The following is a 54,489-nucleotide window of genomic DNA, read 5'->3' as shown; positions in this document are numbered from 1 at the left end:
CCCTGGCGGAACGGCTCGGCGGCGCCTGGCCACTGCCGACCGCGCTCGCCTTCCTCGCGTGGTTCGTGTTCGCGCCGCAGTGCATCTCGACCATCGCGGTTACCCGCCGCGAGACAAACGGGTGGAAGTGGCCTCTGTTCATGGTCAGCTACATGTTCGCGCTGGCATATGCGGCGGCAGGCCTGACCTACTGGACGGCGGTCGCGCTCGGCCTATAGCTGCTCCTCAAGAGAAGGAGTCGAAGGCACATGGCGGGCGTCAACAAGGTCATCATCGTCGGAAATCTGGGCGCTGACCCGGAAAGCCGCAGCTTTTCCAACGGCGGCGAGGTAGTAAACCTGCGGGTTGCGACCTCGGACACCTGGAAGGACCGGGACGGCAACCGCCAGGAAAAGACCGAGTGGCACTCGGTCGCCATCTTCAACGAGAACCTCGGCCGCGTCGCCAAGAGCTACCTGAAGAAGGGCAGCAAGGTGTACCTCGAAGGCCAGCTTCAGACCCGCAAGTGGCAGGATCAGAACGGAGCCGACCGCTATTCGACCGAGATCGTGCTCGGCAAGTTCCGTGGTGAGCTGGTGCTGCTCGACGCCCGTGAAGGCGGCGGCGGTGCTGTCGGCGGTCGCGGCAGCGGCGGCTATGACGACGGCGGCTTCGGCTCCGGAGGCTACAGCGGCGGCGGCGCACGAAGCAGCGGCGCCAGCTCCGGCTCCCGCCCGCAACCCGCGGCGTTCGACACCGACCTCGACGACGACGTTCCGTTCTAAGGGAGGAGGCTAACCCTTCTTGAGCGCAGCCAGCGCAGCGAAGGGGCCAGCCTGCTCTTCCGTCAGTACGCCAGCTTCGCGCAGTGCGTCGTCGGCGCCGGGCGCGCGCGGATAAGGATCAAGGCTCAGCGCCAGCGTGTCGGCCAGGGCGGCGCCCAGGTCGATCGCCGCGCCGTCGTGGAACACCACGTCGCAATCCACGTCGCTCAGTTCGATGTCGCTGTCGGGGGCCACGGTCGGCTCCGGCTTGAACAGGATGTCGAACGGCTCGTCGACATGCACCGGTAGCGGAACGTCCGTCGCCACGCAGCGCTGCTCCAAGACACCGCGCAACCGCCCGTGCGCCCGCACCTGTTCATCTTTCCGCTCCAGCGCGACATGCGCCTCCAGCCGCTCAAGCGAGGCGAGGTCGAGTCGCTGGACGATGGCGGCGCGCTCCGCCGGATCGGCGGTCAGGTCGAGCCGAAGTCCGTCGCGCACCCGGTTCAGCGGCATGGTTTCGCTGAACGCGCTCATGGCAGCTGCCCCGCGATCAGCCTCTCGTCGCTGCTGCCCTCCAGGGCGGCCCAGAACTCACGCAGCCGCCGCTCCACGAATTCCAGCGCATCCGCGTTGGGCGCGGCACCGCGGAAGACGCTGCGCTCGGCCACGGCCGACCAGCTCTCCGCCCCGTCAATCGCCCGCCGCCACGCACCCACGCGACCGCCAAGCGCTCCGACGAGCCCGCCGACCTTCTTGCCCATGACCGGGTCGCCGGTGCCAAGCTGGCGATGCTGGGCGTCCATGTCGGCCACGAACGCCTCGGCCAGCGAGACGCTGACCAGGCGCGCCTGCTCGCCCCCGCGCTCCAGGCGGATGTCGATCAGCGCGAGCAGGGTCGCAAGCATCGAGAACCGCCCCTCCAGCGTGTCCGGCACTTCGCCCGCGATGAACCAGTCGCGGCCCCGCGCCTTGGCAACGGCCGCCGAATAGAGCGTCTGCGCGATCGGCTCTTCCCGCCGGAACAGCCGCATCAGGGAGGCCATGTTCGTCATCCTTCGTTCAGCCGGCAGGCGGCAGGGACCCCAAGGCTTGCGCCGTGGGCGAGGGGAGGGATATTGAGCCCGACGCCCATCCGTGCAAGGCCGCTCGCCTCAACGCCGGTAACAACTCAAGGTTTTCATGATCCGCACCACCAGCCTCGCCGTTGCCGCCGCCGTCCTGCTTGCAGGCTGTTCGTCGGTTGGTACCCGCGAGAACAAGGGCTTCATCCTCGACAAGGAGCTCGTTTCGGCGATCCAGGTCGGCGTGGACAACAAGGACTCGGTGGCGAAGACGCTCGGCCGGCCGAGCTTCACCAGCGAGTTCAACGATAACGAATGGTATTACGTGCAGCGGCAGACGAGCACCGTTGCTTTCCGGCTGCCCCGGGTGCGCGAACAGACCGTGTTGCGAATCCGCTTCGATCAGGCCGGCAATGTCGCCTCGATCGACAAGACCGGCCGTGAGCAGATCGCCAGCATCAAACCGTACGGAAAGCAAACGCCGACCCTCGGCCGTCGCAAGAGCTTCTTCGAGGATGTGTTCGGCGGCATCGGCGTGGTCGGCGCCGGCGGTCCCGGCGCTGGCGACGACCAGGGCCAGTAAGCCCGGCCGGGGGTGATCGCGGCCCCCTTTTCGCCTAAGCGGGTGGCATGACCGCAACGCCCGCCGGCATGACCTATGCCGATTACCTGCACCTGCCCCAACTTCTCTCGGCGCAGCAGCCGCTGTCGTCGCTCCACGACGAGTTGCTGTTCATCGTCATTCACCAGACGAAAGAACTGTGGCTCAAGCAGATGCTGCATGAGGTCTCGCTGGCAATCTCGCTGATCGCCGAGAACCGCTTCGCCGAAGCCTACAAGGCGCTGGCGCGGGTCAGTCGGATCCAGTCGGTGATGACGCTGTCGTGGGACGTGCTCGCGACGCTCACCCCCGTCGACTACAGTCGCTTCCGCGATGTGCTTGGGACCTCGTCGGGTTTCCAGTCGGCCCAGTTCCGTGAACTCGAGTATCGGTTCGGGATCAAGGATCCCCGCTTCCTCGACTACCATCGGGGCGAGGACCGGACGCGGCTAGAATCGGCGCTTGCCGCGCCAAGCCTATGGGACGTGTGCGACCAAGCACGCCGGCGGGCGGGGGCCGACAGCTGGCTTGCGGTGTACCAGGACGCCGACCGCTGGTTCGACCTCTACGAGATGGCGGAGAAGCTGGTCGATATCGACGATGCGCTGGCCGGCTGGCGGCACAAGCATGTCCTCACGGTCGAGCGGATCATTGGCGGCAAGACCGGGACCGGCGGCTCTGCCGGCGTCGCCTACCTCCAATCGACCCTCTCGAAGCGCGCCTTTCCGGAGCTATGGAAGCTGCGGACGGAGTTGTGAGCTTCAAGCATCTCTTTTCGCGCGCGCTCGGCGCTGCGCCCGGGCGGCTGCATATGGCGGCGCACAGTCATCATCTGTGGCCGGACGCCAGTCGCGACGGGCAGATCGAGTGCTGGGACGATGCTGCCCGGCTTGCGGACCGCAAATGGGACAAGGTCATGGGCGAGGTCTGGCCCGCGGCGCAGGCAGAGGTGGCCGCCGAAATCGGCAGTGCTCGTCCTGACGCGATCGTGTTCGCCGCCAATACCCATGACTTCCTGATCCGGATCGCCGCCGCCTGTCCGCGGCAGGCGTGGCGTCCACTGCGCATTCTCACGACGGACGGCGAATTCCACAGCGCCAGGCGCCAGTTTCGGCGGTGGATGGAAACAGGCGAGGTGGCGCTGAAGATCATCCCGGCCGAACCGTTCGACACGTTGGGCGAGCGATTCCTGACGGCAGCGGGTTGCCAGCCGTTCGACCTCATCCTCGTCAGCCAGCTTCTGTTCGGCAGCGGACGCCTGTTCGACGACCTCGCGCCGTTGGCCAAGCTGGCATCGCCGGATGGTCCTTGGGTGGTGGTCGACGGCTATCATAGCTTCATGGCGGTGGAAGCGCCGCTGCCCGCCACTATCGCCGACCGATTGTTCTATCTCGGCGGCGGCTACAAATATGCGATGTCCGGTGAGGGCATGGGGCTGCTTCATGCCCCGCCCGGGTTCGGCCCGCGACCACCGATCACCGGCTGGTATGCCGAGTTCGAGGATCTGACGCTGGCGCCGGGCATGATCGGCTACGCCCCTGACGCCATGCGGTTCATGGGTGCGACGTTCGATCCCAGCGCGCTCTATCGCTTCCTTGCGGTGCGGCGCATGCTTGCCGCCGAGGGGCTGAGCACAGCGACGATCAGCGCGCACGTCGCCGGCCTGCAGGCCAGACTGCTCGATGCGATTTCAGTTACCCCGCTCGCGAGCGCCGAACTGCTCAACCCGCTGGACGGCGGACCGCACGCGCGTTTCCTCGCCTTCCGCTCACCCCAGGCTGCAGCCTGGCAGGAGGCGCTGATGGAGCGGCAATGCGTTACCGACGTGCGCGGCGACGTTCTTCGAATCGGCCTTGGCCTCTATCACGACGCGGCTGACGTGGACCGCTTCGCCCACCTCGCCAAGTCGCTCTAGCGGACACCCAGCCCTTCACGGATCAGCCGATTGGCCGCGGCGGCGACCCGCTGCGGATCCTCGTCGCCCCACACGCCGAAGCGAAGACCCAGGAAGACGTTGGCGCCCATCAGCGCCCATGCGCGCACTTCCCGGTCGAGCTGGTCCACTTCCGGCGTCGTCTCGCCGCGCTCGGCGGCGGCGTGGAGCCGGCGGGCAATGCGGTCGGCGGTGGTCACATAATGCTGGCGAAAGCCGACCGGGTCGACGAACTCCGCCTCGTCGATGATTCGGTAGACCGCCTTGTTCTCGCGCACGAAGCCGAGGAACGCGCCAAGCGCACGCCGTTCGGCGTCGAGCGCGTCCGTTGAACCCGCAACGCTCGGCGCCACGGTGTCCCGGACCTGCTCCGACATGTCGCGGACCAGCGCGCGGAACACCGCCTCCTTGCTGTCGAAGTAAGTGTAGAAGGTGCCCAGCGCGACCTTGGCGCGGGCGGTGATCGCCACGATCGAGGTCTCGCCGAACCCGCGCTCACCGAACTCGTGGCGTGCCGCGTTGAGGATCTTGCGCAAGGTCCGTTCCCCGCGCGCCGTGCGGGGCGCCTTGCCATCGCTGGCGTAGCGGCTGTCCGCGCCTTCGTCCGCGACCGTGGTGCTGTCGGGCGTGTCAGCCTCGCTCAAAGTTGCTCCCCCTTTCGCCACCCCTTGCCAAGCAAGTTGAAAGGTGGTTCAACTTTCAGTAACAAGCAAGGCATTGCGGCGCAACCGGGAGGACACTGGGGCGGGCCGCTTGCAAGGGGGAGTTCACCATGTCGCTTACTCGTTCGACCGGTCACCTGTTCGGAACCGTGGCCTTGACCGCCCTGCTGCCCGCTGCCGCTCTGGCACAGGCCGCTCCGGCGGATCCTGCTGTCGCCCCGGCCGCACCCCCGCCGGCAATGGCTGAAGCACCCGCCGGTCAGAACGATGCCGCGACGCAGGGCAAGCCGGCAACCGGCAGCGACAACGACATCGTCGTGACCGCCCGGCGCCGGACCGAACTGCTGCAGAACGTGCCGATCGCCGTCAGCGCTTACTCGGGTGAGCAGCTTAGCCGCCGCGGCGCGATCGACATTTCCGATATTGCTCAAACCACCCCCAACGTCACCTTTCAGACATCGCGCGGCACCAACAGCACCCTGACCGCCTTTATCCGCGGCGTCGGTCAGCAGGACCCCGTTGCCGGCTTCGAAGGCGGTGTCGGCCTCTATCTGGACGACGTCTACCTGAACCGCCCGCAAGGCGCATTGCTCGACATCTACGACGTGGAGCGGATCGAGGTGCTTCGTGGGCCTCAGGGCACGCTGTATGGCCGCAACACCATCGGTGGCGCGATCAAGTACGTCACGCGCCGTCTGTCGAGCCAGCCGTCGATGGAGATCCGCGGCAACCTCGGCACCTACAGCCAGGCCGACCTCATCGTCTCGGGCTCTGTCCCGCTGACGAACTCGTTGCGGATCGGCGCCGCTGCTGCGCGCCTGTCGCGCGGCGGGTTCGGCAAGAATCTCACCACCGGTCAGGAAAACTACAACAAGGACATCATCGCCACCCGCGGCACCGTTGAGCTCGATCCCGGGGCCGGCGCCTTCTTCCGCCTGACCGGCGACTACACCTGGGACAACAGCAACACTCGCGGCGGCCACCGCCTGATCACCAGCAGGCTTACCAACACGCCCGTGCTCTCGAACGTGTTCGACAGCCAAGGCGCCCTCGTCCTGCCCAAGCAGAAGGTAACCGGCGGCGGGCTAAGCCTGACCGGAGAGCTGCCGCTTGGCGAGGGTCTGAAGCTTCGCTCCATCACCGCATGGCGCAAGGACAAGAGCAGCACGCCGATCGACTTCGACGCGCTGCCCGCGATCGACGTCGACGTGCCCGCCATCTACCGCAACCGCCAGTTCAGCCAGGAAGGCCAGCTGCTGATCGACCGCGGGCGACTGAGCGGCCTACTCGGTGCCTATTATCTCAACGCTCGCGCTCGCAACATTTTCGACGTCGTGCTCGGCACGACGGGTCCGCTGATCGGCGTGCCGGGCTTTGACGCCTCGACCTTTGGCGACGTGCACACCAAGACCTGGGCCGTGTTCGGTGACTTCAGCTACAAGTTCACCGACCAGTTCTCTCTCTCGCTGGGTGGCCGTTTCACCAATGACAAGCGCCAGGCGGTTGTCATTCGCCGTAACGTGCTGAACGGACCGCTGCCAGAACTCGGCGGAAACGGCGTGGCATTCGCCACGACCTCCAACTTCGCGGGCGAGAAGACCTTCAAGCAGTTCACCCCGCGCGCCTCGCTCAGCTTCATGCCCAACCCCGACAACACGCTTTATGTAAGCTGGTCGAAGGGCTTCAAGGGTGGTGGCTTCGACCCGCGCGGCCTGTCCACGGCAGCGCCCGACCTCAACGGCAATGGCGTGCGTGAGCCGAACGAGATCTTCGACTACTTCCTGTTCGATCCGGAAAAGGTCACCAGCTACGAAGCCGGGTACAAGGCGTCGCTGTTCGACCGCCGCCTGCGGATCGCCGCCGACGTTTTCCACGCCCGCTACAAGGATGTCCAGGTGCCCGGGTCGGCCGGCGCCGTCATCAACGGCGTCCCGACGTTCGTCGGTGTCACCACCAACGCTGGCCGCGCTCGCTTCAACGGCGTGGAGGTCGAGGCGACCGCCACCGTCGCCCGCGACTTCGCCGGTGTGGGCTCGCGCATCAACCTCGGCGGAACGCTTGGCTACATCGATGCCAAGTATCAGGAGTTCGTGGCCAACATCGCCGCTTACACCGCGACTGGCGCTCCCTCGCCGACCACGCTTGGCGGTCCGGTCGACGTGGCTGCCTTCCGCAAGCTGCAGAACACGCCCAAGTGGACCAACTCGGCCTCGCTCGACTTCGCGCTGCCGACCGGCGGCGGAACGGTCAGCGGAAATGCCACCGTATCGTACCGCAGCAAGACCTATCGGTTCGAGATCCCGAGCCCCTATCTCGACCAGAAGGGCTATGCCCTGTTCGATGCGAACCTGCAGTATCAGTTCGGCAAGGTGACGCTGGGCATCCACGGCCGCAACCTTCTGAACAAGAAGTATCAGACCGGCGGATACCAGTTCCTCACCATCAATCCGGTGACGGGGGAGCCGGTGCTGTCGGTGGCGCCGAGACTGGCGAACGGCTCACCGAACCCGAACTTCAATGTCCCAGGCATTGCACCCTCGCTTGGCCGTGAGGGGGTGGTCACGGCATTCTACGGATCGCCGCGGCAGATCTTCGCCTCGTTCGACGTCAAGTTCTAAGCCTCCTCGGCCGGGGCGCTTGGCATTGCCGGCGCCCCGTGCCACCCCTCGCCCGATGCAGCAGGTCTCCACCGCCCCGTCGCCGGCCCGCAATCCCAATCTGGTGCTGGCCTTCCTGCTGTTCGCCTACATATTGAACTTCCTCGACCGGCAGATTCTCGGCATCCTCGCCGCACCGATCAAGGCGGACCTTCACCTCAGCGACACGCAATTCGGCGCCGTCGGCGGTCTCGCTTTCGCCTTGCTCTACTCGGTTCTCGGCGTGCCGCTCTCCAATCTTGCCGACCGCACCAGCCGCAGCTGGGTCGTGACTGGCTCGCTGGCCGTGTGGAGCGGCTTCACGGCACTGTGCGGCACTGCATCCGGCTTTCTCCAGCTGTTCCTGTTCCGCCTTGGCGTTGGCGTTGGAGAGGCGGGCGGCGTTGCTCCGTCCTATGCGCTGATCGCCGACTATTTCCCGCCGGAGAAGCGCGGCCGGGCGATGGGCATCTACTCGCTTGGCGTACCGATCGGGCTCGGCCTCGGCACCCTGGTCGGCGCCTATATTGCGCAGCTGATCAACTGGCGCGCGGCCTTCCTGATCATGGGCGTCGCGGGCCTGATCCTTGCGCCGCTGCTCAAGTGGATGGTCAAAGACCGTCCGCGCGCCGCAACCGAAGCGCACGTGCCTGTCGGCCTGGGAGCGGTGGCGCGGGTGGTCGCGCGCAAGCCGAGCTTCTGGCTGATGGCCTTCGCCTCTTCCTGCTCATCGCTGTGCGGCTATGGCCTTGCCCTTTGGACGCCCTCCGTCCTGATGCGCAGCTATGACCTCAGCCTCATCCAAGCCGGTCAGTTCATGGGCTCCCTGTTGCTGATCGGAGGCGTGGTCGGCGTCATTGCCGGCGGCCTGCTGGCCGACCGTCTCGGCCGTTTCGACAGGCGCTGGTATGCGCGACTGCCCGCGCTCGCCTGGCTGATCACAGCACCGACCTTCTTCTTCGGACTGCTCAGTCCGAGCCTGTGGATCGCGTGGCCGCTGCTGCTCATTCCGAACGCGCTCAACATCCTGTGGCTCGGGCCGGTCACCACCGCCGTGCAGCACCTGGTCGAGCGGCCGATGCGGGCCACCGCTTCCGCCTACTTCCTGCTCATCAACAATCTGGTCGGGCTGGGCGTCGGTCCGGTCCTGATCGGTGGCATCTCCGAAGCGCTCAAGGCGAAATACGGTCTTGAGTCGCTCCGTTACGCGGCGGTGGGAGTGCTCGGCTTCTACCTCGTCGCAGCGGCCCTGATGGCGCTTGCCATTCGCGGGCTTCAGCGCGACTGGGTCGACGACCAGCCCGCCTGACAGCCGCACCTGTGTCGTCCACCCGACACAGCCACGGAACAGCTCGCTGCCCAGGTCGTTGGAAACTCCCGAAAAGGAGAGTTTTCATGCGCGCGTTCTTGCTTGGGGTCGGGGCGGCGGCCCTGGCCCTAGGGGCCCCATTGGCGGCTGTTGGTCCAGGCGGAGGTCATGGCGGCGGCGGTGACAAGGGCGGCGGTCAGGGCGGCGGCGGTCCCCCAGGCGGCGGCCAAGGCCATGGCAGGGGCGGTGGCGGCGGCCCTCCGGCGGAACATGGCGGTGGCGGTGGTCCGAAGTCCGAGCGCGGCGGTGGCCCGGGGATGCACCAGTGGGCGCCCCGGCAGCGCGCCGAGGCTCGCCCGCATCGCGGACCGGAACAGCGTCAAGCAAGGGCTGAGCGCCATCACGGGCCCGAACGCCGGGCGAGAGCCGAACACCAGGCGAGACCCGAACGTCAGGCCAGGCGCGCGCCAGAGCAGCGCGGCGGACCGCCGCAGCGGGTCGAGCGCCGGGCGGAACGCGGCGGGAGCGTCCATCGTGATGCGCCGTCGCCGGTATTCGACGCTCGCGTCCCCGATCGCCGCGACCAGGCCGCTTACTATGGCAACCCGGTGCGGATTGACGGCTGTCCCCCCGGGCTGGCGGCCAAGAACAACGGCTGCTTGCCGCCTGGGCAGGCGCGTAAATGGATCGGCCAGCGCGCTCCGGCGGCGCTTGCAACCAGCCTGCTGCCGGTCGCCTACCGAAGCTGGTATCCGGACAACGGCGATTACCTTTATCGCGAGCAGGATGGACTGATCTACCGCGTCGCTCGCTCGACCAACCTCGTGGACGGCTATGCTCCGCTGTTCGGCTACGGTCCGGATTATTATCCCGACTACTATCCCGCGGGCGAAGCCTATCCGTCGGATTACGTGAGCTTCTATAACGTGCCGCTGCCGTATCAGCGTTACTACACGGACGCCGGCAATGACCTCTACCGCTATGGCGACGGAGGCATTTACCAAGTGGACCGCTCCACCGGGCTGGTCGACTCGATCGTCGCGCTGCTTGCTGGCGATCTGTCGATGGGCCAGCCTCTGCCCCCGGGCTACGACGTCTACAACGTGCCGTACCAATATCGCGATCGCTATGCCGATTCCGCCGACGAATGGTACCGCTACAACGACGGCTATATCTACCAGGTCGATCCCAAGACCCGCCTGATCACGGCGGTGATCGAAGCGCTGGTCTGACGCATGACAGGCGCGTGCCGTGGTCGCGTGTCCGCCGTACAGGGAGAAGCAGGAATGACGATCCGATCCGCGCTGCTGATCGTGGCGACCGCCGGTCTGGCCGCCTGCGGCGCCAGCAAGGACGATAACGCGACCCGAAACGTCGCCGCCACCCCGGCGCGGCCGGCCGCTGCCAAGGGTACGCTGGCCGACGGGCTCGGTAAGTCCGAAAACGCCCGCTTCGACGCTGCCGTGAAGGCGGCTGGCATGGCACCCGTGTTCAAGGGACCTGGTCCGTACACCGTGTTCGTCCCGACGGACGCCGCGCTCGCCGGCCAAGGCAATGTCAGCGACAAGTCGGCCCTCACCAAGCTCATCAGCGCGCATGTCCTCCCCGGCACGATCCTGGCCGAGGACATCGGCCACGCGATCGACGCCAATCACGGCAAGGCCCTGCTCAAGACCATGGCCGGCGATACGCTGACGGCAACTCGCGAAGGAGATCGGATCAAGCTCGCCAGCCCTGGCGGCGGCACTGCAACCATCACCGCGGGGAACGAGGTCTATGGCAACGGTGTGATCCATCATGTCGACGCCGTCCTGGCGCCAGGCGGCAAATAAACAGTCCGAAACGGGTTGGACCTGGCCCTTATCAGCGCTGGGGAGCTCCAGGATGGATGCGATCTGCGAACTGTCGCGGAACAAAGACAGCTAGAACGATTCTGCTCGGGTCAGGAGAAACATGTCGCCTTTCCCTTTTGGTCGGCGCTGGCTGATCGCCGCGTCCGCTGCTCCGATATTGCTGGCCGGACTGCTGCTCAGTCCGTGGCGCGCTGTTGACGCGCGGTTCACCTCGCCTGCCGTGCCTGTCATGGTTGCCGGGCTCGTCACGCTTCTCTTCGTGAAACATGGCGACCAGGCCCGTCTGATCGCCGGCCTGAGGCAGAGCGAGCAGCGCTTGCGCAGTGTCGCCGATGCTTCGGAGAGCGGCATTCTCCTTTTCACGGCGGACGGTTGGCTGACCTTCACCAACGGCCGGTGGGCGGAGTTGACCGGAACCATTCTCAGCCCCCCCAACGGCAGGCGGTGGTTGGAGGGGTTCGGCTCGGCCGACCGCGGCCGCCTGCTGGAGGCCTGGCGCCACAGCCTCGCAACCGGGCAGCGGGTCGAGCTGCGGCTGCCGTATCGCCGAGCTGACGCGACCGAAGGGCTGGCCGACGTCTCGATGCATTTCGAAGGCGGCCATGAAGACGATCCTGCGCACCTTGTCGTCCGGCTTACCGACCGCAGCATCGTAAGCCCTGCGGAGGCGCAGCCGATCGACCGGCAGCAGCTGCACCCACCGTTGGCCGCTCAGAGCAGGACCGTCGTCGTTCCCCTCGGCGGTGACGGGACGCAGCACCAGCAGCCCCGCGCCAAGGCGGTCGGCGATTTCGATCGAGAACGCCTGGCCGAGTTGCGCGCGGTGCTGGGTCCGGACCGCATCAACCAACTCCTGAGCCTGTTCGGCCGCGAACTCGCGGCACGGCCGGCCACCATCCGCGACGCGATCGGACGCAGTGACCTCGCCGCCGCGGCGAGCGAGGCGCACAGCCTCAGGGGCGCCGCTCTTTCGATCGGTGGCCGTTCGGTCGGCCATGCCGCGGCCGTGATCGAGGACGTGCTGGTGGTTCCCGCTCCGCGCCAGGCCGAGCGGCTGCACGACTCCCTGCGTGAGCTGGACCGGGCGGTGGCCTCGACCATCGCCGTCCTCCCGCAGGAATTGGTGGCCACGCCGGCGCGGGCCGCCTGACCTCGACGCCTGGGTCGCACCCGCGGATCAAAGGCGCGCCTAGGCACTGGAACGGTCGCATCCGCTCGCTATAGTCGCTCGAACACGAGCGGTAGCGGGCGGCGTTCCAGCCGCCGCGACAAGGGGCAAGATAGCGATGAAGGCGACGATCGAACGGGCAACCCTCCTCAAGAGCCTGGGCCATGTCCAGTCGGTGGTGGAGCGGCGCAACACCATCCCGATCCTGTCCAATGTCTTGCTCGACGCGCGGGAGGACGGTTCGCTGAGGTTGATGGCGACCGATCTCGACCTGCAGGTCGACGAGATCGTGTCCGCCAACGTCGCGCAGCCCGGCGCCACCACCGTCTCGGCGCACACCTTTTTCGACATCGTCCGCAAGCTGCCCGAAGGCAGCCAGGTCGAGCTCAGCGCCGCTGACGGCAAGATGCAGGTCGTTGCCGGCCGTTCGCGCTTCAACCTGTCGACGCTGCCGCGCGATGATTTCCCGGTGATCGCCGAAGGCGAGTTGCCGACCCGCTTCGAACTGCCAGCCGCGACGCTGCGCCAGATCATCGACAAGACCCGCTTCGCCATCTCGTCGGAGGAAACCCGCTATTATCTGATGGGCATCTTCCTCCACATCGCCGACGACCAGCTGAAGGCAGCGGCGACCGACGGGCACCGGCTGGCGCGCGTCACGGTCGCTAAGCCCGACGGCGCCGATGGCATGCCCGACGTGATCGTCCCGCGTAAGTGCGTGGGTGAACTGCGCAAGCTGCTCGACGAGGTCGAGGGCACGGTCGAAGTCTCACTGAGCGCGACCAAGGTGCGCTTCGTGCTCGGCCATGCCGTGCTCACCAGCAAGCTGATCGATGGCACTTTCCCCGACTACACCCGGGTCATTCCGACCGCCAATGACAAGCTGCTGAAGCTCGACCCGAAGAGCTTCGCGGCCGGTGTGGACCGCGTCGCCACCATCGCCAGCGAGAAGACCCGCGCGGTGAAGATGGCGGTTGATCGCGACCGGGTGACCCTTTCCGTGACGTCGCCGGAGAACGGCCTCGCGACGGAAGAAGTGCCGGCCGAATACAGCGCCGAAGGGCTCGAGATCGGCTTCAATGCCCGCTACCTGCTCGACATCCTGGGCGAGATCGACGGCGACACGGTCGAGGTCCATCTCGCCGACGCGGCCGCCCCGACCCTGCTGCGTGAAAATGACAAGGCCAACGCGCTCTACGTCTTGATGCCGATGCGCGTCTGAGCCGAGGCTCGACTGGGGGTAAGGATGATCGCGCTCATGGCCTTGGCCGCGGTGGCGGGCGAACCGGCCGCCACTGCCGATGCCTGCCAATTGCGCAGCAGCTACGGCTTCCTGCGCGATCTCGCATTCTCCCGCGCGGCAGCAGCATCGCCGACCCACAGCGCCGATCTCGGCCGCCTGCGACGGGCCACCCGAGCGAACGGCGAGGATGTCCGCTCCGTATCCTATGATCCCGCCAGCGGACGCTTGGAATGCCGGGTAACCCTGCGGCTGCAATTGCCGGACAGTGCGCGACCCTATTTTGGCGGCCAGACGGTGCTGAGCGCGCCCGTGCGCTACTGGGCCGAACCGCAGCAGGAATCCGGCGGATACAGCATCATCACGGAAGGGTTGGGGCCGGTCTCCGCGGCCATCCTCGCAGCCGCGAGCCGCTTCCCGGTGGCGCCCGACTTCGGCCCGGGCGTGAGTCCACCGCCTGCTGACACCGTGCCCTCGCGGGAGCTCGAGCGTCACGACCGTAAGACCGGCTTCGACTGCCGCAACGCCGCAACGCCGGTGGAGGACCTGATCTGCGGCAACGACGCACTTGCCGAGGCCGACCGCAATCTGTCCGCACGCTATTTTGCCGCTCGGCTGGCGATGGGCTCGGCCGCCAAAGCCCGGCTGCTCGACGAGCAGCGCCGCTTCCTTGCCCGCCGGAACAAGTGCCGCGACGAGGCCTGCCTGGCGGGCCTCTACATGGCGCGTGCGGCCGAGCTGTCTAAGCGGTGACGGGCGGCTCCACCGGCACCCGCCTGTGGCTTTACCAGCGGCCGTTCACGGTCGGATTGCAGGAATGCATGGTGCTGCTGGAGGCGCGCACGACGGGGCTGGCGTCATCTCTGTGGATCGACGGTGAGCAGCAGGCTGCAGACTTCACCCCGGCCGTCGGTCCTGCCGCCGCGCGCAATCACCGCCTGGCGGCCAGTCTTGCCGACGGACGCACGATGGAGGTCGAGGCCGGTTACATCAGCTGGTGGAATGTCGCTGTCGCCGCTCGCATCGACGGCGAGCTCATCCACGAGAGCCATCCCGGCCGCCGCATCGCGTTACCCGAATCCCTCCAGAGAATGGTTTCGCAAACCACGCCCGACGGTCGCTCCGCGGTCGACCTCGGCAAGCTGCGCCGCAATCGCGTGCCGATGATCGTCGACCTTGTCACCGCACTGCTGTTCTTCGTCCTGGCCAAGCTCACGGATCTGGAGACCGCCGCGGTGGTTGGTGCCGGCGTTGGCCTCGCGCTGCTCGCCACCCAGAAGATCACCAAGGTCGACTTGCTCGGCGGGCTGGCCTTGTTCGGCGTCCTGATGCTGCTCGTCTCCGCCGGCTTTGCGATCGTCTTCCAGGACGACGAGATCATCAAGCAGCGCTCGACCATCGTCGGCCTGATCGGCGCCGCCTGCTTCCTGGGGGACGGCCTCCTCATGGGTGGCCGCCGCCTCGGTGGGGGGCTTGGCCGCTATATCGCCTATCGCGACCTCGACGAGCGCCGGCTGGCGATCGGGATGGGGCTGACTGGCATAATCATGGCGCTCGCCAACTTCGCGGTGGTCCGGCTAGCTTCCACCGACGTCTGGCTGTTCTACACGACGTTCGGCGACGTGCCGTTCAGCATGGTCCTGGTCATTGTCGCCATCCGCTGGGCGCGGAGCGGGAGCGGCGCTGAGCGCGTTGCCGCCTGACGTGCCGCTCACCCGCCTCGCCCTCACCAACGTCCGCAATTATGCCGAGCTGACTCTCACTCCCGGCCAGGGCTTCGTCTGCCTGTTCGGGGAGAATGGCGCGGGCAAGACCAACATTCTCGAAGCGGTCAGCCTGCTCGCGCCCGGACGCGGCCTTCGCGGTGCGCCGTTGAGCGAGGTGGCTCGCGGCGACGGACCGGGCGGCTTCGCGATCAGCGCACGGCTGGGCGACGTCGACCTCGGCACCGGGGCCAGCGCCGTCGCGCCCGAGCGGCGGCAGGTCCGCGTCAACGGCGCCACCGCTTCCGTCAACAGCCTGGCGGAATGGCTGTCCGTGCTATGGCTCACACCGGCCATGGACCGGTTGTTTGTTGGCAGTGCCGGCGACCGCCGCCGCTTTCTCGACCGCCTCGTCCTGGCGCTGGAGCCCGGCCACGCCCACCACGCCGCTCGCTACGAAGGCGCCATGCGCGCCCGCAACAAACTGCTCGCCGAACCCGACGGCGCCGACCCCCAGTGGCTGGCGGCGCTGGAGGCCGGAATGGCCGAGCATGGCACCGCGCTGGCCGAAGCCCGCGCCCGCACCGTCGCCGCGCTGGACGAGCGGTTGGGAACCACTCCCGACGACCTGTTCGCCCGGCCGGAGATTGCGCTCGAAGGCTGGTCCGCCGCAGATCTCTCCGCCGTCCTCCGCTCCACCCGCGCCCGTGACGCCGCCGCCGGCCGCGCCACCCAGGGACCGCACCGGCATGACCTCACCGTTACCCACCGGGCCAAGCAGCAGCCGGCCGCGCGCAGCTCCACCGGCGAGCAGAAGGCACTGCTGCTTGGCCTCGTGCTCGCCCATGCCGAGCTGGTTGCGGATCGCCGGGGCCAGCCACCCATCCTGCTCCTCGATGAAGTGGCCGCGCACCTTGATCCCGGGCGCCGGGAGGCACTCTACGCTCGTCTCGAAGGGCGCGGTCAGGTGTGGATGACCGCCACCGAGGAAGCCCTCTTTTCAGGCGTCCACGGCACCCGCTTCCGTATCAGCCAGGGCAGCGCCTTGAGTGCGTGAGTGGACAAATGCCGTCCAATCACCTACATAGCCGTTAGCGAGACGCCACATAAGCGGCGTGATCGGTCTCATCGACCGGCCCGCGTCTCGGTTTTCCCAATAAGTTCTCCACATCACGCGGGGTTCTTTGTTCACCCGGCTTCCGGGCGCGCAAAGCCGTGCCCGGTTGTGTCATGTTGAGAGATTTATGTCGTTTCAGAACCTCGGGCTGTCCCAGCCCCTGCTCGCCGCCCTCGCGGCCAAGAATTACACCCAGGCCACGCCGATCCAGACCCAGGCCATTCCCACGGTCCTGACCGGCCGCGACCTTTTGGGCATCGCCCAGACCGGCACTGGCAAGACCGCCGCCTTCATGCTGCCGTCGCTGCAGCGCCTCGCCGCCGACCGTCCGCAGTCGCTGCGCCCGGGCCAGATCCGGATGCTGGTGCTCGCCCCGACCCGTGAGCTCGCTTCGCAGATCGCCGCGAGCGCCGAGGCCTATGGCGCCAACCTTCGCACGACCGTCGGCGTGATCTTCGGCGGCGTGGCGAACGCCAAGAGCGTCCGCACCGTCCAGCGCGGCCTCGACGTGCTTGTCGCCACCCCCGGCCGCCTGCTCGACCTCGTCGACCAGCGGGCTCTTGACCTCAAGAACCTCGAGATCCTCGTCCTCGACGAAGCTGACCAGATGCTCGACCTGGGCTTCATCCATGCGCTGAAGCGGATCGTGAAGATCATCCCGGCCAAGCGCCAGACGCTGTTCTTCTCGGCCACGATGCCCAAGGCGATCCAGACGTTGGCCGACCAATATCTGACCAACCCGGCGCAGGTTGCCGTGACTCCGGTCGCGACCACCGCAGAGCGCGTCGAGCAGCGGGTCACCTTCGTCAATCAGGGCGAAAAGACGGCCCTTCTGACGATGTTCCTGCAGACGCAGGAAATCGATCGTGCGCTGGTGTTCAGCCGTACCAAGCATGGTGCCGACAAGGTCATCCGGATGCTCGAGGCTGCCGGCATCAAGGCGAACGCCATCCACGGCAACAAGAGCCAGCCGCAGCGCGAAAAGGCGCTTGCCGCTTTCCGCGACGGCAGCGTTCCGATCCTTGTCGCAACCGACATTGCGGCGCGCGGGATCGACATTCCAGGCGTCAGCCACGTCATCAACTATGACCTGCCGAACGTCCCCGAGCAGTATGTCCACCGCATTGGCCGCACTGCCCGCGCGGGTGCGACCGGCATCGCCATCGCTTATTGCGACGGTGAAGAGCGCGCCTTCCTCAGGGACATCGAGAAGCTCACCCGCCAGAAACTGACCGTTGAGGATCTGCCCGGCGGTTTCAACCAGGCTGTCGAGGCCATGAAGCGCCTCAAGCCGGCGCCCAAGGGTGACGGCGGCGAGCGTGGCCGCGAGCGTCCGCCGCAGCAGAACCAGCGCAACCGTCGCAACGTCAGCGGTGCCCGTGGCCATGCAGGCGATCCGCAGCGCTTCGGCCTGCCGCGCAACGATCCGCGCTCGGATATGCCGCAGGAGCGCAATGGTCCGCGCGAGGGCGGGCGCAGCATGCGCGGCGTCCCCGGCGCGGTGCGTGGCCCGGTCACCAATCCGGCTCGCTCGGGTCAGTCTGGGCACGCTCAGCAGTCGCCGCAGCGTCACGGCGGGCAGCGTCCCGCCGGCACTGGCGGCTTTGGTGGTGGCCGTCCCTCGGGTGGTCAGCGTCGCGGTGGTGGTGGCGGCGGCGGTCAGCGCCGTTCGGCCTGATCCAGTCACAATAATTCTGTCCTACAGCGGCCCGCCCGTGCCACCTTCCGGGGCACTGGCGGGCCGGTTGTCGTCAGTGACAGGAACGGGGGCTCAGGCCGCCATGCGTGTAGGTCACAGATACAGGCTTTTCCCTGCCTTCGACCGGATCGAAGATTCCTTCGCGGTTGTGGAAACTTCACCCTCGCACCAGGGAAACTTCAGAGAGGAGCGAGGGAAACTTCGCTCTCCGTGGAAACTTCCGGTTCGCGTGCGCGCCCACGCACGCGCGCGTGACTTTTCGCTCCCAGCCTATATGGATTCCCCATGAGCAACGACCCCAATCAGAACAGCTATGGCGCCGACAGCATCAAGGTCCTGAAAGGCCTCGACGCGGTGCGCAAGCGGCCCGGCATGTACATCGGCGATACCGACGACGGTTCGGGCCTGCACCACATGGTGTTCGAGGTGAGCGACAACGCCATCGACGAGGCGCTGGCCGGCCACTGCGACCGCATCCTGATCCAGCTCAACCCCGATGGGTCGGTGACGGTCGAAGACAATGGCCGCGGCATCCCGACCGGAATTCATGCCGAGGAAGGCGTATCGGCGGCCGAGGTCATCATGACCCAGCTCCACGCCGGCGGTAAGTTCGAAAACACCAGCGACGACAACGCCTACAAGGTGTCCGGCGGTCTCCACGGCGTCGGCGTCTCGGTGGTGAACGCCCTTTCCGAATTCCTCGACCTGACCATCTGGCGCGACGGGGAGGAGCATTTCATGCGCTTCGCCCATGGCGATGCCGTTGCCCCGCTCAAGGTCGTTGGCCCCGCACCAGAGGGAAAGAAGGGCACCCGCGTCACCTTCCTGCCGAGCCCGGCAACCTTCAAGATCACCGAGTTCGACTTCGACAAGCTCGAGCACCGCTTCCGTGAGCTGGCCTTCCTCAACTCTGGCGTTCGCCTGGTGCTGGCCGACGCGCGCCACGAGGAGCGCAAGGAAGTGGAGCTCTTCTACGAGGGCGGCATCGCGGCCTTCGTGAAGTATCTCGACCGCGCCAAGACCCCGCTCTTCCCCGACCCCATCGCCATTTCGGCGGTTCGTGACGGCATCGGCATCGACGTCGCGCTGGAGTGGAACGACAGCTACTACGAGAACGTCCTGCCGTTCACCAACAACATCCCGCAGCGCGACGGCGGCACCCACCTCGCCGCCTTCCGCGCGGCGCTGACCCGCACCATCAACGGCTATGCCGACAAGTCCGGCATGCTGAAGAAGGAGAAGGTGACGCTCACCGGCGACGACATGCGCGAGGGCCTTACCGCCATCGTGTCGGTCAAGCTGCCGGACCCCAAGTTCAGCAGCCAGACCAAGGACAAGCTGGTTTCATCAGAGGTGCGTCAGCCGCTCGAAGCGCTGATGACCGACAAGATGACGGAGTGGCTGGAGGAGAATCCGGTCAACGCCCGCGCCATCATCCAGAAGGTGATCGACGCCGCGGCCGCCCGTGAAGCCGCCAAGCGCGCTCGCGAGTTGACGCGCCGCAAGGGAGTGATGGACATTGCCTCGCTGCCCGGCAAGCTGGCCGATTGCCAGGAGCGGGATCCTGCACTGTCCGAACTGTTTCTGGTCGAGGGTGACTCGGCCGGCGGCTCGGCCAAGCAGGGCCGCAACCGTCACAATCAGGCCATCCTCCCGCTTCGCGGCAAGCTGCTGAACGTGGAGCGCGCGCGCTTCGACCGGATGCTGTCGAGCCGGGAGATCGGGACGATCATCCAGGCGCTCGGCACGGGCATCGGGCGCGAGGAGTTCAACCTGGAGAAGCTGCGTTATCACAAGATCGTGATCATGACGGACGCCGACGTCGACGGCGCCCACATCCGCACGCTTCTGCTGACCTTCTTCTACCGTCAGATGCCCGAGCTGATCGAGGCCGGGCATTTGATGATCGCCCAGCCGCCGCTCTACAAGGTCGCGCGTGGGCGCTCGGAGGTCTATCTCAAGGATGACGCGCAGCTCGACGAATATCTGGTCGATGCAGGTCTCGAAGGCCTCCAGCTGGAGACCGCCGGTGAGGTTCGCCAGGGTGCCGATCTGCGGGCCCTCGTCGACCACGCGCGTCGCGTTCGCACCCTGATGCGCTATGCGCCCAAGAAATACGATCCCGCCCTGCTCGAAGCGCTGGCGCTGGCGGGTGCGCTCAACCCCGAACTGCGCGAGGACGGCCGCTGGGCCGCGATCGAGCGGGTCGCGTCCTGGTTGCAGCAGGGCGATGCCGAAGGCCGCTGGACTGGTGAACTCGCCGCGGAGGGTGGGTATCTGCTCAAGCGGCTGTGGCGCGGCGTCACCGACGTCACCATCGTCGAGCCGAGCTTCATTGTCTCGGCCGAGGCGCGCAAGCTCCACGCACTCGCCGCGGAGCAGGGGGAAGCCTATGCTCAGCCGAGCGTGCTTCGGACCATGAAGAAGGGTCCGTCCGTTGAGGTCGAACCGACCGTCGGTCCTGGCGAAGGCGAGGAAGCGCTGGATCAGGCCTCCGCCGACACCAAGGGCAAGCCGGTCAGCATCACCCGCCCAAGCGAGCTGCTTGACGCGGTACTCGCCGCCGGGCGCAAGGGCCTGTCGATCCAGCGCTACAAGGGGCTAGGCGAGATGAATGCCGAGCAGCTTTGGGAGACCACGCTCGACCCAGCCAATCGCTCGCTGCTGCGGGTCGAGGTCGGGCAGGCCGACATTGCCGATGAAATCTTCTCGCGGCTCATGGGCGAAGTGGTCGAACCCCGCCGTGAGTTCATCCAGGACAATGCGCTGAGCGTCGCCAACCTGGACGTCTAATGAAAAGGGCGGCGCGAGAGTGTCGCGCCGCCCTTTTCCCCAGTCACCTGAGCGGCTTAGCCCTTGAGGAAGGTCGTCAGCTCTTCCTTGGACACGCTCTTGCTCTTGTCCGTGTCGACCTTGGCGAAAGCCGCGGTGAGATAGGCCTTGCTCTGGGCCTTCTTGCCGGCAGCCGCCTGGAGCGCGTTCATCCACCCGTCGAACTCGGCGCGGCTGAGCTTGCCGTCGCTATTCTTGTCATACTTGGCCCAGTCGGCCTCGACCGTCGCCGCGACCGGGTCCGAGCTGGTGGAGGCCGTCTCCGTGGAAGTGCTGGTCGTGGACGTCGTGTCCGCCGTCGGAGCCATCGGATCGGCGGGCTGGGCCGGAGTTGCCGGAGTAGCGGGCGTTGCCGGGGTTGCTGGCTGCGATGACGTCGCCGGAGTAGCTGGCGTGGCCGGCTGCGCCGGAGTGGCGGGTTGCACGGCCTGCGCCAGCGCGGGCGAACCGGCCAGCAGCAGGCTGGCGACAAAAGCGGTCTTGATCATGCGAATTCTCCAGATCGATTGAACTTGTCCGTGCAAGCACGGGCCCCCGCCAACAAACGGCCGGGCAGCGCTTTTGTTGTTCGCTCCAGCCGCCCGCAGCCACAGCTCGGCTGGTCGGTTTTCGTTATCTCGCAACGGGTTAACCGCCGCGCCGGCAAGCCTTGCCATCGTCCTTCCGGTTGCACAGAGAGGCTTCATGGATTTTGCCAAACCGCGGGAACCGGAACTCACCCCTCACGGTCGGGTTGGCGCCCCGTGACATCCACCGTCGTGACCCTCGCCAGCTACAACATGCGCAAGGCGGTCGGCACCGACCGCCGGCGGGACCCACACCGCGTCTTGCAGGTACTGAAGGAAGTGGATGCCGACATCGTCGCGCTTCAGGAAGCCGACCGGCGAGTCGGCGGCCGCGCTGCCGCCGTCCCGCACGAGCTGATCGACAGCCACGGCCATTATCGCGCGGTCCCGCTTGGCGTGAAGAACCGCCGAATGCTTGACTCGGTGCCCACCTTTGGCGCCCGCGTGGACGAGCTGCTCAAGGTCGATACCCGCAATCTCGGGTGGCACGGCAATGCGCTGCTGGTGAAGCCGCACGTCCAGGTCATGGACGTCGCCGCGCTTGATCTGCCGACGCTCGAGCCGCGCGGCGCCATTCTTGCCGAGCTCCTGATCGGTGACCTGCCGCTGCGCGTCATCGGCCTGCACCTCGACCTATCAGGACTGTGGCGGCGTCGGCAGATGCGCGCCATCGTCGCTGCTATCGCCGAGCGCCCCAACCGCATGCCAAGCGTGCTGATGGGCGATACCAATGAGTGGCGGCGCGAGGCTGGTTGCCTGAAGGATTTGGCTGGCGATTATCGGATCGCACCGATCGGCCCGAGCTTCCACGCCCGCAAGCCCGTCGCGACGCTAGACCGGATCATCGTCGACAAGCAGCTGCGGATCGAGGCTGCCGGCGTTCACCACAGCGAGGCCGCGCGAGTGGCGAGCGACCATCTGCCCGTGTGGGCGAGGATCGCTTTCTAGGCCGCCTTGCCGGCAATGGCGCGCTGCCGCCGCCGCTGAATGCTCGACCCGATACCGAGCGCTTCGCGATACTTGGCGACCGTGCGCCGGGCTAGGTCGAACCCTTGCTCTTTCAGCAGGTCAACGAGCGTGTCGTCGGACAAGATGTCCGTTTCATTGGCGATTAACCGCGAGATCGCGGCCTTGACCGCCTCCGCCGACGCGCCGTCGCCGCTGTCTGCCGCCACGCCGGAACGGAAGAACCACTTGAGCTCGAACAAGCCGCGGTCGCACAGTAGATATTTGTTCGCCGCAACGCGGCTCACGGTTGATTCGTGCATTCCCACCGCATCGGCGACGGCGCTCATGGTCAGGGGCTTGAGCTGCGAAACGCCGTTGCGGAAGAAACCTTCCTGGCGAGTCACGATCTCGCCGGCCACCTTGATGATGGTTTTCGCCCGCTGGTCCAGCGCACGGACGAGCCAATTCGCCTGACCGAGGCAGTCGGACAGCCAGGCGCGGCTCTCCTTGCTTTGCGGCCCCGTCTTGAGTTCGGCGTAGTAACGCCGGTTGACCAGCACCCGCGGCAGGTTGGCAGGATTGAGCTCAACGGCCCAGCCCTGACCGGTACGGCGGACGATGACATCGGCTTCGGGCGCGGTGTCGGGTTCCCGGGCGAACTGGCAGCCAGGCTTGGGATCGTAGGCGCGCAGCTCACGGACCATGTCGGCGAGGTCTTCGTCGTCCACCCCGCAGATGCGCTTCAGTGCGGCCATCTGCCCCTTGGCCAGCAGATCGAGATTGTCGATCAGCCGCCGCATGGCGGGGTCGTAGCGGTCGGCGGCTTTGGCTTGCAGTGCCAGGCACTCGGCCAGGTTCCGCGCTCCAACGCCGGGTGGGTCCAACGACTGGACCAGCGCCAGCCCACTTTGCACATCCTTGATCGTGAGTTCCAAGGTCTTCGCAATGTCGACGAGCGGTGTTGCCAGATAGCCGGTTTCCTCAAGCTCATGGACAATTGCTTCGGCGGCGCGCGCGGCGGCATCGCCGTGGCCCTGCAGCTGCCCCATGAGGTGCTCGCAGAGGCTGGAATCGCAGGCCGCGAGCCGGTCGAAATCGAAGCCGTCCTCCGGCGCCGAGCCCACTTCCGAAGCACTGTCAAATTCCAGCGCAGCCTCACGCCAGTCATTGTCGAGCGCCTCGTCCCCCGCTCCGGCAAGCTGGTCCGCGCCGACGGGATCGGGTGCATCCTCGCCGAATTCATGATCCTCGCGGACGACCACGCCGCGGTCCTGGCTGCCCGCCTCGAGCAGGGGGTTCTTCGCTAGTTCCTCAGCCAGCACAGCCTCGAGCTCGAGGTTACTCAGCTGCAGCAGCTTGATCGCCTGCGCCAGTTGCGGCGTGAGCACCAGCGACTGGGAGGTGCGGAGCTGAAGGCCTGGCCCCAGGCTCATCGCTTCACGCGCGCGCTAAAGTTCGAAGCTCTCGCCGAGGTAGAGCCGGCGCACGTCGCGATCCGCCACCAACGCCTCAGGAGTGCCCTGGAACAGGACCTGGCCGTCGTAGATGATGCAGGCCCGGTCGACGATATCGAGTGTTTCGCGCACGTTGTGATCGGTGATGAGCACGCCGATGTCCCGGCCCTTGAGCTCCTTCACCAAATCGCGAATGTCGGCGATGGAGATGGGATCGATGCCGGCAAACGGCTCATCGAGAAGCATGATCTTCGGGTCGGCTGCCAGCGCGCGGGCAATTTCGCAGCGGCGCCGCTCGCCGCCAGACAGGGCCATCGCTGGCGCCGCGCGCAGGTTCGTCAGGCCAAACTCGTCGAGCAATTTCTCAAGCCTTGCCTGCCGTTCAGTGCGATCCGGTTCAGCCACCTCGAGCACGGCAAGGATGTTCTGCTCAACCGTCATGCCGCGGAAGATGCTGGTCTCCTGCGGCAGATAGCCGAGGCCGAGAATCGCCCGGCGGTACATCGGCAACGGCGTGATGTCGTTGCCGTCGAGCAGGATGCGGCCCGCGTCAGGCTTCACCAGGCCCATCACGGAATAGAAGCAGGTCGTCTTGCCGGCGCCGTTCGGTCCAAGCAGGCCGATCACCTCGCCCCGGCTGACGCTCAGCGAGACGTCATGGAGAACGGCCCTTTTGTCATAGGCCTTCGCGATCGAGCGAACTTCGAGCCCACGCACCGTCCCGGCGGCGTCGAGGCCGGTGGCCTGGGCTGCGCGGGTGTCGAGCATCGATTTAGCCGCGATTCTGCGTCGCGCGCTGGGGCACGGTGAAGTGGCCCTGCACACGGCCGCCATTCTGGCCGACCCCGGGTGGTCCCCCGTCGACTACCGCGCGGCCGCTGTCGAGATCGATCGTCAGCCGGTTGCCACGCACCTCGCTGCCTTCGCGCTGCAGCACGACATTGCCGATCAAGGTGATGATCTTGCGATTGAGGTCGTACACGCCAAAGTCGCCGCGTCCCGTCTCAGACGGGGAGCGGACGGTCACCCCGCCCGCGGCATTGAGGCGGTCGATCTGCACATTGCCATTGTTCGTATAGGCGATGGTCAAGCGATCGGTCGTGAGCGTGAGATCATCCTGCTTGGCGACCACGTTACCGGAGAAGATGGCTCGGTCAGCGCGATCCTGAACTTCGATCCGATCGCTGCTGACATCGACCGGCGCATTGCCGTTGTGGCCCTTGAGCGCCGACGTGGGCTGGGCGCGCTGCAGCGGCTGAACCGCGCCCTGCTGCTGCGCGGCAGCGAGGGTGGCCGCCGCAGTGGCGGTCATCAGCAGACCGGCGAATAGAATGGTACGCCCCATGGCCCTCATCTGACCGCCCCTTGCTTGATTTTCAACCGCGCACCGCCTTCGAGCACCACCGTGCGTGTTCCGAGATCGGCGCGCAGGCGGTTGGCGGTGAACGTGCCGAGCTTGAGGCGACCGCTGACTCCACCGTCAAGTCCCAGTTGTTTGCTCTTGAGGTCACCATTGATGGTCCCCGCCGAAACATCCCCTTGGCGGCCCGAGCCGGTACCATTGCCACCAGTGACCGTGCGGGTCTTGAGATCCACCAGCACGTCGTGAGTGAAGAGCTGTTCACCCTCGGGTCCGTTTACGCGCACGGGGCCCAGTACACTGACTTGCTGCAGGTCCAGATTATAGCGCCCCTTGTCCGCCTGAATGGTGGCGGGGCCGCTGGCCATGCCGAGCCGCGCGAACATCCCATTGATGTCGACGATCGGTTGCTCCGACGTCGGCTGTATGGCGCGCTGAGCCTGGACGATAAACGGCTGACCCTTGTCGTCCTGCCCCGTATATTGCGCCGATTCGATGCGCATGCGTTCCGGCGCCGTCTCGACCTTTTTCTTATCGAGAATGAAGCTGACCTCCTGCCGTTTGCTCAATGGCGCGAGCAACAGAAAGGCGATCAGCACGCCCACGAGGCTCGGCAGCGCGATCTTGAGCAGGCGCACGAGACCGTCGTGCCGGCTCCCCGGCTCGGCCCATTGCGCCTGCTTCTGGCGATGCTGAACCGCCGCCTCAGACATGCGCGAAGATGTCTTCCTCGGGCCAGCCCTCGAGGTCGAGCAGGGCGCGCGTGGGGAGGAAGTCGAAGCAGGCCTGCGCGAGCTGGGTCCTACCCTCCCGCGCCAGGCGCTCGTCGAGCTTTTCCTTGAGGGCATGGAGGTAGCGAACGTCGCTGGCGGCATAATCGCGCTGAGCGTCGCTGATCTCCGGCGCACCCCAGTCGCTGGTCTGCTGCTGCTTGTTCAGATCCTGGCCAAGGAGTTCGCGAACGAGCTCCTTCAAACCATGCCGATCGGTATAGGTTCGGATCAGCCGGCTAGCGGTTCGGGTGCAGTAAAGCGGCGCGGCCATCACCCCCAGATAATATTGCATGATGGCGATATCGAATCGGGCGAAATGATAGAGCTTGAGGCGGTTGGGATCGCCGATCAGCGCCTTGAGATTAGGCGCCGCATAGTCGCTTCCTGGCGAAAAGCGCACGAGATGCTCGTCGCCGCCGCCGTCCGAAAGCTGCACGAGGCACAGCCGGTCACGGCCGGGGTGAAGCCCCATGGCCTCGGTGTCGATTGCGATAGGCCCGCTCCCGAACAGGTCGGACGAGGGCAGGTCTTCTTCGTGGAAATGGATGGCCATGAACCGCTGTTTCTCTTTCGCGGGGCGCTTGGCAAGGCCCCGGTGAACGCGTGCTTGCTTAACCCACGTGATTCGGCTGGAGCCCGACTTGCTTTTCCTGTAACGTGAATCACCTGCGCGCCATTCTTGGCGTGTCGTGACCGGTTGCGCCCTGAGGCCCAGCGCGTTGGTTTGTTTTGGAATTCGGGCTGGAGAAGTGTGAACGGGCATGGGTTACGATCGAGGACGTCGAGGCGATCGCGGTGGTCGCGGCCGCGACAAAGGCGATTTTGGCGGCAGCAGTGGCGGCGGTGATTTTTACGGCGGTGGCGGCGGTTTTGGTGATCGCGGCGGCTTCGGCGGCGGCGGCGACCGGTTTGGTGGCGGCGGCGGCTTTGGCGATCGCGGCGGCGGCGGCGGCGGTTACCGCGGCGGCGGCGGCGGTGGTTTCGGCGGCGGTGACCGCTTCGGCGGTGGCGGCGGTGGCGGCGGCTTCCGTGGCGGCGGCGGCGGTGGCTTCCGCGGTGGCGGTGGCGGCGGTGGCGGCGGAATGCCGCCCCAGGTCGTCGGCGAGGGCAAAGGCACCGTCAAGTTCTTCAATCCTCAGAAGGGCTTCGGCTTCATCGTCCGCGACGATGGCGGCGAGGACGTCTTTGTGCACATCTCGGCGGTCGAACAGGCGGGTCTCACGGACCTGGCCGACGGTCAGCCGCTCGAGTTCACGCTGGTCGATCGCGGTGGACGCATTTCCGCGACAAACCTGCGCATCGACGGTGAGCCGGTGGCGGTCGTGCGCGAAGAGCGTGCGCCGCAGCGCCAGCTGACGGGCGAGCGCACCAGCGGCACGGTCAAGTTCTTCAACTCCATGAAGGGCTTTGGCTTCATCCAGCGCGATGATGGCCAGCCGGATGCATTCGTCCACATCTCGGCCGTTGAGCGCGCGGGCATGCCGTCGCTCAACGAAGGTGACCGGCTCGAGTTCGAGCTCGAGGTCGACCGTCGCGGCAAGACCGCGGCAGTGAACCTGCAGCCGATCCAGGAAGCGTAAGCGACCTCATTCCGCGTGATCACGCGGGGCAGGGCCCGTCCGGAGCAATCCGGGCGGGCCTTTTTTCATGCCTGCTTGAAAGGCAACTCCGCGCGAAGCGCTTCAATCTCGATGGCGACGCCCTCGCGTTCCGCCTCCACGAAGCGCGCCACAGCATCCCGGAACGAGGGATTGGGGATGAAATGCGCCGAGCGGGTGATCACCGGCTCATAGCCTCGTGCCAGCTTGTGTTCGCCCTGAGCGCCCGCCTCGACTCGGTCCAAGCCATTACGGCAGGCCCAGTCGATAGCCTGATAGTAACAGAGCTCAAAGTGCAGGTAGGGCACTTCGTCGGTGCAACCCCAGTAGCGACCGTAAAGAGTGTCCTCGCCAATCCAGTTAAGCGCTCCGGCGATCGGCTGGCCTTCGCGCAACGCAAGGAACAGCAGCAGGGCGTCAGTCTGGGCCTCCGCGATACGGTCGAAGAAGGCCCGGGTGAGGTAGGGCCGGCCCCACTTGCGGCTGCCGGTGTCGCGATAGAAGGCCCACATGGCATCCCAATGCGCCGGAAGGACCTCCGTCCCGCGCAACGCGACAATTTCCAGCCCCTGCTGCGCCGCCTGCCGTTCCTTGCGCAGTGCCTTGCGTTTGCGGCTGGCGAGAGTGTCGAGGAAATCATCGAAGCTGCCGAAACCGCGGTTGAACCAGTGGTACTGGATGCCGTGACGGATCAGCCAATGGCGGGCGGCAAAGTCGTCCTGCTCTTCATCCGCGATGAACGTTGCGTGCGCGGATGAGAGTCCATTCTGCTCGGTCACGGCCTCAAGCGCAGCGAGCAGGGCCTGCGGTCGCGTACCCAGCAGCCGCCGGCCGGGAACGGGCGTGAAGGGGACTGCGACCTGCAGCTTGGGGTAATAGTCTCCACCGGCCCGTTGCCAGGCGTCGGCCCAGCCATGATCGAAAACATACTCGCCCTGGCTATGGCTCTTCAGGTAGGCAGGCGCCGCCGCGACGATCTCGCCCGCGTCTTCTACCAGGATGGGCAGGGGGCTCCAGCCGCTCTGGCCACCGACGCTTCCCGAGACCTCCAGAGCTGACAAGAAGGAGTGCGAAAGAAAGGGGTTGGCGTTACCCGCAAGCGAGTCCCAAAGGGAGGGTTCGATGCCAGCAATCGTGTCGGCGATGCGGGCGATTACGCGGTCACGGTCGGCCATCGCCCTCCCAGATAGGGGCGTCAGCGTGTTTCGCCACCTTGACGCGGTCCTGGGCGGAGCGAACTGTCCAGCTGTAAACCGGTCGGCGCGCTCGCATCCTTGCCACCCAGCGCTGGTCGATCGCACGGCAGTCAACGGCATAAAATTGCGCATGCGCGGTGCGCAAGAACAGCTCACGCCACCAGGGCTTCAGCCGAGAATCAATTATCAGCCCCCGCCGAATGGATGGAGCATTTGTTGCGAACCAGCGCGGGACTCGGGGATCGAAGCTCATGACGGCGACGGGTCCACGATAGTCGGCCAGCTCCTCGGCGACCGCCGTGCACAGCCGCTCAAGTCCAATTTCGCGCTTCACTTCGATCAGCAGCGGCACACGCCCAGCGATGAGGGCAAGAAGTTCGCGGAGGCTGGGGACATGCTCGCCCGAACCGAGTAGCTTGAGGCCGCGCGCCTCGTCGGAATGCAAATGCCTGAGGCAGCGCGCATCGCCGATGAGCCGGTCGAGCCGTTCATCATGGAAGACATGCGGCACGCCATCGACGGTCGCGCGCACGTCGCATTCGATGCCGGCACCGATCGCCAGGGCGGCACGAAAGGCAGCGAGGCTATTTTCCGGAACACCCGAGCCGTGCAGCCCGCGATGAGCGAAGCCTAGCGGTCCGGGAGCAAGGGGATCAGGCGCGGACCTGGACGACCGCATCCACCTCAACCGCGACGCCGAGCGGCAGGACCGGCACGCCAACCGCCGAGCGGGCATGGCGACCGGCATCGCCGAACACCTGCTGCATCAGGTCGGATGCGCCGTTCGCGACCTTTGGCTGATCGGTGAAATGACCGGCCGAATTGACGAAAACGCCGAGCTTCACGATCCGCTCGACCCGGTCGAGTGAGCCGAGGGCCGCCTTGATCTGGGCTAGCAGCATCAGGCCACAGCGGCGTGCCGCCGCTTGACCGGCCTCAAGCTCGACATCCTCCCCCAAGCGACCGGTGATCAGGCTGCCGTCCTCGGCGAAGCTAATCTGGCCCGAGATGTGGAGCAGGCCATTGGCTTCCACTGCGGGGACGTAGGAAGCGACCGGCGCGGCCGGCTGCGGTAGGGTGATGCCGAGTTCGGCAAGGCGCGAGTCGATGGACATGGCCGCGCTCAAGCAGCCGGGCGCGGCGAGATCAACCCTTGCGGCTCATCGCAAAGCCGGCCCAGCTTTGCCTCGTCGGCATCAACTCAATGGTATTGATGTTGAGGTGAGGGGGCTGATTGGCGATCCACCAGATGGTCTCGGCGAGGTCCTCGGAGGTCATCGGCTCCAGTCCGGCATAAAGCGCATCGCTGGCGGCCTGGTCTCCGCCGTTCCGGACGACGGTGAATTCCGTCTCCGCCATTCCGGGTTCGATCGAGCTTACCCGAACGCCGCTTCCGGCAAGGTCGCAACGCAGATCGAGGCTGAACTGCCGGACGAACGCCTTGGTCCCGCCGTAAACAGCGCCGCCGCGATAGGGGTAAGTCGCGGCTACCGAAGACAGGTTGATGACCGCGCCCTGGCGTTCGATCAACGTGGGCAGGAGCGCCTGGGTCAACGCCACTAGACCGGTGATGTTGGTTGCGATGACTTGTTCGAGGCGGTCCCAATCCTGTTCGTGCAGCGGATCGGCCGCTGGAGCGAGCCCGGCATTGTTGACCAGTAGGTCGACGCCGCCCCATTCACCCGCCAGTCGGCTTAGGTCCGTGAGCCTGTCGACGTCGCGCATGTCGAGTTCGAGCGGGAGGAAGCGTTCGCCAAGCTCCTCTTGGAGGGCTTTGAGGCGGTCGCCCCGCCGGCCCGTACCGACGACTTTCCAGCCATGCTTGACGAACAGCCGCGCGGCGGCGGCGCCGATGCCCGAGGTGGCTCCAGTGATGACGGCGGATTTGGTCATGCAGCGTCCTTCAGGCGATCAAGGATCCAGTCGGTAGCGGTTGGCCAGTCGTCGATTCGCGCGTCAGCGTCCGGGGCCGGCGGGACGATGGAGGCGATCCGCGGTTCAGCGATCATGTGCAGGCGGCGGGTGGCGGGCGAATGCCGGGCAACGCTGCTATGATGCACCGCGAGATCGTCGACGAACACGCTGGCCGGATTGCCATGCCGCTCGACCAGTTTCTTGAGCGGCTCACCCTTCCCACCCTGGTTGCAGACAACCTCGTGGCGAATGCCGTGCCGGGCAAGTTGCTCGACGCGCCAGCTATGAGCGTGGTCACCAAGATTGGTCAGGATGACGATGTTCGCTTCTTCGCCGATGCGGCCGAGCGCCTCGAGTGCTCCGGGCACAAGGGTCTGGCGGTGCATCTCGTTCTGGAAGAACTCATTCAACAGCGGCCAGACTTCCTCTGTCGGGATGGGCTGGTCGCCTCGGCTGAGGGCGGTGCCCCAATTGACGTTGTCGAAGTCGAAGCGGACGCCATGCGCCTCATTCAGCCAATCGGCGAAGTGCGACACCATGTGCAGCAGGACTTCGTCACAATCGGTGACGAGCAGGGGACGATTCATGCTTCGAGAGCGCTCCGGGCGGCGACGAGTTCCTGTGGGGGCATCTGGAGCTCCTCGGCAACCGCGACAAGGTCCGGCTCATGCGATTCAAGGAAACTCAGCACAGCAGCCAGCATGGCCGGTTCGGTGGCGCGCTCGCGAAGCTCATCTGCGGTGAGTCCGGTGAGTGAAAGCAGGCGGTCCGCCCGCTGCCCGTCCCGCAACGTGACGGCCAGCGCCTGAAGCGCAACTATCATCGGGTCGGGAGAGTTTGGTGCTGACCGGATCATCGCCTATGATGGCTTCGCGAGTTGAGGAGTTGCAAGGCCGTGGCCCGGATCCTGGTTGTCGAGGACAACGCCCTCAACATCAAGCTGTTCTGCGACCTTCTCGCGGCCCACGGCCATGAGCCGAGCGCCGTGACCGACAGCCGGGAGGCGCTGGAGCGTGCCCGCGCCTTCCTGCCGGAACTGATCATCACCGACATCCAGCTGCCGCATGTCACCGGAATGGAACTGATTCGCTGGTTTCGTGAGGATGAAGCCCTGAAGGACGTGCCGATCATGGCCGTGACCGCCTACGCCGGGGCCGGTGATGAGGACCGGGTACGAGCGGCCGGTGCCCAGGCGTATGTGTCGAAGCCGATTTCCGTGGCGCGGTTCGTCGAGGAAGTAAGCGTGTTGCTGGCCGACAACGGCGCCGTGGTGGACTGAACCCAGCACTCGTGGAGAGCAGAGCTCGGTGAGCTGCCCAAGACGCAAAAAGGGGCGCCGGAGCGCCCCTAAGAACATTGCGAAGCCCGGCGCGAGCCGGGGGGACGACCTTGCGGTCGTTACTTGATCTTCGCTTCCTTGAAGTCGACGTGCTTGCGCGCGACTGGATCGTACTTGCGGAAGGTCATCTTCTCGGTCTGGTTGCGCGGGTTCTTCTTGGTCACGTAGAAGAAGCCGGTGTCGGCCGTGCTGACGAGCTTGATCTTGACGGTTGCCGGCTTGGCCATCGTTCGAATCCTGAGAGCTTGAAAAACAAAGAGCGGCGTTGGCACGCCGCCCGCAATCGCCGGGCCCATGCCGTGTGGCTGAAGCCATGTCAAGAAATTCGCGCCGGTTCGCACCACCGTCACGGAGCTTTCATCGTTACTTAACCGCTTGAGGTGACTCTGTCTTCACTGCAGCGGAGTGAAGCGATGCGCGACGCCCTTGACGATATCCGGCGCGACCTGCGCCTGCGAATCGCCGACATCAACGGGCGGGCCGCACGGCTGAGCCCGCTCGACATTCATGCCAGGCTCGACGAGGTGCGCGACGTTGCTGCGCGCGCGGGGCTGTGCGCCGCGGAAGGTCTTGCCGAGCGTTCCGCGCAATTGGCACTGCTCCCGGGTTGCCGAGTGGCGGTCAGCCAGGCGCTCAGCCATTTCGATGACGCGCTGGGCACGTTCGAACAGGAGGACCGCCAGACCATCCTCGCGGCACTGGCGGCGCGGCTGCACTGACCCATTCTGCCCGAGCGAGCTCGGGACGGCAGGTCGTTTCGGAGCCGCTGTACGTTTCGTGCATTAAGCGGACATGCGCGCCTTTTCCCAGCTGCTCGACGCGCTCGTCTACACTCGTAGCCGCAACGCCAAGCTCAAGCTGATCGGCGATTATCTTCGTCGCACACCTGATCCCGATCGCGGATATGCACTCGCGGCGCTGACCGGCGCCTTGGACATCCCGGCGGTCAAGGCATCGATCATCCGCAATCTGGCCGAAAGTCGCGTCGATCCCCTGCTTCTGCGGATGAGCCACAATTACGTCGGCGACCTCGCGGAAACGGTATCGCTGCTGTGGCCGACGCCGGACGTCGAGCATCCGGAGATTGATGACGGCACCATCGGCCTTGCCGACGCGGTGACAAGGCTCAAGTCGATCAGCCGCTCCGACGCGCCCGCCGAATTGGCCCGGATGCTCGATCATCTCGATGCCTCAGGACGGTTTGCGTTGCTGAAGCTCGCCACCGGGGAACTCCGGGTCGGCGTCAGCGCCCGGCTGGCCAAACAGGCCTTTGCCGACGCGTTCGGCGTCGATGTCGAGGGGGTGGAGGAAGTCTGGCACGGGCTCGACCAGCCCTATCTCGAGCTGTTCGCCTGGGGCGAAGGTCGGGCCGAGCAGCCGCGCGCGGTCGACGTGCCGGTCTTCCGGCCCTTCATGCTTGCCCATCCGCTCGAGACCGAGGACCTCGACCTCAACGCTTATGCCGCCGAATGGAAGTGGGACGGGATCCGGGTCCAGTTGGTCCGCGCGGGCGGGCAGACGCGGCTTTACAGCCGCACCGGCGACGACATCACTCGCAGCTTTCCCGACGTAGCTGCCGCCTTTGAGGCTCCCGCTGTGCTCGACGGCGAACTTCTGGTCCGAGGCGCGGGGCAGGGCGCGGACGAGCATGGAGGTGCTGCCGCCAGCTTCAACGCGCTTCAGCAGCGGCTCGGTCGCAAGCTGGTCAGTGGCAAGACGCAGGAGGAGTTTCCGGCCTTCGTGCGGCTCTACGACATTCTTTATGACGGCGCTGAGGACCTGCGCGAACTCGGCTGGGCCGAGCGGCGCGCGCGGCTGGAGGCGTTCATGCCGAGGCTCGACCCGCAGCGCTTCGACCTCTCTCAATTGATCGAGGCGGAGAGCTTTGCAGACTTGGGCGAGATAAGGTCGGGCGCCCGCGACGCGGCGATCGAAGGCATGATGCTCAAGCGCCGCGACTCGCCTTATGTGGCCGGGCGCCGAACCGGCCTGTGGTACAAATGGAAGCGCGACCCGCTGACGGCCGATTGCGTCATGATGTACGCGCAGCGTGGCTCGGGAAAGCGGTCGAGCTATTACAGCGACTATACCTTCGGGGCCTGGAACGAGGCTGGCGAACTCTTGCCGGTTGGCAAGGCCTACATGGGCATCACCGACGAGGAGCTACGCTGGCTCGACCGCTTTGTCCGGCAGAACACGGTGCAGCGCTTCGGACCGGTCCGGGAAGTCGAGAAGACGCTAGTGCTGGAAGTCGCCTTTGACAGTGTCCACTTGAGCAAGCGACACCGCTCGGGCCTCGCCATGCGGTTTCCCCGCATCAGTCGTATCCGCACCGACAAGCCCGCGCACGAGGCCGACCGGGTCGAAACGCTGCTCGCCATGGTAACTTGATCAGGCCCCTTCAGCCGCTACGCTGAGCGCAATTCGGACAAAGGGGAAATCATGATCCGCAAACTGCTGCTCGCCGCCACGGCGCTCGTGTTGACAAGCGCCGCGCAGGCCGAGACCTTCGCTATTCAGGCCGGACGCCTGATCGTCGATGCGGCGAAGCCCGAACGCGGGCCCTCCACGGTAATCGTCGAGAATGGCCGGATCGTGCGGATCGAAGACGGGGCCACGACCCCGCCGGGCGCGACCGTGGTGGATATGCGTGGCAAGACGGTGATGCCGGGCCTGATCGATGTCCACGTTCACTTGACGCAGAACGCCGGTGAGCCCTGGTATCAGTCGCTCACGCCTAAATATAGCGAGGCCTATGCAGCGACGCTGGGGCTTTCCAATGCGCTGACCATGGCGCGCGCGGGTTTCACAACGCTTCGCGATCTCGGCAGCGGCCCTGAATCCGGCCTTGCTACCCGTGATGCGCTGCGTGACGGCAGGTTCCCGGGTCCGCGCCTGCTGGTTGCAGGACCCGCCCTGTCGATCATCGGTGGCCACGGCGACGGATCAGTCGGTTTCAATCCTGAGCTTCGCCGGGCCATCAACGACGAACATCAGGTGCAGGTCTGCACCGGGCCCGACGAATGTGCGCGAGCGGTGCGCAATATCGCCGCCAGCGGTGTCGACGTGATCAAGTTTCACGCGACTGGTGGCGTGCTGGATCCGGGTGAAGCCGGGCTGGAGCAGCATTTCTCGGACGCCGAGATGAAGGCGATCATTGACACCGCTCACGGCCTCGGCCTGAAGACCGCTGCCCATGCGCATGGTGCCAAGGGCATTCTTGCCGCCGTGCGAGCGGGCGTCGATTCAATTGAGCATGGCACCTTCATCGACGACGCCGGCGTGGCCGAGATGAAGAAGCGGGGCACCTTCTACTCCGCGACTTTGATGGCCTTCAGCGGACTGCAGATGTACATCGGCAAGGGCATCTTCACTCCCGCCAGCGAGGCCAAGGGCAAGCAGACCCTCGCGGTCTGGGGCAAGGGGTTGAACAAGGCCTACAAGGCCGGCGTGAAGATCGCACTTGGCACCGATGCGGCCGTCTTCCCCCACGCCCGCGCCAACGAGGAAGTGGGTCTGATGGTCAGCAAGGGCGGGATGACGCCTCGCGACGCGCTCATCGCGGCCACCAAGGGCGGCGCCGAACTGCTCAACCTGTCAAACGAGACCGGCACGCTTGATCCGGGCAAGTCGGCCGACCTGATTGCCGTCGACGGCGATCCGCTGGTTGATCCGGCGGCCGTGACTCGGGTCGGCTATGTCATGGTGATGGGCAAGCCGATCCCAATGAAGTGATCGGCTAAAGCGCTTTGTCCAGCACGACGAACTCCAGGTCGTCGCGCTGGGGAAGGTAGCGCGGCTCGCCAAACGGAAATGGCCGGGTCTCGCCGGTCCGGGCATATCCCCGGCGCTCGTACCAGGCGATGAGTTCAGGCCGCTGGGCGATTACCTGCATTTCCATGCGCGTTGCGCCCAATTCCTGCCGTGCGAATTCTTCGGCACCGCCGAGTACCATGCGTCCGATCCCACCGGCCTGCTGTGCTGGATCGACGGTCAGCATGCCGAGATAGGCGAGGCCCTGTCCCTTCTCGGCGACCGCAACGCAGGCTCGCAATTCGCGCCCAGCGCGGAGCAGCAGGATGTGCTGGTCGGGGCTGGTCAGCATGGCGGCAAGCTCGTCGACATCGGTTCGCCGGCCGCCGACCAGGTCGGCCTCGTGGCTCCATCCCGCACGGGCGCTGTCGCCGCGATAGGCGCTCTCTAGCAACCGCTCCAAGGCGGACAGGTCGGCCGCCGTCGCTGGCTCAAGCGTCATGCACCGCCACGTCCCGACCCGCCGCGCTCACCCGGCCACGATACATGCCGCGGGTGGTGAAGCCCCATGCGGCTTCTCCCGTGGGCGAAACGCCGATCAGCCCGCCGGTACCGCCCAGCGCCTTCACGTCAGCCAGCACTGCGTCGATCGCCTGCTGCAGCGTTTCTCCAAGCATCCGCATCCGTGCACCGACCTCGTGGCCGGCGGCCGCACGGATGAAGAACTCGCCAGAGCCGGTCGCGCTGATGGCTGCCGAGCGGTCGTCGGCATAGGTCCCAGCACCGATCAGGGGTGAATCCCCGATGCGGCCGAAACGCTTGGCCGTCAGCCCGCCAGTGGACGTCGCCGCGGCGACATGGCCGGCCGCGTCCACGGCGACCGCGCCAATGGTTCCGTACTTCACATCGGCGTCGAACCCGCCGCCACTCGCCAGAACGCGAGCGAGCTGGGCCCGGCGCTCGGGTATCTCGAACCAGCTTGGGTCGACGGTCTCCAGCCCATGCTCGCGGGCAAACTCCTCCGCGCCCCCAAAGCTCAGCAGAACATGCGGGCTATGCTCCATTACCGCTCGCGCCGCCCCGATCGGCGAGCGAATGGTGGTGAGGCCGGCTACGGCGCCAGCCGCGCGTGTGCGTCCGTCCATGATTGCGGCGTCGAGCTCAATGTGTCCGTCATGTGCCAGCACGCTCCCGCGGCCGGCGTTGAACGCTGGATCGTCTTCGAGCACCCGCGCCGCCGCTTCGACCGCGTCCAGCGACGTCCCGCCACCGGCAAGAACTGCTGCACCGGCGTCCAGCGCGGCGCCGATCCCGGCGCGTCCAATCCCTTCCTCCTCAGGTGAGAGGCGCAATTCGCCGCACCCACCATGCACCACCAACTGCCAGTTCGTCATCCTGCGCGCCCTAGGCGCCAGCCTCATCTTGCGCAACGCTGTGTGATCATATAAACATGATATCAGATAAACAGGGGAATGATCATGTCTGATACGGTCAATCCGAGTCTCACCTCCAGCCGTGAGCGGCCCGCCGCGACGGTAAGCGGCTATGGCATGCTGGCGTTGCTGATCGCGATAATTGCCGGGCAGATTGCGGCAATCGCCATGCTCAAGAGTCAGGGCCCCAGTGCTCTGACGCTGGCGCTAACCATTCTCATGCCGGCGGCCCTGATCTTTGTGCTGGCCGGCTTCTACATCCTGCAGCCCAATCAGGCCGCAGCGATCACCTTGTTCGGTGCCTATCGGGGGACCGATCGTACGACCGGTTTGCGCTGGGTCCTGCCGTGGGAGATGCGACGGAAAGTGTCGGTGCGCGCCAACAACTTCATCTCCGAACGGCTAAAGGTGAATGACCTTCGCGGCAATCCGATCGAGATCGCGGCCCAGATCGTCTGGCGGGTGGTGGATACGGCCCAGGCCCTGTTCGACATCCAGGACTACAAGTCGTTCGTGATCGTCCAGGTCGAGGCGGCGATTCGCACTATCGGTTCGCGCTACCCTTATGATGACTTCGAGCATCTGGAGGTCACCTTGCGTGGCAACCATGACACGGTCGGCGTCGAGCTTCGCGAGGAGCTGAACGCCCGGCTGGCGGTGGCCGGGATCACGGTGGACGAATGCGGCTTCACCCACCTGGCCTATGCTAGCGAGATCGCCGGCGCGATGCTTCGCCGCCAGCAGGCGCAGGCGGTGGTTGCCGCCCGCAAGACCCTCGTCGAAGGGGCGGTCGGAATGGTCGAGATGGCGCTGGAGCAGCTCAGCGCAAAGAATGTGGTCGAGCTCGATGACGAGCGGCGCGCCGCCATGGTCTCGAACCTCATGGTGGTGCTCTGCGGTGAGCGCGACACCCAGCCCGTGGTCAACACCGGCACCCTCTACCAGTAGCCGAGCATGGCTGAGCGCAAGGCCTTTCCGCTGCGGATCGATGCATCCCTGTGGGATGCGGTGGAGCGTTGCGCCACGGCCAACCTGCGCTCGGCCAATGCCGAGGCTGAAATGTTGATCAGGGAAGCGTTGAAGGCCCGCGGCGTTCACCTGAAACCGCCGCAACCAGTCAAGCGCGGACGGCCGCCGAAGGAGAAGCAGGAATGATCGCCTTGTTGCTTGCAAGCGCGCAACTGATGAGCGGCTTGCCCGGCGCGCTGCGCCAGAACCAGCTGACCGCAGGCATCGGCCATCAGCTCGCCGGAACCCTGCTGCAGTCCACCGGCCAGCCGCGCGCGACCGTTATCATCATCCCTGGCTCGGGTCCGACGGACCGCGACGGGAACAATCCGCTGGGCGTCAGGGCAGGCAGCTACAAGCTTCTGGCGGAGGGGCTTGCCGCCCGGGGCATCGCCGCTCTTCGGATCGACAAGCGCGGCATGTTCGCGAGCAGGGGCGCGGGTGACCCGAACAATGTGACGATCGGCCGCTATGCCGCCGACGTCGGCAGCTGGGTGACGGCCGCCCGCCGCGCGACGGGCAATCGCTGCGTCTGGCTCGCCGGCCACAGCGAAGGCGGCCTAGTCGCCCTCGCCGCCGCTGCTCGCCCGCAGGTGTGCGGCCTCGTTCTGATCGAGACCGCCGGCCGGCCGCTTGGCGCGGTGATACGCGAGCAGCTTCGGGCCAACCCCGCCAACGCGCCGCTCCTGCCCCAGGCTGAGGCCGCACTGACCAGCCTGGAGGCGGGCCGGAGGGTCGACGTGTCGACGCTCCACCCCGCGCTTGCCCGGGGGTTGTTCAATCCGGCGGTGCAGGACTTCCTGATCGACGAGATCCGCTATGATCCGGCCAAGCTGCTTGCCGCGTACAAGGGCCCGGTGCTGGTCGTGCAGGGCGGCACCGACCTCCAGGTCGGGAAGGCCGATGCCGACCGACTTGTCGCTGCACGGCCCGGGGTCGCGCGGGCCGACTTCCCGACCATGAACCATGTCCTGAAGGAGGCGCCGGCGGACCAGGCGGCGAACCTCGCGACTTACGCCAACCCTGACCTGCCGCTGGCGCCCGGCCTCGTCGACCGGATCGCAGCATTTGTCACGGAGCGTCGGCGGTGAGCGAGCGTCCCGAATGGTTCGCGCCCAAGCGCTTCGGCTATGGCGCCAGCCTGCCGATCGCCTGGCAGGGCTGGGCGCTGATCGCCATCTATGCCGCGCTGATCGGGCTCGCCGTATACCTGTTCGGCAATCACAGCCTGGCTGGCGCCAGCATCGTCGTGCCCGCGACCGCGCTGCTCATTCTGATCACCGCCAGGACGACCAAGGGTGGCTGGCGCTGGCGCTCCGGCGAAGAGGATTGACCTAGCTGGCGGGCGAGCGCTGCGGCCGCTGCGGCGCCTTGCCGTAGAGCAAGGCATCGTCGAGCAACCGCGCGAGCCGAAGCCCGCCCGTGACTACCTGACGGCGGATCGGCACGATCAGCGACTGGATCTTGGCTTCGGTCATCAACGGCCGTTCGGCGGGGATGGGCGCGCACGGATCACCAAGCAGAGTGGTGTAGGCATAGGTCCGCGCGTTTGCCCACGTCTGGCGGCTCCAATCCTCCGTCGTGCCCGCGGCCAGCGTTGGGCGCTCGGCGGGCGGAACCTCGCCAAGCAGTTCGCGGGCGCGGCCGGCGAAGTTGGCGTCGTTGGCATTCCCCGGCCGTGCATTCGGGCCAGCGGTGATCGCGCGTTCGGGCAGCCAGCCGTCCCAGATGCTGTGAAGGTTGGTCTTGCCGGCGATGGTGCCGTAGGTGACCGGCACGTCGTTGCCGCCCTTGTCGGCCCGATCGCCGCCGTGCATCGGCTGCGACATGTCGCCGACGAAGTGAACGAGGTAAGCGAGTGCCATCAGCCGTTCGCGCACGGGTAGCGTCTTGTCGGCGAGCAGCCGCGCGTTGCGGTCGATCTGCGCACTGAGGCAATTGCCGTCCTTGCACGCCTCGCGAAGGCTGAACGGCTTGCAGATGTTGACGTTCTGATAGTGCCAGCTGCTCTGGTAGCTGAAGCGGTCACCAAGCGGCTTGATGCAGTCGGCCCAGACGCTCGCTTGCTCAATTGTCGTGACCGGGCAGGTCGGTGTTTCGAGCAGTCTACCTTGCCGAAGCAGGGCCTCGATGCGCGCACGAGTCTCTGGCCGGACGGACTGCCATGCGACGGCGGCAACCGTCTCGTGGCCATATTCCCAGTAAGCAGCGCTGGGCGCAGCGGCGACAAGCGCGCAAAGCGCGGCAAGCAAGCGGATGATCGGCACGGAGCGGCGTCTAGCCGAGCCCCGGCGGAGCGACAATTGCCAACGCGTTCATTGTGATGCGCTTCGTTACGGGCGCTTCGCCTTGGTTCTGAAGCATGGCGAGGCTATATCGCGATCATGTCTGCAATCCGCCCCTGGCGCACCATCGACCGTCGTCCGTCCCGCCAGATCATGGTCGGCAAGGTACCGGTAGGTGGCAATGCGCCGATCACCGTTCAGACCATGACCAACACGCCCACCTCGGATGCGAGCGCGACCATCGCGCAGATCCGCCGCTGCGAAGAGGCTGGCGTGGACATCATCCGTGTGTCCTGTCCTGACCAGGATAGCACCGCTGCCCTGCGCGAGATCGTTCGAGCGGCCGAGGTGCCGATCGTCGCAGACATCCACTTCCACTACAAGCGCGCGCTCGAGGCCGCCGACGCCGGGGCCGCCTGTCTGCGTATCAACCCGGGTAACATCGGCTCGTCGGAGCGGGTCGCGGAGGTGGTTCGCGCCGCCAAGGCCAACGGCTGCTCCATGCGCATCGGGGTCAATGCTGGCAGCCTCGAGAAACATCTGCTCGAGAAATATGGCGAGCCGTGCCCCGAAGCGTTGGTCGAGAGCGCGCTGGACCATGTCCGGATGCTCGAGGAGCATGACTTCCGCGAGTATAAGATCAGTGTGAAGGCGTCGGACGTGTTCCTCGCCGTCGCTGCCTATACGCAGCTTGCCAGCGAGCTCGACTGCCCGCTTCATCTCGGAATCACCGAAGCCGGTGGGCTGATCGGCGGGACGGTAAAGAGCTCCATCGGGCTCGGAATGCTGCTGTGGAGCGGAATCGGCGACACCATCCGCGTGTCCCTGTCGGCAGAACCTGAGGAAGAGGTCCGCGTCGGTTACGAGATCCTGAAGTCACTCGGCATCCGGAACCGCGGTGTGCGGGTCATTTCCTGCCCGAGCTGCGCGCGCCAGGGCTTCGACGTGATCCGCACGGTCGAGAAGCTCGAAGAACGGTTGCAGCATATCCGCACCCCGATGTCGTTGTCGGTGCTGGGCTGTGTGGTGAACGGCCCGGGCGAAGCGCGCGAGACCGACATCGGCGTGACTGGCGGCGGAAACGGCAAGCACATGGTCTATCTTTCGGGCGTGACTGACCATCATGTCGCGGACGAGGGCATGGTCGATCACATCGTCCGGCTGGTCGAACAGAAGGCAGCCGAGATCGAGGCCGCTGCTCAGGCGCAGGCCCAGGTGCTCGACGCCGCCGAGTAAGCGGAAACGCTCTTTTCATCACTTGCTGCCAGTGGTGGCGACATGTGGAAGGCCGCGCTCATCATTCTGGTGGTTGCAGTGACGGTCGGCGCCCTGATGCCGGCGATGCCTTCGCCTGATGATGAGGCCTCGCCTCAGTCCCGTCACCTTGTGGAACAGGCCAGCGTCCCGCCGGTTTCGCCGTCGCCGAGTACGTCGACCAACGGCGGCACGGTCGCGCTTGCCCGGCGGCCCGACGGTCACTTCTACGCTAGTGCGGAGGTGAACGGCAGCGCGATCGAGTTCATGGTCGACACGGGCGCCAGTGTCGTGTCGCTGACCCGCGCGGATGCCGAGCGCGCCGGCATTACGGTCGATCCCAGCCAATTCCAGGTTGTTGCGCAGGGCGCTTCGGGACCAGTGATGGGGCTTTCCGTCGTGCTGCACGATGTGAGCGTGGGCGATCACCGGATCAGCGACGTGCCGGCACTGGTTCTAGCCGACTCGGGGCAATCGCTGCTCGGGCAGAATGTGCTGAGCCAGTTCGCCTCGGTTTCGATCGAGAATGACGAGATGCTGCTGCGCTGACGCTTCGGTGCCGCTAGAGGCGTCGCATGCGCCACCGGCACCATTTGCTCCCGATCGTCGCCGCCGCGCTTGGAATTGCGCTGTTTGCCGGCATGGATGCGGCGATGAAGGCGGTCGCACTGGCGATCGGCGCATATTCCGGAATGCTCTGGCGCCAGCTGTTCGCCACGGCTTTCTCGGCTCCCGCCTACCTCCGGTCGCGAACGGCCTGGCCCGGCCGGGCCGCCTTGCGCTTTCATGTGTTGCGCGGCGCGGTGGGGGCGGCGATGGCCGTGTTGTGGTTCCACGGCCTGTCCCGACTGCCGATGGCCGAGGCGATCGCGCTGTCCTTCGTGGCTCCTTTGATCGCGCTCTATCTTGCCGCCATGCTCCTCAAGGAGCGGGTCAGCCGGCAAAGCATGTGGGCATCGCTGCTGGGTTTATCGGGAATGCTGGTCCTGTTGTGGGCGCGGCTGGGCACCGGCGGCGAACGCCACCTGGACGGGGTGGCCGCTATCCTTGCCTCGGCCATGCTTTATGCCTGGAACCTCATCTTGATGCGCCAGCAGTCGCAGGTCGCCGGCCCGGCGGAGGTGAGCTTCTTTCAGTCGCTGATCTCGGGTGCATGGCTGCTGCTCGCTCTGCCGTTGGCGATGCTGGTCGATCCGGCGCTGCCCGCCATTCCCGGCAACAACGCGCATTGGGGGCTGATCGCCTTGTCTGCGGCTCTGGCCGTCACCTCGCTCTTCCTGCTGAGCTGGGCCTACGGCCGCGAGGAAGCGCAGGTGCTGGTGCCGATCGAATATAGCGCGTTTCTGTGGGCGCTGGCGCTTGGTGCCATCTTCTATGCCGACCCGCTGCGCTGGACCACACTGGCGGGCGCGGCGCTGATCGTGCTTGGCTGCCTGCTCGCCGCGCGCCGGCCGCGGCATGTCTCGCCGGTGGTAGAGGTAGCAGTCTAGCCGCCGGAGCCGAGCACGTTGATGGTGAAGGCCAGCACGCCGATGTTGAAGGCGAAGGCGGCCAGCGAATGCAGCGTCACCACGCGCCGGATCGCCTGGTCGGCGATCACCACGTCCGAGGTGGCGAAGGCCATCCCGCAGGTGAAGCTGAAATAGACGAAGTCCCAGTAGACAGGGACCTCGGTGCCGGGGAACTGTAGCCCGTGGCAATGCTTGTTGCCGCGTCGGTAGACCATGTGCGCATAATGAAGTGCGTAGACAGTGTTGCTGAACAGCCAGGCCAGTGCCAGCGTCAGGATGACGACCGCCTTGGTGAACGGCTCGGGATTGTGCCCGCCCATCGTCTCCGCCGTTATTGCCGTGAGAAGAACGATCATCACGATCCCGGTGAGCGCCAGCAGCAAGGTGCGGTTGGCGTCGTTGCTGGCGGCGGCCTCCCGGATGATGCGCGCCTCACGCGTTCCGAGAAGCGGCAGCACGAGAAGCAGGAACAGCATTGCTGCGATGTCAAAGCCGATCAGGACGCCAAGCCCCCAGCGCCCCATCACGTGCGCTGCGATAGGGCTGACAATGAGCAGGGTGGCCAGGAAAGCCAAATAGCGCGGGGGCGCCAGGACATTGCCGATACCGCGCTGCTCAGCCATGCCAGGCAGCGTGGCGCGCCGGGAACGAGCCGTCCAGTGAAAGGATTTTCATGGCTTGGTTCCTGCTCATCCTGGGTGGCCTTTGCGAGGTTGGGTTCACCACGTCACTTCGGTTCGTAGATGGCTTTCGCAACGTTCCTTGGACGATCGCCTTCCTGATCAGCGTCAGTCTGTCGATGGGGCTGCTGGAGTTTGCGGCTCGCTCCATCCCGATGGGGACAGCCTATGCGGTGTGGGGCGGCATCGGGGCGGTTGGCACCGTGCTGGTCGGCATGGCTTTCTTCGGTGAGCCGACCGGCACGGTGCGAGTGCTGCTGATCCTGGGGATCGTCGCAGCGATCGCGGGGCTTCGCCTTACCGCTTGAGGTGCGGGGCGATCGCAGGGCTTTCCTCTATCGAGCGGAAGAACAGCGGGCCGGGCAGCGGCCCACGTGCCTGTTCGAAGGCGAAGCCGTAGTTCAACAGCATCGCCTCGCTCCACTTCGGGCCCATGAAGCTGAGGCCAACGGGGAGTCCGCGGACCTGGCCCATCGGCACGGTCAGGTGGGGATAGCCCGCCACCGCGGCCAGGCTGCCGGCACCGCCGCCGCTGATCTGGTCGCCGTTGACCACATCGATCTTCCACGAAGGCGGCATGGTCGGCCCGACCAGCGCGCTGACGTTATACTGCTTGAGCAGGCGGTCGATGCCGTTCGGACCCGCCGCCTGGAAGCTCAGCTGCCTTGCCTTGCGGTAGGCCGGATCAGACAGACCCTTCGTCTTTTCCGCCTGCTCGAATGTCTCCTGACCGAAGAGTGCAAGCTCCGTCGCCGCATTAGCCTTGTTGAAGGCGATGGTGTCGGCCAGCGTACGGACCGGAATGTTGGCGGGGCTGCCCTTGAGATAGGCATTGAGGCCAGCCTTGAGCTCGGTGTTCAGCACCAGCCCTTCGTTGCGGCCGATCTGGCTGTCGTCGAACTTCCCGATCTCCACCAGCGTCGCGCCCTGCGCCTTGAGGACGCCAAGTGCGCGTTCGAACACCTCGTCGGTGCCGAAGCCGGAGGCGAAGCGCATCACGCCGATTCGCTTGCCGCGCAACGCGGTGGGGCTGAGCCCCGCCGCATAGTCCCGGCGGTGCCGATCAGCCTCCGCCGTCGCCTTGTCGGCGGGGTCGCTGCCGGCGATCACGCTCAGCAGCATGGCCGCTTCGCGTACGCTTGCGGTCATCGGCCCGGCCGTGTCCTGGCTTTCGCTGATCGGAACGATGTGGGTCCGGCTGACCAGGCCCACGGTGGGCTTGAGGCCAACGATGCCGTTGATGGCCGCGGGGCAAGTGATGGAGCCGTCGGTCTCGGTGCCGATCGCCATCCGGACTAGGCCGGCGGCGACGGCCGCGCCGCTGCCGCTCGAGCTGCCGCAGGTGTTGCGGTCGAGCGCATAAGGGTTGCGGGTCTGCCCGCCGACGGCGCTCCAGCCCGAGATGGAGTGATTCGAGCGGATGTTCGCCCATTCGCTCAGATTGGTCTTGCCAAGGATGATCACCCCGGCGGCCCGCAGCCGGGCGACCAGCGGCGCGTCGCGGTTGGTGACGTTATTGGCGAGCGCAAGGCTCCCGGCGGTGGTCGGCAATGGGCCCGCGGCCTCGATATTGTCCTTGAGCAGGATCGGCAGTCCGGACAGCGGGCCGCGCGGACCGCCGCCCTCGACCCGCCGAGCCTGGTCGAGAGCGGTCGGATCGACCGCGATCACCGAGCCGAGCGCGGGATCGATGCGGCGAATGCGCTCGATGGCCGCCTGCGTCTGCTGGACGACGGGCCCGGCCGGCTGAGCCGGCAGGGCGGAAGCGATGACGATGGCAGCGGTAGCGGCAAGCAGACGGTGCAAGGCGGATCCTTCCGGGTGAACAAGCGAATCGGTGAAGCTTTCCAGCTTGGCGGCGTGGCCGCAAGCGCCGCTTGCCTAATGCAGATCAGCCCGCCAGCCTCGCTGGCCGATGGTCCTGCCTACCAACCCGCACTGGCATCTCGCCTTTGATCTGCTCGCCTGGGTCACGGGCGCCATGGTCGCGCGGTGGGTCGTCCCCCGATATCTGCCGAAAACCGCTGCGTCGTCGGCGCGAGCATTCGGCCTTGGCTACCTCGCCGCACTGGCTGGCGGCGGCATATCCGGAGCCTATCTGTTCGGCTCCCTCAATCTTTCCCTCGCCGGGGGTTTGCACCTGGGCCACAGCGTTGCCGGAGCGCTCGCCGGCGCGATCATCGCGGTTGAGCTGTTCAAGCTGGCGAAGGGCATACGCATCTCGACCGGTGCGATCTGGGTCGCTCCGCTGGCGGCTGGCATTGCAGTAGGGCGGCTGGGCTGCCTGTTCGCCGGGGTGTCGGACCAGACCTTCGGAAGGCCAACGAGTCTTCCTTGGGGGATCAACCTTGGCGACGGCGTCCCGCGCCATCCGGTTCAGCTGTACGAGAGTGCGGCCATGCTGCTGTTCCTGGCGGTTTACCTGCGCGCTCTTCGCGGGCGCGCACCCTGGGCCGTCGAGCGCGGCTTTTATGCCTTTGTCGCCTTCTATGCGGTGCAGCGCTTCGCCTGGGAGTTCCTGAAGCCTTACCCTACGGTGGTAGCCGGGCTGAACATTTTCCAGCTTCTCAGCATCGCCCTGCTGGCTTACGCCTTGTTCTACAATGAACGCGCCCGTCGCAGCGGCCTTGCGCAAGGCCAGTCCATGGCTCTTCTACGGGCAGACCACCAGCCTTTGTGAGCAGTGCTGGGATCTCGTCCCGGCCAAGCAGATCGGCGAGGACGGCCGGGTCTTCCTGCAGAAGCGATGTCCCACGCACGGCGTCTCCAAGACGCTGATCGAGGACGACGCGGACTACTGGCTTTCGCTTCGGCACTGGGTCAAACCGGGCGACCGGCCGCACCACTTCGGCTCGCGAACGGAGCATGGTTGCCCCTGGGATTGCGGTCTCTGCCCCGATCATGAGCAACATAGTTGCCTGGCGATCGTGGAGATCAACGACGCTTGCAACTTGAGCTGTCCGGTGTGCTTCGCCGACAGCGCGGTAGGGCGCGGCGGGCACCGGCCACTTGCCGAGGTGGAGCGGATGCTCGACGCAGTGGTGCTGGCGGAAGGTGAGCCCGACCTGGTCCAGCTGTCGGGTGGTGAGCCAACCATCCACCCGCAATTCTGGGAAATCGTCGCGGCTGCGCGGTCGCGGCCGATCCGCCACCTGATGATCAACACCAACGGGGTGCGGATCGCCACCGAGGAAGGATTCGCGGAGAGGCTGGCGGAGATCGGGCCGGGGTTCGAGGTCTATCTTCAGTTCGACAGCCTGTCCGATGCTTCGCTGATGACCCTGCGCGGGGCGAAGCTGGCGCGCATCCGGCAACAGGCGCTGGAGCGGCTGGAACGAGCCGGCGTTTCCACGACCCTGGTCTGTGCGGTGCGCAAGGGCGTCAATGACCATGAATGCGCGGCGATCGTCGACCATGCGCTGACCTGGTCCTGTGTTCGCGGCGTCGTCTTCCAGCCCGTCCAGGACGCCGGCCGCAATGATGGTTTCGATCCCGGACTGCATCGGACAACTTTGTCCGGTTTGCGCCGTGAGATTGCGCGCGGCGGGGTGTTCAGGGCGGAGGACATGGTGCCGCTGCCCTGCAATCCCGACCAGATCTGCATCGGCTATGGCATTCGCCATGGGCGCAATGTGGTGCCGGTCACCAGCCTCCTGCCGCGCGAGCAGGCGGTACTCGCCGCGCCCAACAGTATCAGCTTCGAGCGCGATCCCGCGCTCAAGGCGCGCATCTTCGAGCTGCTCAGCCTGTCCACGGTCGAAGGCAACAATGCCGAGCGCCTGGCGAGCCTGTTCTGCTGCCTGCCGGAGATCGAGACTCCGGCCGAGCTGGCCTACAAGGATACGTTCAAGGTCGCGATCATCCAGTTTCTCGATCGCTTCAACTTCGATCTCGGGACGGTGAAGCGCAGCTGCATCCACTTCGCTACCACCGACGGGCGATTGATCCCGTTCGATACCTACAACAACTTCTACCGACCGGGCGCCCCTGGCGCCGCCAAGCTTGTTGCCATGGGGGGCTGCCAGCGTGAGTTATCGCGATCCGAATGGGAAGGTGGATGTCGGCAACATGCTTGCCGGGCTGTTCCTCAGCTGTTTCGGGCTGTTCGCATTGCTGCTTGGCGGCGGTTGCGGGCTGATGCTGCTGCCGACGCTCGGCAGCGACTTCGACAGCGAAATGGGCCTGTTCCTGCTGATCGCGATCGCCATCTTCGGCGGCGGATGCGCCGCGCTCTATCACGGAGTCCGGCTGCTCAGCGGTCGCGAGTGAGTGTCCACGGATGCGCCCGGCCAGACGTACGGCGCGGGCGAGCTTCTAGATTGATGCCGCGGACGTTCAAGTAGCGACTTGGCGTGGGGAGCGAACCGGCGGACGCCAATGGAATTTGGCGCCGCCGATTGCTGATCGTCAGGCCTCGAACTTGACGTTCTTGGCCCGCTCGAGACCGGCGCGGATCACGTCATAGGCCTCCTCGCGTCCGCCCCAGCGGCCGACGCGAGTCCACTTTTCCGGCTCCAGGTCCTTGTAGTGGGTGAAGAAGTGACTGATCTGGTCCATCACGATGGCGGGTAGGTCCTCGCCCTCGTGGACACCCTCATAATAGGGTGAGGTCTTGAACTCGGGAACGGCGAGCAGCTTCTCGTCGCCGCCAGCTTCATCCTCCAGGAACAGCACCGCGATCGGCCGCGCGCGAACCACGGAGCCGGGGAAGAAGGGTGAGCGCGCGACCACCAGGCAGTCGAGCGGGTCACCGTCGTCACCCAGCGTATGCGGGATGAAGCCGTAATTCGCGGGATAGCGCATGGAAGTGTGCAGGATGCGATCGACGAAGATCGCTCCCGACTCCTTGTCCAGCTCATACTTGACCGGCTCTCCACCGATCGGGACTTCAATCAGCACATTGACGGACTCGGGCGGGTTCTTCCCCGCGGGGACGAGATCGAGGTTCACTTCGGCTCCAGCAGAATATCGAGGGCGCCCCGCCCCTTCCCGACCTTGGTGAAGCGCGGATAGCGGAGGCCATCATAGTAAGGAATGGCGACCGTTCGCACGGCGTTGCCACGCTTGAAGGTCAGGCGGATGGGGGTTGAGCCGCCTTTGGCATTCGTCACCGCGTTGCGCAAGGATTCGTCCGAATAGGCCCGCTCTCCAATGGCGAGCAACTCGTCCCCGGTACGCAGCGCCGCGGTGAAGGCCGGGCTGCCCCAGCGCACGCCGCCGATCTTCTTCTCGCGGACAGTGAGTCCAAGCGAGTAGGTGAGATCGGTGCTCTTGCCGCTGCTCTCACGGGCCTTCCAGGCGCCGGTGGGCTCGTCGGTGAACGTCAGCTGGTAACCGGAGCGGGTGAAACCCTCGAGCGGAGCGCGGGGGCGGACTTCGTCGACCCGCTCCGCGAAAAACCGGGCCCAGTCGTATGGATAGACCTGGTTCAGCGTGCGGATGACGTCTTCACGGGTGTAGAGCAGCTCGCCCCAGTCGCCGTCGCGAACCCCGAAGAACGCCTTGGCGAAATCGTCCATGCCGCGCCGGTTGCCGGTGCCGCCGCGAATGGTGGCGTCGGCTTCGAGCCAGATCAGCATGCCCTCGTTGTAATAATCCTCCGAGCGCTGATAGCTGCCCCACGGTTCCGGAGCGCGGTTCTGGATGATGGGATCGTTGGTGGTGTCGAGCAGCGGACGCCAACTCTTCCCCGGAAGCGAGTCGAGGCTAGCCGCAACCATCGCCAGCTTGTCGAGCACGTCCTGCTTGCTGCTCATGCCGGAGCGGGCTTCCAGCACGTTGCCCCAGAATTGCGTCTGGCCTTCGTAAACCCACAGCAGGCTGTTGCGCATCGGGGTACTGTAGTCGGGGGTGTAGAGGTCGGCGCCGCGCCGGAACTTGCCGTCCCAGCTGTGCGTGAACTCATGCGCGAACACGTTCCGATCGAGCAGGTGCTTGTCGTATTCGGTGAAGTAGCCGAGGCCAACGTCGATCTCGGTCGAGCGGTGGTGCTCCAGACCGATGCCGCCCAGTTCGTCGGTCACGGCATTGAGGAAGTCGTAATGATCGAAATGACGGGAGCCAAACAGCTTCACCGCCTGATCGACCATCGACCGATGCTTGGCGAGGACGGCCGGCGGGATCTTCAGCTCGTCGGGAGCGTCGGCGACGCTGTTGAGGGCGACGCCGTGGCCGAGGTCGTCCTTGCGGAAGTAGCGGCCGGCGAACACCGGCGAATCGACCAGGGTCTCGTAGGAGACGGTGCCATAAGTGATGCGGTTGCCGGTGGCGGGCGCGGCGCCGGCCGGACGAAGCGCGGTTGCCGCCTGCCACCCGGCGGGCAGGACCAGCGTTGCCTGAACGGGAATCTGGCGAGTGTAATACCCCGCCGGATAGAGTGACATCTGGTCCCACTGGACGTTGCTGATCGACGGGGTGGAGACGATCCGGCCCTGGTTCGGCTGCGTCGGCGAGAGATATTGGAAGCGGGCCTCGATCGCACGAGTGCCGGCGGGAACGTCGACATGGTAGCCGTTGGTCTCAACCGTGTCGCGGACCCAGGGCAGCACGGTGCCCTCGGCGGTCTTGATGACCAGCCCGGCGATCTTCTCGGGCTTGCCGTCGGGACCGTGTGCGCCGGGCAGCCACTTGGGCAACAACAGCACCAGGTCGCCCGGGCCGGCGACCGGAATCATCTGGCGCACGGCGAAGATCGCCCGGTCAGTATCGGTCGCGTCGACCTCGAGCTGGATCGTGCCGGGATAAGGCATGTCGCGGGCGGCAGGAACACGGTCGACCGGGAGGACGGCCGTGGGAGTGCTGTTCTGTGCGAGCAGCGGCGAAGCGGCGACCAGCGCCGTGGCAAGGAGGATAGCCTTCATCGGGACCGCCTAGCCAGCGCCGCGCCCAGCCGCTAGTGGCGCAGCGCAATATTATGGCGCAAATCCAGACCCCTCAGCCCGTTCGCGGAATGCAGTCCCTCCTTGGCGAGGAAGCCGACCGTTTTCACGCGGTCGTCGCCGCGTTCGAGAAGACCCGCCGGCTGTTCGGTTTCAAGCGGGTCGAAGTGCCCGTCCTGGAGCCCACCGCCGTCTTTGCCCGCTCGCTTGGAGAGACTACGGATGTCGTCTCCAAGGAGATGTACAGCTTCGAGGATCGCGGTGGCGATAGCCTCACCTTGCGTCCGGAGTTCACGGCCGGGATCGCCCGCGCTTACCTGACTGAGGGTTGGCAGCAATATGCGCCGCTGAAGGTCGCCACGCACGGACCGGCCTTCCGCTACGAGCGTCCGCAAAAGGGGCGCTTCCGCCAGTTCCACCAGCTCGATGCCGAGATCCTGGGTGCCGGAGAGCCGCAGGCGGACGTCGAGGTGCTGCTGTTCGCCGACCAGTTGCTGAAGGAGTTGGGCATCGGCGCTGGCGCGGTGCTCAAGCTCAACACGCTCGGCGACCCCCAAACCCGCGCAGCTTGGAGGGCAGCGCTCTACGAGCATTTTCGTGGTCGGGTAGCGGACCTTAGTGAGGACAGCCGCGACCGGCTGGAGCGCAATCCGCTGCGAATTCTCGACAGCAAGGCCCACGCCGAATGGCCGGTGGTCGACAGCGCCCCGCCGATCGACGACTTCCTAACGGCCGAGGCCGCCGACTTCTTCGCCGCCGTGACCAGCGGCCTCGATGCCGCCGGCGTGCAGTGGGAGCGGGCGCCCCGGCTCGTTCGCGGCCTCGATTATTATCGTCACACGGCGTTCGAATTCATGACCGACCGGCTTGGCGCGCAGGGCACGGTTCTAGCGGGCGGCCGCTACGACGGCTTGATCGAGAGCCTGGGCGGCCCGCACACGCCGGCAATCGGCTGGGCCGCTGGCATTGAGCGACTGTCCATGATGATCGATGCGCCGAAAGCAGAGGCGCCCGAAGCGGTGTTGGTACCACTGGGCGACAAGGCGGAGGTGGCGGCGACCGCCATCCTGACCGGCCTCCGCCAGGGAGGTCTGGCGGCCGACATGGCGTTCCGCGGCAACATGAAGAAGCGCATGGCTCGAGCGGCCGCCAGCGGTGCCGCGTTCGCGATCATCATTGGCGACGATGAGTTGGCCAACGAAACCGCGCAGGTGAAGGATCTTGCGACGGGTGAACAGCGAGCGGTCGCCTTTGACATGATCGCAGCGGCGGTGACCCGCTGATGCAGATCTCGTCCGAGCGCATCGCGCAAATCGAAGCCAAGAAGAACGAGCTGTCGTCGGCGATGGCGAAGGGCGACCTCGCTCCTGAGGAGTTCGTGCGGCTGTCCAAAGAATATGCCCAGATCGAGCCGGTCGCCTCGGCCGCGCGCGAAGTGCGCCGCTTGCGCGCCGAGCGCGAGAGCCTGGGCGCGATGACCCGTGACGGGGACGAGGAACTGCGCCAGATGGCGGCCGAGGAGCTACGCCATATCGAGGAGCGGCTGCCCGACGCCGAACGGGCGCTCGCGCTGCAGCTGCTGCCCCGCGATTCGGCGGACGAGCGTGCCGCCATGCTCGAGGTTCGTGCGGGGACCGGTGGCGACGAGGCGGCGCTGTTCGCCGGCGATCTCCTGCGCATGTACCAGCGCTTCGCCGACGAGATGGGCTGGAAATTCGAGCTGATCAGTGCCTCGCAGTCGGAGGTTGGCGGCTACAAGGAGGCCGTCGCCTCGATCAACGGCTCGGGCGTGTTTGCCCGGCTGAAGTTCGAAAGCGGCGTGCACCGGGTCCAGCGCGTGCCGGCAACCGAGAGCGGAGGCCGTATCCACACCTCGGCCGCGACCGTTGCGGTGCTGCCGGAAGCCGAAGAAGTGGACGTTCAGATCGACGACAAGGACCTGCGCATCGACGTCTATCGCTCGTCGGGTCCGGGCGGTCAGTCGGTCAACACCACCGACAGCGCGGTTCGCATCACCCATTTGCCGAGCGGCCTGGTCGTCATCCAGCAGGATGAAAAGAGCCAGCACAAGAACAAGGCCAAGGCCCTGAAGGTGCTGCGGACCCGATTGTTCGAGCTGGAACGCGAACGGCTGGCGAGCGAGCGGGCCGGCGCGCGGCGATCGATGGTCGGGTCCGGCGATCGTTCGGAGCGTATCCGCACTTACAATTTTCCGCAGGGACGGGTCACCGATCATCGGATCAACCTGACGCTCCACAAGCTCCCCGAAATCCTGGAAGGACCAGGGCTGAAGGAACTGACCGCTGCCCTCATTTCCGAGGACGAGGCGCAGCGGCTCGCCGGACTCGAGGAAGCGTGAAAGCTCTTCACCGGGCGCTTGCGGACGCTGCCCGGACGCTGGCACCTTTCAGCGATACGGCTCGCCTGGACGCCGAGTTGCTGATGGCGGAAGCGCTCGGCATCGACCGCGACCGGTTGCTGCTTAATCCTCCCGATCGGCCAGTCCCAGAGCGCTTCGCCGCCATGGTGGAGCGCCGCCGGGCGGGCGAGCCGGTCGCCTACATCACCGGTCGTCGTGCCTTCTGGAACATCGAGCTTCACGTCGGCCCCGGGGTGCTGATCCCCCGGCCGGACAGCGAAACGCTGATCGCTGCCGCACTCGAGCATTTCGAAGGCCGCGAGCCGCCGGCGCGAATTCTCGATCTTGGAACTGGGCCGGGGACACTTCTGCTGGCGGCACTCGACCTGTGGCCCGGGGCCACCGGCCTTGGCATCGACGCGTCCCGCCGCGCCTTGTCCTATGCATCGGCCAATGCCCGCCGCCTCGGGTTCGACGGTCGAACGGAGTGGCGGCTAGGCGACTGGGCGGTTGGGGTGGACGAGTGTTTCGACCTCATCTTGTGCAACCCGCCGTACGTCGCGACGGACGCCGACCTCGGGCCGGGCGTCGCCGAGCACGAGCCCGCCGAAGCGTTGTTCGCCGGTCCGCAAGGACTCGATGATTACCGTCGGATCGCTCCGCAGATCGGTCGCTTGCTCTGCCCGCACGGGCTGGCCGCGATCGAGATTGGTTTTGACCAGGCCGACAGTGCCGCTGCGCTGTTCGAAGCGGAAGGCCTCGATGTCCGGCTTGCGCGAGACCTCGCCGACCGTCCCCGCGCACTGCTTGTTGAGGTGCACAACAAATAACTTGGAATTGCGCGGGCGGCAGTCTACATCGGAGAAAGCAACGGGGCCGCGAACCGCGCTTCCAGCGAGCCCGACCGCTCCCGTCGCTACCCCCGATGACATCGCTCATGAGGGCGCCACCAATCCGGCGCAAAACATGACGGCTAGGGGCACGAGGGCGGCCAGCAAGCCGCTTTGGCTCGTGCTGCGGCATCGAAGGGTCGGTTGTCACGCGCTTCGGAGAAGACCAGCGCCAGTGCGACAAGGAACAAGCATTTGATGAACAATCGTCAAAACGGCCGCCGTCGTGGCCGTGGTGGACAGCGTCCGCAAGGTATGGGCGGCGGGGGTGGCGGCAACGCTCGCGACAGTCGCCAGCGCGGCAATGCGGCGCAGCTGCTGGAGAAGTACAAGAGCCTCGCGCGTGATGCGCAGATGGCCGGCGACCGCGTCCAGACCGAATATTACCTTCAGTTCGCCGATCACTATTTCCGCGTGCTGGCCGAAACCCGCCCGCGGTTCGAAGACCAGCGATCGTCGCGTGACGAGGACGAGGACGGCGAGGACAACGACTTCGCTGGTGACGATCAGGACGAGGGCGAGGACGAGGAGCAGGCGCAGCGCCCGCAGCGCCAGCCCCAGGATCGCCGCCGCGAACGGAACGACCGTCCGGAGCGGAACGACCGTCCGGAGCGGAACGACCGCTACGAGCGCGGTGACCGTCCCGAGCGAGCCGATCGGTCCGAGCGTGCGGAGCGGTTCGAGCGCAGTGATCGTCCTGATCGTGGTGAGCGCCCGGAGCGGGCGCCTC

60 protein-coding genes (2 of these 60 cut by a window edge) are annotated in these 54,489 nt (G+C 66.1%); 36 read left to right on the top strand and 24 right to left on the bottom strand.

The genetic code is table 11. The features are described from left to right. Together feoB and ssb are read left to right on the top strand one after the other, a co-directional pair. Window positions 1-218, top strand: partial view of a ferrous iron transporter B gene (gene feoB / locus M8312_RS10205; protein WP_250117588.1) — the final stretch only. The gene continues 1,618 nt to the left of window position 1, outside the view; 218 of the gene's 1,836 nt are visible here — the last part of the coding sequence; the start codon falls outside the window, past its left edge; the stop codon is at window positions 216-218. A 30-nt stretch (window positions 219-248) separates the two neighbouring features. Then, window positions 249-764 carry a single-stranded DNA-binding protein gene (gene ssb / locus M8312_RS10200; RefSeq protein ID WP_250117587.1) on the top strand — a complete coding sequence of 172 codons (516 nt, stop codon included), beginning with the start codon at window positions 249-251 and terminating at the stop codon, window positions 762-764. Window positions 765-773: 9 nt separating this feature from the next. Here ssb and M8312_RS10195 read toward each other — a convergent pair whose 3' ends face one another. Both M8312_RS10195 and M8312_RS10190 read right to left on the bottom strand, forming a co-directional pair. Continuing rightward, on the bottom strand, window positions 774-1,280 hold the full coding sequence (locus M8312_RS10195; RefSeq protein WP_250117586.1) for a YceD family protein: 507 nt from the start codon (window positions 1,278-1,280) through the stop codon (window positions 774-776). Next, window positions 1,277-1,789, bottom strand: coding sequence for a ubiquinol-cytochrome C chaperone family protein (locus M8312_RS10190; RefSeq protein WP_250117585.1), 513 nt, complete (start codon window positions 1,787-1,789; stop codon window positions 1,277-1,279). Before M8312_RS10190 ends, M8312_RS10195 begins: the two co-directional genes overlap by 4 nt. 136 nt (window positions 1,790-1,925) lie before the next feature. Between M8312_RS10190 and M8312_RS10185 the strand changes: the two genes are divergently transcribed. The 3 genes from M8312_RS10185 to M8312_RS10175 are packed head-to-tail and all read left to right on the top strand — an operon-like array spanning window position 1,926 to window position 4,323. After that, window positions 1,926-2,390 carry an outer membrane protein assembly factor BamE gene (locus M8312_RS10185; protein ID WP_250117584.1) on the top strand — a complete coding sequence of 155 codons (465 nt, stop codon included), beginning with the start codon at window positions 1,926-1,928 and terminating at the stop codon, window positions 2,388-2,390. A gap of 47 nt (window positions 2,391-2,437) precedes the next feature. Further along, complete coding sequence (locus M8312_RS10180; protein ID WP_250117583.1) at window positions 2,438-3,166, top strand: tryptophan 2,3-dioxygenase; 729 nt, start codon at window positions 2,438-2,440, stop codon at window positions 3,164-3,166. Then, a complete protein-coding gene (locus M8312_RS10175; RefSeq protein ID WP_250117582.1) occupies window positions 3,163-4,323 on the top strand; it encodes an aminotransferase class V-fold PLP-dependent enzyme in 1,161 nt (386 codons plus the stop codon). Before M8312_RS10180 ends, M8312_RS10175 begins: the two co-directional genes overlap by 4 nt. On the opposite strand, the gene M8312_RS10170 is transcribed toward M8312_RS10175, so the two are convergent. After that, window positions 4,320-4,985: a TetR/AcrR family transcriptional regulator gene (locus tag M8312_RS10170; protein ID WP_250117581.1), complete on the bottom strand. Its 666-nt coding sequence runs from the start codon at window positions 4,983-4,985 to the stop codon at window positions 4,320-4,322. The genes M8312_RS10175 and M8312_RS10170 overlap by 4 nt on opposite strands. Window positions 4,986-5,113: 128 nt before the next feature. On the opposite strand from M8312_RS10170, the gene M8312_RS10165 reads away from it, so the two are divergent. Continuing rightward, window positions 5,114-7,621, top strand: a complete 2,508-nt coding sequence (locus tag M8312_RS10165; RefSeq protein ID WP_250117580.1) for a TonB-dependent receptor — start codon at window positions 5,114-5,116, stop codon at window positions 7,619-7,621. Between the two features lie 55 nt (window positions 7,622-7,676). Further along, a complete protein-coding gene (locus tag M8312_RS10160) occupies window positions 7,677-8,948 on the top strand; it encodes a spinster family MFS transporter (RefSeq protein ID WP_250117579.1) in 1,272 nt (423 codons plus the stop codon). Between the two features lie 128 nt (window positions 8,949-9,076). Here the strand turns inward: M8312_RS10160 and M8312_RS10155 are convergent, their stop codons facing one another. Next, on the bottom strand, window positions 9,077-9,481 hold the full coding sequence (locus tag M8312_RS10155) for a hypothetical protein (RefSeq protein ID WP_250117578.1): 405 nt from the start codon (window positions 9,479-9,481) through the stop codon (window positions 9,077-9,079). A 75-nt stretch (window positions 9,482-9,556) separates the two neighbouring features. Between M8312_RS10155 and M8312_RS10150 the strand changes: the two genes are divergently transcribed. The 9 genes from M8312_RS10150 (at window position 9,557) to gyrB (ending at window position 20,521) form a co-directional block, all read left to right on the top strand. Beyond that, the gene (locus tag M8312_RS10150; protein WP_250117577.1) at window positions 9,557-10,180 is read left to right on the top strand and encodes a hypothetical protein; all 624 of its coding nucleotides are present in this window, start codon (window positions 9,557-9,559) and stop codon (window positions 10,178-10,180) included. Window positions 10,181-10,234: 54 nt separating this feature from the next. Next, the gene (locus tag M8312_RS10145) at window positions 10,235-10,780 is read left to right on the top strand and encodes a fasciclin domain-containing protein (RefSeq protein WP_250117576.1); all 546 of its coding nucleotides are present in this window, start codon (window positions 10,235-10,237) and stop codon (window positions 10,778-10,780) included. A gap of 121 nt (window positions 10,781-10,901) precedes the next feature. After that, on the top strand, window positions 10,902-11,951 hold the full coding sequence (locus M8312_RS10140) for an Hpt domain-containing protein (RefSeq protein ID WP_250117575.1): 1,050 nt from the start codon (window positions 10,902-10,904) through the stop codon (window positions 11,949-11,951). 136 nt (window positions 11,952-12,087) lie between these two features. Then, a complete protein-coding gene (gene dnaN / locus M8312_RS10135; RefSeq protein ID WP_250117574.1) occupies window positions 12,088-13,191 on the top strand; it encodes a DNA polymerase III subunit beta in 1,104 nt (367 codons plus the stop codon). A 24-nt stretch (window positions 13,192-13,215) separates the two neighbouring features. Beyond that, window positions 13,216-13,962, top strand: coding sequence for a lysozyme inhibitor LprI family protein (locus M8312_RS10130; RefSeq protein WP_250117573.1), 747 nt, complete (start codon window positions 13,216-13,218; stop codon window positions 13,960-13,962). Next, on the top strand, window positions 13,959-14,912 hold the full coding sequence (locus M8312_RS10125; RefSeq protein WP_250117572.1) for a septation protein IspZ: 954 nt from the start codon (window positions 13,959-13,961) through the stop codon (window positions 14,910-14,912). The genes M8312_RS10130 and M8312_RS10125 overlap by 4 nt, the downstream gene beginning before the upstream one ends. A gap of 1 nt (window position 14,913) precedes the next feature. Further along, window positions 14,914-15,969, top strand: coding sequence for a DNA replication/repair protein RecF (gene recF / locus M8312_RS10120; RefSeq protein WP_250117571.1), 1,056 nt, complete (start codon window positions 14,914-14,916; stop codon window positions 15,967-15,969). A gap of 187 nt (window positions 15,970-16,156) precedes the next feature. Next, window positions 16,157-17,707, top strand: coding sequence for a DEAD/DEAH box helicase (locus M8312_RS10115; RefSeq protein WP_250117570.1), 1,551 nt, complete (start codon window positions 16,157-16,159; stop codon window positions 17,705-17,707). 306 nt (window positions 17,708-18,013) lie between these two features. Continuing rightward, a complete protein-coding gene (gene gyrB / locus M8312_RS10110; RefSeq protein ID WP_250117569.1) occupies window positions 18,014-20,521 on the top strand; it encodes a DNA topoisomerase (ATP-hydrolyzing) subunit B in 2,508 nt (835 codons plus the stop codon). A 56-nt stretch (window positions 20,522-20,577) separates the two neighbouring features. On the opposite strand, the gene M8312_RS10105 is transcribed toward gyrB, so the two are convergent. Then, entirely contained in the window at window positions 20,578-21,048 is a 471-nt protein-coding gene (locus M8312_RS10105) for an EF-hand domain-containing protein (RefSeq protein WP_250117568.1), read from the bottom strand. Window positions 21,049-21,303: 255 nt separating this feature from the next. Here M8312_RS10105 and M8312_RS10100 point away from each other — a divergent pair, with 255 nt between their 5' ends. Then, the gene (locus M8312_RS10100; protein ID WP_349773281.1) at window positions 21,304-22,074 is read left to right on the top strand and encodes an endonuclease/exonuclease/phosphatase family protein; all 771 of its coding nucleotides are present in this window, start codon (window positions 21,304-21,306) and stop codon (window positions 22,072-22,074) included. Here M8312_RS10100 and rpoN read toward each other — a convergent pair. Genes rpoN through M8312_RS10075 form a run of 5 tightly spaced genes read right to left on the bottom strand, consistent with a single transcriptional unit; the run spans window position 22,071 to window position 26,214 of the window. After that, on the bottom strand, window positions 22,071-23,507 hold the full coding sequence (gene rpoN / locus M8312_RS10095) for an RNA polymerase factor sigma-54 (RefSeq protein WP_250117567.1): 1,437 nt from the start codon (window positions 23,505-23,507) through the stop codon (window positions 22,071-22,073). The two genes, M8312_RS10100 and rpoN, sit on opposite strands and share 4 nt — an antisense overlap. 15 nt (window positions 23,508-23,522) lie before the next feature. Next, window positions 23,523-24,296, bottom strand: a complete 774-nt coding sequence (lptB, locus tag M8312_RS10090; protein WP_250117566.1) for an LPS export ABC transporter ATP-binding protein — start codon at window positions 24,294-24,296, stop codon at window positions 23,523-23,525. Between the two features lie 4 nt (window positions 24,297-24,300). Continuing rightward, window positions 24,301-24,873, bottom strand: a complete 573-nt coding sequence (gene lptA, locus M8312_RS10085) for a lipopolysaccharide transport periplasmic protein LptA (RefSeq protein WP_250117565.1) — start codon at window positions 24,871-24,873, stop codon at window positions 24,301-24,303. A 5-nt stretch (window positions 24,874-24,878) separates the two neighbouring features. Next, on the bottom strand, window positions 24,879-25,601 hold the full coding sequence (locus M8312_RS10080) for an LPS export ABC transporter periplasmic protein LptC (RefSeq protein ID WP_250117564.1): 723 nt from the start codon (window positions 25,599-25,601) through the stop codon (window positions 24,879-24,881). After that, on the bottom strand, window positions 25,594-26,214 hold the full coding sequence (locus M8312_RS10075; RefSeq protein ID WP_250117563.1) for a ribonuclease D: 621 nt from the start codon (window positions 26,212-26,214) through the stop codon (window positions 25,594-25,596). The genes M8312_RS10080 and M8312_RS10075 overlap by 8 nt, the downstream gene beginning before the upstream one ends. A gap of 208 nt (window positions 26,215-26,422) precedes the next feature. Here M8312_RS10075 and M8312_RS14445 point away from each other — a divergent pair, with 208 nt between their 5' ends. Continuing rightward, window positions 26,423-27,241, top strand: a complete 819-nt coding sequence (locus M8312_RS14445; protein WP_284070176.1) for a cold-shock protein — start codon at window positions 26,423-26,425, stop codon at window positions 27,239-27,241. 65 nt (window positions 27,242-27,306) lie between these two features. On the opposite strand, the gene M8312_RS10060 is transcribed toward M8312_RS14445, so the two are convergent. Genes M8312_RS10060 through M8312_RS10035 form a run of 6 tightly spaced genes read right to left on the bottom strand, consistent with a single transcriptional unit; the run spans window position 27,307 to window position 31,225 of the window. Then, a complete protein-coding gene (locus tag M8312_RS10060) occupies window positions 27,307-28,434 on the bottom strand; it encodes a GNAT family N-acetyltransferase (RefSeq protein WP_250117562.1) in 1,128 nt (375 codons plus the stop codon). Then, entirely contained in the window at window positions 28,421-29,134 is a 714-nt protein-coding gene (locus M8312_RS10055) for a glycerophosphodiester phosphodiesterase family protein (protein ID WP_250117561.1), read from the bottom strand. The genes M8312_RS10060 and M8312_RS10055 overlap by 14 nt, the downstream gene beginning before the upstream one ends. After that, window positions 29,109-29,570: a RidA family protein gene (locus tag M8312_RS10050; RefSeq protein ID WP_250117560.1), complete on the bottom strand. Its 462-nt coding sequence runs from the start codon at window positions 29,568-29,570 to the stop codon at window positions 29,109-29,111. The genes M8312_RS10055 and M8312_RS10050 overlap by 26 nt, the downstream gene beginning before the upstream one ends. A gap of 31 nt (window positions 29,571-29,601) precedes the next feature. Continuing rightward, entirely contained in the window at window positions 29,602-30,348 is a 747-nt protein-coding gene (locus tag M8312_RS10045) for an SDR family NAD(P)-dependent oxidoreductase (protein ID WP_250117559.1), read from the bottom strand. Further along, on the bottom strand, window positions 30,345-30,956 hold the full coding sequence (locus M8312_RS10040) for an HAD family hydrolase (protein ID WP_250117558.1): 612 nt from the start codon (window positions 30,954-30,956) through the stop codon (window positions 30,345-30,347). The genes M8312_RS10045 and M8312_RS10040 overlap by 4 nt, the downstream gene beginning before the upstream one ends. Further along, window positions 30,953-31,225, bottom strand: coding sequence for a DUF3572 domain-containing protein (locus M8312_RS10035; protein WP_250117557.1), 273 nt, complete (start codon window positions 31,223-31,225; stop codon window positions 30,953-30,955). Before M8312_RS10035 ends, M8312_RS10040 begins: the two co-directional genes overlap by 4 nt. A gap of 39 nt (window positions 31,226-31,264) precedes the next feature. Between M8312_RS10035 and M8312_RS10030 the strand changes: the two genes are divergently transcribed. Further along, window positions 31,265-31,648 (top strand): response regulator, encoded by a 384-nt coding sequence (locus M8312_RS10030; protein WP_250117556.1) that lies wholly within the window; start codon window positions 31,265-31,267, stop codon window positions 31,646-31,648. A gap of 119 nt (window positions 31,649-31,767) precedes the next feature. Here the strand turns inward: M8312_RS10030 and rpmG are convergent, their stop codons facing one another. Continuing rightward, window positions 31,768-31,935, bottom strand: a complete 168-nt coding sequence (rpmG, locus tag M8312_RS10025; RefSeq protein ID WP_250117555.1) for a 50S ribosomal protein L33 — start codon at window positions 31,933-31,935, stop codon at window positions 31,768-31,770. Between the two features lie 186 nt (window positions 31,936-32,121). Here rpmG and M8312_RS10020 point away from each other — a divergent pair, with 186 nt between their 5' ends. The 3 genes from M8312_RS10020 (at window position 32,122) to M8312_RS10010 (ending at window position 35,443) form a co-directional block, all read left to right on the top strand. Then, complete coding sequence (locus M8312_RS10020) at window positions 32,122-32,427, top strand: hypothetical protein (RefSeq protein WP_250117554.1); 306 nt, start codon at window positions 32,122-32,124, stop codon at window positions 32,425-32,427. 73 nt (window positions 32,428-32,500) lie between these two features. Next, on the top strand, window positions 32,501-34,099 hold the full coding sequence (locus M8312_RS10015; protein ID WP_250117553.1) for a cisplatin damage response ATP-dependent DNA ligase: 1,599 nt from the start codon (window positions 32,501-32,503) through the stop codon (window positions 34,097-34,099). Window positions 34,100-34,150: 51 nt separating this feature from the next. Next, the gene (locus tag M8312_RS10010; protein WP_250117552.1) at window positions 34,151-35,443 is read left to right on the top strand and encodes a metal-dependent hydrolase family protein; all 1,293 of its coding nucleotides are present in this window, start codon (window positions 34,151-34,153) and stop codon (window positions 35,441-35,443) included. Window positions 35,444-35,447: 4 nt separating this feature from the next. Here the strand turns inward: M8312_RS10010 and M8312_RS10005 are convergent, their stop codons facing one another. Together M8312_RS10005 and M8312_RS10000 are read right to left on the bottom strand one after the other, a co-directional pair. Further along, window positions 35,448-35,963, bottom strand: a complete 516-nt coding sequence (locus M8312_RS10005) for a GNAT family N-acetyltransferase (protein ID WP_250117551.1) — start codon at window positions 35,961-35,963, stop codon at window positions 35,448-35,450. Next, window positions 35,953-36,855: an isoaspartyl peptidase/L-asparaginase family protein gene (locus M8312_RS10000; protein ID WP_250117550.1), complete on the bottom strand. Its 903-nt coding sequence runs from the start codon at window positions 36,853-36,855 to the stop codon at window positions 35,953-35,955. Before M8312_RS10000 ends, M8312_RS10005 begins: the two co-directional genes overlap by 11 nt. A gap of 84 nt (window positions 36,856-36,939) precedes the next feature. Between M8312_RS10000 and M8312_RS09995 the strand changes: the two genes are divergently transcribed. The 4 genes from M8312_RS09995 to M8312_RS09980 are packed head-to-tail and all read left to right on the top strand — an operon-like array spanning window position 36,940 to window position 39,235. Then, window positions 36,940-37,842 (top strand): SPFH domain-containing protein, encoded by a 903-nt coding sequence (locus M8312_RS09995; protein WP_250117549.1) that lies wholly within the window; start codon window positions 36,940-36,942, stop codon window positions 37,840-37,842. 6 nt (window positions 37,843-37,848) lie between these two features. Next, on the top strand, window positions 37,849-38,049 hold the full coding sequence (locus M8312_RS09990; RefSeq protein WP_250117548.1) for a type II toxin-antitoxin system antitoxin: 201 nt from the start codon (window positions 37,849-37,851) through the stop codon (window positions 38,047-38,049). Then, window positions 38,046-38,993: an alpha/beta hydrolase gene (locus tag M8312_RS09985; RefSeq protein ID WP_250117547.1), complete on the top strand. Its 948-nt coding sequence runs from the start codon at window positions 38,046-38,048 to the stop codon at window positions 38,991-38,993. Before M8312_RS09990 ends, M8312_RS09985 begins: the two co-directional genes overlap by 4 nt. Continuing rightward, entirely contained in the window at window positions 38,990-39,235 is a 246-nt protein-coding gene (locus M8312_RS09980; protein WP_250117546.1) for a hypothetical protein, read from the top strand. The genes M8312_RS09985 and M8312_RS09980 overlap by 4 nt, the downstream gene beginning before the upstream one ends. A 1-nt stretch (window position 39,236) precedes the next feature. Here M8312_RS09980 and M8312_RS09975 read toward each other — a convergent pair whose 3' ends face one another. Further along, on the bottom strand, window positions 39,237-40,169 hold the full coding sequence (locus tag M8312_RS09975; RefSeq protein ID WP_250117545.1) for a S1/P1 nuclease: 933 nt from the start codon (window positions 40,167-40,169) through the stop codon (window positions 39,237-39,239). 117 nt (window positions 40,170-40,286) lie between these two features. Between M8312_RS09975 and ispG the strand changes: the two genes are divergently transcribed. From ispG to M8312_RS09960, 3 genes are read left to right on the top strand one after another with little or no spacing between them, the layout of a single operon-like run. Further along, window positions 40,287-41,423, top strand: a complete 1,137-nt coding sequence (gene ispG / locus M8312_RS09970; RefSeq protein ID WP_250117544.1) for a flavodoxin-dependent (E)-4-hydroxy-3-methylbut-2-enyl-diphosphate synthase — start codon at window positions 40,287-40,289, stop codon at window positions 41,421-41,423. 42 nt (window positions 41,424-41,465) lie between these two features. Further along, entirely contained in the window at window positions 41,466-41,990 is a 525-nt protein-coding gene (locus tag M8312_RS09965; RefSeq protein ID WP_250117543.1) for a retropepsin-like aspartic protease family protein, read from the top strand. Between the two features lie 26 nt (window positions 41,991-42,016). After that, on the top strand, window positions 42,017-42,931 hold the full coding sequence (locus tag M8312_RS09960) for a DMT family transporter (RefSeq protein WP_250117542.1): 915 nt from the start codon (window positions 42,017-42,019) through the stop codon (window positions 42,929-42,931). Here the strand turns inward: M8312_RS09960 and M8312_RS09955 are convergent. Further along, window positions 42,928-43,575, bottom strand: a complete 648-nt coding sequence (locus M8312_RS09955) for a DUF1345 domain-containing protein (protein ID WP_250117541.1) — start codon at window positions 43,573-43,575, stop codon at window positions 42,928-42,930. The genes M8312_RS09960 and M8312_RS09955 overlap by 4 nt on opposite strands. Window positions 43,576-43,625: 50 nt before the next feature. On the opposite strand from M8312_RS09955, the gene M8312_RS09950 reads away from it, so the two are divergent. Then, complete coding sequence (locus M8312_RS09950) at window positions 43,626-43,940, top strand: DMT family transporter (protein WP_250117540.1); 315 nt, start codon at window positions 43,626-43,628, stop codon at window positions 43,938-43,940. On the opposite strand, the gene M8312_RS09945 is transcribed toward M8312_RS09950, so the two are convergent. Then, entirely contained in the window at window positions 43,930-45,438 is a 1,509-nt protein-coding gene (locus tag M8312_RS09945) for an amidase (RefSeq protein ID WP_250117539.1), read from the bottom strand. The two genes, M8312_RS09950 and M8312_RS09945, sit on opposite strands and share 11 nt — an antisense overlap. A gap of 109 nt (window positions 45,439-45,547) precedes the next feature. Here M8312_RS09945 and M8312_RS09940 point away from each other — a divergent pair, with 109 nt between their 5' ends. Together M8312_RS09940 and M8312_RS09935 are read left to right on the top strand one after the other, a co-directional pair. Then, window positions 45,548-46,312 carry a prolipoprotein diacylglyceryl transferase family protein gene (locus M8312_RS09940; RefSeq protein WP_250117538.1) on the top strand — a complete coding sequence of 255 codons (765 nt, stop codon included), beginning with the start codon at window positions 45,548-45,550 and terminating at the stop codon, window positions 46,310-46,312. Next, window positions 46,236-47,975, top strand: coding sequence for a radical SAM protein (locus M8312_RS09935; RefSeq protein WP_250117537.1), 1,740 nt, complete (start codon window positions 46,236-46,238; stop codon window positions 47,973-47,975). The genes M8312_RS09940 and M8312_RS09935 overlap by 77 nt, the downstream gene beginning before the upstream one ends. Window positions 47,976-48,039: 64 nt before the next feature. Here M8312_RS09935 and ppa read toward each other — a convergent pair whose 3' ends face one another. Next, window positions 48,040-48,582 (bottom strand): inorganic diphosphatase, encoded by a 543-nt coding sequence (gene ppa / locus M8312_RS09930; protein ID WP_250117536.1) that lies wholly within the window; start codon window positions 48,580-48,582, stop codon window positions 48,040-48,042. Further along, entirely contained in the window at window positions 48,579-50,492 is a 1,914-nt protein-coding gene (locus M8312_RS09925) for a M61 family metallopeptidase (RefSeq protein ID WP_250117535.1), read from the bottom strand. The genes ppa and M8312_RS09925 overlap by 4 nt, the downstream gene beginning before the upstream one ends. Before the next feature lie 53 nt (window positions 50,493-50,545). On the opposite strand from M8312_RS09925, the gene hisS reads away from it, so the two are divergent. The 4 genes from hisS to M8312_RS09905 form a co-directional block, all read left to right on the top strand. Further along, entirely contained in the window at window positions 50,546-51,793 is a 1,248-nt protein-coding gene (gene hisS / locus M8312_RS09920; RefSeq protein WP_250117534.1) for a histidine--tRNA ligase, read from the top strand. Then, window positions 51,793-52,869, top strand: coding sequence for a peptide chain release factor 1 (gene prfA / locus M8312_RS09915; RefSeq protein ID WP_502957410.1), 1,077 nt, complete (start codon window positions 51,793-51,795; stop codon window positions 52,867-52,869). Before hisS ends, prfA begins: the two co-directional genes overlap by 1 nt. After that, window positions 52,866-53,699: a peptide chain release factor N(5)-glutamine methyltransferase gene (gene prmC, locus M8312_RS09910; RefSeq protein WP_250117533.1), complete on the top strand. Its 834-nt coding sequence runs from the start codon at window positions 52,866-52,868 to the stop codon at window positions 53,697-53,699. Before prfA ends, prmC begins: the two co-directional genes overlap by 4 nt. A 258-nt stretch (window positions 53,700-53,957) precedes the next feature. After that, window positions 53,958-54,489, top strand: partial view of a DUF4167 domain-containing protein gene (locus M8312_RS09905; RefSeq protein ID WP_250117532.1) — the 5' portion only. It continues 266 nt past the right edge of the window; the window shows 532 of its 798 coding nt (coding positions 1-532); its start codon is at window positions 53,958-53,960; its stop codon lies off the right edge, out of view.

Source organism: Sphingomonas sp. KRR8, from assembly GCF_023559245.1.
Lineage (GTDB): Bacteria > Pseudomonadota > Alphaproteobacteria > Sphingomonadales > Sphingomonadaceae > Sphingomicrobium.
The sequence above is the reverse complement of the archived record's forward strand: the minus strand, read 5'-3'. Positions and strand labels throughout refer to the sequence as shown.

Coding starts and splice junctions, on each gene's coding strand:
- M8312_RS10005 (WP_250117551.1), bottom strand. CDS start 35,963: ATGACGCTTGAGCCAGCGACGGCGGCCGACCTGTCCGCCTTGGAGCGG.
- M8312_RS09965 (WP_250117543.1), top strand. CDS start 41,466: ATGTGGAAGGCCGCGCTCATCATTCTGGTGGTTGCAGTGACGGTCGGC.
- M8312_RS10015 (WP_250117553.1), top strand. CDS start 32,501: ATGCGCGCCTTTTCCCAGCTGCTCGACGCGCTCGTCTACACTCGTAGC.
- M8312_RS10035 (WP_250117557.1), bottom strand. CDS start 31,225: ATGATCCGGTCAGCACCAAACTCTCCCGACCCGATGATAGTTGCGCTT.
- M8312_RS10080 (WP_250117564.1), bottom strand. CDS start 25,601: ATGTCTGAGGCGGCGGTTCAGCATCGCCAGAAGCAGGCGCAATGGGCC.
- M8312_RS10195 (WP_250117586.1), bottom strand. CDS start 1,280: ATGAGCGCGTTCAGCGAAACCATGCCGCTGAACCGGGTGCGCGACGGA.
- M8312_RS10050 (WP_250117560.1), bottom strand. CDS start 29,570: ATGTCCATCGACTCGCGCCTTGCCGAACTCGGCATCACCCTACCGCAG.
- M8312_RS10020 (WP_250117554.1), top strand. CDS start 32,122: ATGCGCGACGCCCTTGACGATATCCGGCGCGACCTGCGCCTGCGAATC.
- M8312_RS10160 (WP_250117579.1), top strand. CDS start 7,677: ATGCAGCAGGTCTCCACCGCCCCGTCGCCGGCCCGCAATCCCAATCTG.
- M8312_RS10190 (WP_250117585.1), bottom strand. CDS start 1,789: ATGGCCTCCCTGATGCGGCTGTTCCGGCGGGAAGAGCCGATCGCGCAG.
- M8312_RS09935 (WP_250117537.1), top strand. CDS start 46,236: ATGAACGCGCCCGTCGCAGCGGCCTTGCGCAAGGCCAGTCCATGGCTC.
- gyrB (WP_250117569.1), top strand. CDS start 18,014: ATGAGCAACGACCCCAATCAGAACAGCTATGGCGCCGACAGCATCAAG.
- M8312_RS09960 (WP_250117542.1), top strand. CDS start 42,017: ATGCGCCACCGGCACCATTTGCTCCCGATCGTCGCCGCCGCGCTTGGA.
- M8312_RS10000 (WP_250117550.1), bottom strand. CDS start 36,855: ATGACGAACTGGCAGTTGGTGGTGCATGGTGGGTGCGGCGAATTGCGC.
- M8312_RS10130 (WP_250117573.1), top strand. CDS start 13,216: ATGATCGCGCTCATGGCCTTGGCCGCGGTGGCGGGCGAACCGGCCGCC.
- M8312_RS09985 (WP_250117547.1), top strand. CDS start 38,046: ATGATCGCCTTGTTGCTTGCAAGCGCGCAACTGATGAGCGGCTTGCCC.
- lptA (WP_250117565.1), bottom strand. CDS start 24,873: ATGGGGCGTACCATTCTATTCGCCGGTCTGCTGATGACCGCCACTGCG.
- M8312_RS10075 (WP_250117563.1), bottom strand. CDS start 26,214: ATGGCCATCCATTTCCACGAAGAAGACCTGCCCTCGTCCGACCTGTTC.
- M8312_RS14445 (WP_284070176.1), top strand. CDS start 26,423: ATGGGTTACGATCGAGGACGTCGAGGCGATCGCGGTGGTCGCGGCCGC.
- M8312_RS10180 (WP_250117583.1), top strand. CDS start 2,438: ATGACCGCAACGCCCGCCGGCATGACCTATGCCGATTACCTGCACCTG.
- M8312_RS09955 (WP_250117541.1), bottom strand. CDS start 43,575: ATGGCTGAGCAGCGCGGTATCGGCAATGTCCTGGCGCCCCCGCGCTAT.
- lptB (WP_250117566.1), bottom strand. CDS start 24,296: ATGCTCGACACCCGCGCAGCCCAGGCCACCGGCCTCGACGCCGCCGGG.
- M8312_RS10165 (WP_250117580.1), top strand. CDS start 5,114: ATGTCGCTTACTCGTTCGACCGGTCACCTGTTCGGAACCGTGGCCTTG.
- rpmG (WP_250117555.1), bottom strand. CDS start 31,935: ATGGCCAAGCCGGCAACCGTCAAGATCAAGCTCGTCAGCACGGCCGAC.
- dnaN (WP_250117574.1), top strand. CDS start 12,088: ATGAAGGCGACGATCGAACGGGCAACCCTCCTCAAGAGCCTGGGCCAT.
- M8312_RS09995 (WP_250117549.1), top strand. CDS start 36,940: ATGTCTGATACGGTCAATCCGAGTCTCACCTCCAGCCGTGAGCGGCCC.
- M8312_RS10010 (WP_250117552.1), top strand. CDS start 34,151: ATGATCCGCAAACTGCTGCTCGCCGCCACGGCGCTCGTGTTGACAAGC.
- M8312_RS09990 (WP_250117548.1), top strand. CDS start 37,849: ATGGCTGAGCGCAAGGCCTTTCCGCTGCGGATCGATGCATCCCTGTGG.
- M8312_RS10155 (WP_250117578.1), bottom strand. CDS start 9,481: ATGGACGCTCCCGCCGCGTTCCGCCCGGCGCTCGACCCGCTGCGGCGG.
- M8312_RS10115 (WP_250117570.1), top strand. CDS start 16,157: ATGTCGTTTCAGAACCTCGGGCTGTCCCAGCCCCTGCTCGCCGCCCTC.
- M8312_RS10040 (WP_250117558.1), bottom strand. CDS start 30,956: ATGAATCGTCCCCTGCTCGTCACCGATTGTGACGAAGTCCTGCTGCAC.
- M8312_RS10145 (WP_250117576.1), top strand. CDS start 10,235: ATGACGATCCGATCCGCGCTGCTGATCGTGGCGACCGCCGGTCTGGCC.
- M8312_RS09925 (WP_250117535.1), bottom strand. CDS start 50,492: ATGAAGGCTATCCTCCTTGCCACGGCGCTGGTCGCCGCTTCGCCGCTG.
- ssb (WP_250117587.1), top strand. CDS start 249: ATGGCGGGCGTCAACAAGGTCATCATCGTCGGAAATCTGGGCGCTGAC.
- M8312_RS10140 (WP_250117575.1), top strand. CDS start 10,902: ATGTCGCCTTTCCCTTTTGGTCGGCGCTGGCTGATCGCCGCGTCCGCT.
- rpoN (WP_250117567.1), bottom strand. CDS start 23,507: ATGAGCCTGGGGCCAGGCCTTCAGCTCCGCACCTCCCAGTCGCTGGTG.
- M8312_RS10185 (WP_250117584.1), top strand. CDS start 1,926: ATGATCCGCACCACCAGCCTCGCCGTTGCCGCCGCCGTCCTGCTTGCA.
- M8312_RS10060 (WP_250117562.1), bottom strand. CDS start 28,434: ATGGCCGACCGTGACCGCGTAATCGCCCGCATCGCCGACACGATTGCT.
- prfA (WP_502957410.1), top strand. CDS start 51,793: ATGCAGATCTCGTCCGAGCGCATCGCGCAAATCGAAGCCAAGAAGAAC.
- M8312_RS10055 (WP_250117561.1), bottom strand. CDS start 29,134: ATGCGGTCGTCCAGGTCCGCGCCTGATCCCCTTGCTCCCGGACCGCTA.
- M8312_RS10105 (WP_250117568.1), bottom strand. CDS start 21,048: ATGATCAAGACCGCTTTTGTCGCCAGCCTGCTGCTGGCCGGTTCGCCC.
- M8312_RS10045 (WP_250117559.1), bottom strand. CDS start 30,348: ATGACCAAATCCGCCGTCATCACTGGAGCCACCTCGGGCATCGGCGCC.
- M8312_RS09950 (WP_250117540.1), top strand. CDS start 43,626: ATGGCTTGGTTCCTGCTCATCCTGGGTGGCCTTTGCGAGGTTGGGTTC.
- hisS (WP_250117534.1), top strand. CDS start 50,546: ATGGCGCAAATCCAGACCCCTCAGCCCGTTCGCGGAATGCAGTCCCTC.
- M8312_RS09940 (WP_250117538.1), top strand. CDS start 45,548: ATGGTCCTGCCTACCAACCCGCACTGGCATCTCGCCTTTGATCTGCTC.
- ispG (WP_250117544.1), top strand. CDS start 40,287: ATGTCTGCAATCCGCCCCTGGCGCACCATCGACCGTCGTCCGTCCCGC.